The 57,671-nt window shown below is 70.9% G+C and carries 43 protein-coding genes and 3 pseudogenes (1 of these 46 running past the window's edge); 30 read left to right on the forward strand and 16 right to left on the reverse strand.

Annotation, left to right across the window (positions count from 1 at the left end):
• Positions 1-83: 83 nt before the first annotated feature.
• Positions 84-1,172: a redox-regulated ATPase YchF gene (gene ychF, locus AB0472_RS11145; protein ID WP_366355401.1), complete on the forward strand. Its 1,089-nt coding sequence runs from the start codon at positions 84-86 to the stop codon at positions 1,170-1,172.
• Between the two features lie 111 nt (positions 1,173-1,283).
• Here ychF and AB0472_RS11150 read toward each other — a convergent pair.
• From AB0472_RS11150 to AB0472_RS11165, 4 genes and pseudogenes are all read right to left on the reverse strand, one after another.
• A pseudogene (locus AB0472_RS11150) lies at positions 1,284-1,460 on the reverse strand (site-specific integrase); the annotation flags it as partial.
• A 9-nt stretch (positions 1,461-1,469) separates the two neighbouring features.
• Positions 1,470-1,763 carry a hypothetical protein gene (locus AB0472_RS11155; protein WP_366355403.1) on the reverse strand — a complete coding sequence of 98 codons (294 nt, stop codon included), beginning with the start codon at positions 1,761-1,763 and terminating at the stop codon, positions 1,470-1,472.
• Complete coding sequence (locus tag AB0472_RS11160; RefSeq protein ID WP_366355404.1) at positions 1,712-2,083, reverse strand: DUF6000 family protein; 372 nt, start codon at positions 2,081-2,083, stop codon at positions 1,712-1,714. The genes AB0472_RS11155 and AB0472_RS11160 overlap by 52 nt, the downstream gene beginning before the upstream one ends.
• 96 nt (positions 2,084-2,179) lie before the next feature.
• On the reverse strand, positions 2,180-5,830 hold the full coding sequence (locus AB0472_RS11165; RefSeq protein ID WP_366355406.1) for a LamG-like jellyroll fold domain-containing protein: 3,651 nt from the start codon (positions 5,828-5,830) through the stop codon (positions 2,180-2,182).
• 445 nt (positions 5,831-6,275) lie between these two features.
• On the opposite strand from AB0472_RS11165, the gene AB0472_RS11170 reads away from it, so the two are divergent.
• The 6 genes and pseudogenes from AB0472_RS11170 to AB0472_RS11195 all read left to right on the forward strand — a co-directional run.
• A complete protein-coding gene (locus AB0472_RS11170) occupies positions 6,276-7,292 on the forward strand; it encodes a LacI family DNA-binding transcriptional regulator (protein ID WP_366355408.1) in 1,017 nt (338 codons plus the stop codon).
• Positions 7,293-7,487: 195 nt separating this feature from the next.
• Positions 7,488-8,735, forward strand: a complete 1,248-nt coding sequence (locus AB0472_RS11175; RefSeq protein ID WP_366355410.1) for an extracellular solute-binding protein — start codon at positions 7,488-7,490, stop codon at positions 8,733-8,735.
• Between the two features lie 21 nt (positions 8,736-8,756).
• Positions 8,757-9,737, forward strand: coding sequence for a sugar ABC transporter permease (locus AB0472_RS11180; RefSeq protein ID WP_366355412.1), 981 nt, complete (start codon positions 8,757-8,759; stop codon positions 9,735-9,737).
• Between the two features lie 32 nt (positions 9,738-9,769).
• Positions 9,770-10,597 carry a carbohydrate ABC transporter permease gene (locus AB0472_RS11185; protein WP_366355414.1) on the forward strand — a complete coding sequence of 276 codons (828 nt, stop codon included), beginning with the start codon at positions 9,770-9,772 and terminating at the stop codon, positions 10,595-10,597.
• Between the two features lie 77 nt (positions 10,598-10,674).
• On the forward strand, positions 10,675-12,435 hold the full coding sequence (locus AB0472_RS11190; protein ID WP_366355416.1) for a glycogen debranching protein: 1,761 nt from the start codon (positions 10,675-10,677) through the stop codon (positions 12,433-12,435).
• A gap of 29 nt (positions 12,436-12,464) precedes the next feature.
• Positions 12,465-12,703, forward strand: a pseudogene (locus AB0472_RS11195) (glycosyltransferase family 2 protein); the annotation flags it as partial.
• 286 nt (positions 12,704-12,989) lie between these two features.
• Here the strand turns inward: AB0472_RS11195 and AB0472_RS11200 are convergent.
• On the reverse strand, positions 12,990-14,309 hold the full coding sequence (locus AB0472_RS11200) for a M14 family zinc carboxypeptidase (RefSeq protein WP_366355707.1): 1,320 nt from the start codon (positions 14,307-14,309) through the stop codon (positions 12,990-12,992).
• A gap of 219 nt (positions 14,310-14,528) precedes the next feature.
• On the opposite strand from AB0472_RS11200, the gene AB0472_RS11205 reads away from it, so the two are divergent.
• Positions 14,529-15,881: a ThiF family adenylyltransferase gene (locus tag AB0472_RS11205; RefSeq protein WP_366355418.1), complete on the forward strand. Its 1,353-nt coding sequence runs from the start codon at positions 14,529-14,531 to the stop codon at positions 15,879-15,881.
• Positions 15,878-17,119 carry a hypothetical protein gene (locus AB0472_RS11210; RefSeq protein WP_366355419.1) on the forward strand — a complete coding sequence of 414 codons (1,242 nt, stop codon included), beginning with the start codon at positions 15,878-15,880 and terminating at the stop codon, positions 17,117-17,119. Before AB0472_RS11205 ends, AB0472_RS11210 begins: the two co-directional genes overlap by 4 nt.
• A 132-nt stretch (positions 17,120-17,251) precedes the next feature.
• Here the strand turns inward: AB0472_RS11210 and AB0472_RS11215 are convergent, their stop codons facing one another.
• Positions 17,252-18,253, reverse strand: coding sequence for a LacI family DNA-binding transcriptional regulator (locus AB0472_RS11215; RefSeq protein ID WP_366355421.1), 1,002 nt, complete (start codon positions 18,251-18,253; stop codon positions 17,252-17,254).
• 243 nt (positions 18,254-18,496) lie between these two features.
• On the opposite strand from AB0472_RS11215, the gene AB0472_RS11220 reads away from it, so the two are divergent.
• The 5 genes from AB0472_RS11220 (at position 18,497) to AB0472_RS11240 (ending at position 27,523) form a co-directional block, all read left to right on the forward strand.
• A complete protein-coding gene (locus AB0472_RS11220) occupies positions 18,497-19,831 on the forward strand; it encodes an ABC transporter substrate-binding protein (protein ID WP_366355423.1) in 1,335 nt (444 codons plus the stop codon).
• 7 nt (positions 19,832-19,838) lie between these two features.
• Positions 19,839-20,786 carry a sugar ABC transporter permease gene (locus AB0472_RS11225; RefSeq protein WP_366355424.1) on the forward strand — a complete coding sequence of 316 codons (948 nt, stop codon included), beginning with the start codon at positions 19,839-19,841 and terminating at the stop codon, positions 20,784-20,786.
• A 47-nt stretch (positions 20,787-20,833) separates the two neighbouring features.
• Positions 20,834-21,640, forward strand: coding sequence for a carbohydrate ABC transporter permease (locus tag AB0472_RS11230; RefSeq protein ID WP_366355709.1), 807 nt, complete (start codon positions 20,834-20,836; stop codon positions 21,638-21,640).
• A 41-nt stretch (positions 21,641-21,681) separates the two neighbouring features.
• On the forward strand, positions 21,682-24,408 hold the full coding sequence (locus AB0472_RS11235) for an alpha-mannosidase (RefSeq protein WP_366355426.1): 2,727 nt from the start codon (positions 21,682-21,684) through the stop codon (positions 24,406-24,408).
• 136 nt (positions 24,409-24,544) lie between these two features.
• Positions 24,545-27,523, forward strand: a complete 2,979-nt coding sequence (locus tag AB0472_RS11240; RefSeq protein WP_366355428.1) for a glycoside hydrolase family 2 TIM barrel-domain containing protein — start codon at positions 24,545-24,547, stop codon at positions 27,521-27,523.
• Positions 27,524-27,800: 277 nt separating this feature from the next.
• Here the strand turns inward: AB0472_RS11240 and AB0472_RS11245 are convergent, their stop codons facing one another.
• Positions 27,801-28,973 carry a serpin family protein gene (locus tag AB0472_RS11245; protein WP_366355429.1) on the reverse strand — a complete coding sequence of 391 codons (1,173 nt, stop codon included), beginning with the start codon at positions 28,971-28,973 and terminating at the stop codon, positions 27,801-27,803.
• Positions 28,970-29,263, reverse strand: a complete 294-nt coding sequence (locus tag AB0472_RS11250) for a hypothetical protein (protein WP_366355431.1) — start codon at positions 29,261-29,263, stop codon at positions 28,970-28,972. The genes AB0472_RS11245 and AB0472_RS11250 overlap by 4 nt, the downstream gene beginning before the upstream one ends.
• 100 nt (positions 29,264-29,363) lie before the next feature.
• On the opposite strand from AB0472_RS11250, the gene AB0472_RS11255 reads away from it, so the two are divergent.
• From AB0472_RS11255 to AB0472_RS11280, 6 genes are all read left to right on the forward strand, one after another.
• Entirely contained in the window at positions 29,364-30,569 is a 1,206-nt protein-coding gene (locus AB0472_RS11255; protein WP_366355433.1) for a DUF4190 domain-containing protein, read from the forward strand.
• A 147-nt stretch (positions 30,570-30,716) separates the two neighbouring features.
• Entirely contained in the window at positions 30,717-31,469 is a 753-nt protein-coding gene (locus AB0472_RS11260) for a GntR family transcriptional regulator (RefSeq protein WP_366355435.1), read from the forward strand.
• Between the two features lie 327 nt (positions 31,470-31,796).
• Complete coding sequence (locus AB0472_RS11265) at positions 31,797-31,994, forward strand: SPOR domain-containing protein (RefSeq protein ID WP_366355436.1); 198 nt, start codon at positions 31,797-31,799, stop codon at positions 31,992-31,994.
• A 21-nt stretch (positions 31,995-32,015) separates the two neighbouring features.
• Complete coding sequence (locus tag AB0472_RS11270) at positions 32,016-32,423, forward strand: (deoxy)nucleoside triphosphate pyrophosphohydrolase (RefSeq protein ID WP_366355438.1); 408 nt, start codon at positions 32,016-32,018, stop codon at positions 32,421-32,423.
• 250 nt (positions 32,424-32,673) lie between these two features.
• Positions 32,674-33,144, forward strand: coding sequence for an ATP-binding protein (locus AB0472_RS11275; protein WP_366355439.1), 471 nt, complete (start codon positions 32,674-32,676; stop codon positions 33,142-33,144).
• 250 nt (positions 33,145-33,394) lie between these two features.
• Positions 33,395-35,983 carry a SpoIIE family protein phosphatase gene (locus tag AB0472_RS11280; RefSeq protein WP_366355441.1) on the forward strand — a complete coding sequence of 863 codons (2,589 nt, stop codon included), beginning with the start codon at positions 33,395-33,397 and terminating at the stop codon, positions 35,981-35,983.
• Between the two features lie 167 nt (positions 35,984-36,150).
• Here AB0472_RS11280 and AB0472_RS11285 read toward each other — a convergent pair whose 3' ends face one another.
• Positions 36,151-37,572, reverse strand: coding sequence for a hypothetical protein (locus AB0472_RS11285; RefSeq protein WP_366355443.1), 1,422 nt, complete (start codon positions 37,570-37,572; stop codon positions 36,151-36,153).
• 142 nt (positions 37,573-37,714) lie between these two features.
• Here AB0472_RS11285 and AB0472_RS11290 point away from each other — a divergent pair, with 142 nt between their 5' ends.
• Both AB0472_RS11290 and AB0472_RS11295 read left to right on the forward strand, forming a co-directional pair.
• Positions 37,715-38,914, forward strand: coding sequence for a glycosyl hydrolase family 18 protein (locus tag AB0472_RS11290; RefSeq protein WP_366355444.1), 1,200 nt, complete (start codon positions 37,715-37,717; stop codon positions 38,912-38,914).
• Complete coding sequence (locus AB0472_RS11295; RefSeq protein ID WP_366355445.1) at positions 38,911-39,900, forward strand: aminoglycoside phosphotransferase family protein; 990 nt, start codon at positions 38,911-38,913, stop codon at positions 39,898-39,900. The genes AB0472_RS11290 and AB0472_RS11295 overlap by 4 nt, the downstream gene beginning before the upstream one ends.
• Here the strand turns inward: AB0472_RS11295 and AB0472_RS11300 are convergent.
• Genes AB0472_RS11300 through AB0472_RS11315 form a run of 4 tightly spaced genes read right to left on the reverse strand, consistent with a single transcriptional unit; the run spans position 39,875 to position 43,759 of the window.
• Entirely contained in the window at positions 39,875-40,651 is a 777-nt protein-coding gene (locus AB0472_RS11300; RefSeq protein ID WP_366355447.1) for a succinate dehydrogenase/fumarate reductase iron-sulfur subunit, read from the reverse strand. The two genes, AB0472_RS11295 and AB0472_RS11300, sit on opposite strands and share 26 nt — an antisense overlap.
• Complete coding sequence (locus AB0472_RS11305) at positions 40,648-42,579, reverse strand: fumarate reductase/succinate dehydrogenase flavoprotein subunit (RefSeq protein ID WP_366355449.1); 1,932 nt, start codon at positions 42,577-42,579, stop codon at positions 40,648-40,650. Before AB0472_RS11305 ends, AB0472_RS11300 begins: the two co-directional genes overlap by 4 nt.
• A 14-nt stretch (positions 42,580-42,593) precedes the next feature.
• Positions 42,594-43,421 (reverse strand): hypothetical protein, encoded by an 828-nt coding sequence (locus AB0472_RS11310; protein ID WP_366355450.1) that lies wholly within the window; start codon positions 43,419-43,421, stop codon positions 42,594-42,596.
• Positions 43,422-43,468: 47 nt separating this feature from the next.
• Positions 43,469-43,759, reverse strand: coding sequence for a hypothetical protein (locus tag AB0472_RS11315; RefSeq protein WP_366355452.1), 291 nt, complete (start codon positions 43,757-43,759; stop codon positions 43,469-43,471).
• A gap of 331 nt (positions 43,760-44,090) precedes the next feature.
• Between AB0472_RS11315 and AB0472_RS11320 the strand changes: the two genes are divergently transcribed.
• From AB0472_RS11320 to AB0472_RS11350, 7 genes are all read left to right on the forward strand, one after another.
• On the forward strand, positions 44,091-46,352 hold the full coding sequence (locus AB0472_RS11320; RefSeq protein WP_366355454.1) for an ABC transporter family substrate-binding protein: 2,262 nt from the start codon (positions 44,091-44,093) through the stop codon (positions 46,350-46,352).
• Between the two features lie 178 nt (positions 46,353-46,530).
• Positions 46,531-48,438 carry a translational GTPase TypA gene (gene typA, locus AB0472_RS11325; RefSeq protein WP_366355455.1) on the forward strand — a complete coding sequence of 636 codons (1,908 nt, stop codon included), beginning with the start codon at positions 46,531-46,533 and terminating at the stop codon, positions 48,436-48,438.
• 680 nt (positions 48,439-49,118) lie between these two features.
• Complete coding sequence (locus AB0472_RS11330; protein ID WP_366355456.1) at positions 49,119-50,153, forward strand: ABC transporter permease; 1,035 nt, start codon at positions 49,119-49,121, stop codon at positions 50,151-50,153.
• Between the two features lie 87 nt (positions 50,154-50,240).
• A complete protein-coding gene (locus AB0472_RS11335) occupies positions 50,241-52,052 on the forward strand; it encodes an ABC transporter substrate-binding protein (RefSeq protein ID WP_366355458.1) in 1,812 nt (603 codons plus the stop codon).
• 95 nt (positions 52,053-52,147) lie between these two features.
• A complete protein-coding gene (locus AB0472_RS11340) occupies positions 52,148-53,128 on the forward strand; it encodes an ABC transporter permease (protein WP_366355459.1) in 981 nt (326 codons plus the stop codon).
• Positions 53,129-53,150: 22 nt separating this feature from the next.
• Positions 53,151-54,212, forward strand: a complete 1,062-nt coding sequence (locus tag AB0472_RS11345) for an ABC transporter ATP-binding protein (protein ID WP_366355461.1) — start codon at positions 53,151-53,153, stop codon at positions 54,210-54,212.
• Between the two features lie 13 nt (positions 54,213-54,225).
• A complete protein-coding gene (locus AB0472_RS11350; protein ID WP_366355463.1) occupies positions 54,226-55,332 on the forward strand; it encodes an oligopeptide/dipeptide ABC transporter ATP-binding protein in 1,107 nt (368 codons plus the stop codon).
• 177 nt (positions 55,333-55,509) lie between these two features.
• On the opposite strand, the gene AB0472_RS11355 is transcribed toward AB0472_RS11350, so the two are convergent.
• The gene (locus AB0472_RS11355; RefSeq protein WP_366355465.1) at positions 55,510-56,250 is read right to left on the reverse strand and encodes a methyltransferase domain-containing protein; all 741 of its coding nucleotides are present in this window, start codon (positions 56,248-56,250) and stop codon (positions 55,510-55,512) included.
• An 84-nt stretch (positions 56,251-56,334) separates the two neighbouring features.
• Here AB0472_RS11355 and AB0472_RS11360 point away from each other — a divergent pair.
• Positions 56,335-56,665: pseudogene (locus AB0472_RS11360) on the forward strand (glyoxalase).
• On the opposite strand, the gene AB0472_RS11365 reads toward AB0472_RS11360, so the two are convergent.
• Together AB0472_RS11365 and AB0472_RS11370 are read right to left on the reverse strand one after the other, a co-directional pair.
• A complete protein-coding gene (locus AB0472_RS11365; RefSeq protein WP_366355467.1) occupies positions 56,656-56,847 on the reverse strand; it encodes a DUF397 domain-containing protein in 192 nt (63 codons plus the stop codon). The pseudogene AB0472_RS11360 and the gene AB0472_RS11365 overlap by 10 nt on opposite strands.
• Positions 56,848-56,855: 8 nt before the next feature.
• Positions 56,856-57,671, reverse strand: the 3' portion of a protein-coding gene (locus AB0472_RS11370; RefSeq protein WP_366355469.1) for a helix-turn-helix transcriptional regulator. Its footprint extends 36 nt past the window's final position; only the last 816 of its 852 coding nucleotides appear in the window; its start codon lies beyond the right edge, outside the window; it ends in the stop codon at positions 56,856-56,858.

A 57,671-nucleotide genomic window follows, 5' to 3' on the forward strand; every position in this document is an offset into this window, starting at 1 on the left:
CCCCGTAAACTGGTGGATCGGCCGGCCCGCCGGCACTGGCAGCCCCCCGGCTCACTCACCCACTCACTACGGGAAGTCGCAACGTGTCGCTCACGATCGGAATCGTCGGCCTGCCGAATGTCGGCAAGTCGACCCTGTTCAACGCCCTGACCAAGAACGACGTGCTCGCGGCCAACTACCCGTTCGCCACGATCGAGCCCAACGTGGGTGTCGTCGGCGTCCCCGACGCCCGTCTGGCCAAGCTGGCGTCGATCTTCAAGTCGGAGCGCATCCTCCCGGCCACGGTCGACTTCGTAGACATCGCGGGCATCGTGCGCGGCGCCTCCGAGGGCGAGGGCCTGGGCAACAAGTTCCTCGCGAACATCCGTGAGTCCGACGCGATCTGCCAGGTCATCCGCGCCTTCAAGGACGAGAACGTCGTGCACGTCGACGGCAAGGTCTCGCCGAAGGACGACATCGAGACGATCAACACCGAGCTGATCCTCGCCGACCTCCAGACCATCGAGAAGGTCCTGCCGCGTCTCCAGAAGGAGTCGCGCATCAAGAAGGACGTGGCCCCCAAGGTCAAGGCGGTCGAGGAGGCCAAGGAGATCCTGGAGAAGGGCGACACGCTCTTCGCCCACGGCATCCTCCAGGGCTCGGAGCGCGCCGAGCTCCTGCACGACCTGCACCTGCTCACCACCAAGCCGTTCCTCTACGTCTTCAACGTCGACGAGGACGAACTGGTCGACGAGGACTTCAAGACCGAGCAGCGCGCCCTGGTCGCCCCCGCCGAGGCGATCTTCCTCAACGCCAAGCTGGAGCAGGACCTCGCCGAACTCGACGAGGAGGACGCCCTGGAGCTGCTGGAGTCGGTGGGCGCCGAGGAGCCCGGCCTCGCCACCCTCGCCCGCGTCGGCTTCGACACCCTCGGCCTCCAGACCTACCTCACGGCCGGCCCCAAGGAATCCCGCGCCTGGACCATCAAGAAGGGCGCCACGGCCCCCGAGGCGGCCGGCGTGATCCACACCGACTTCCAGAAGGGCTTCATCAAGGCCGAGGTCATCTCCTACACCGACCTCGTCGAAACCGGCTCGGTGGCCGAGGCCCGCGCCAAGGGCAAGGCCCGCATGGAGGGCAAGGACTACGTGATGCAGGACGGGGACGTGGTGGAGTTCCGCTTCAACGTCTAATACGTTCGGCGAAGGGCCGTCTGACCTGCGGCGGAACGGGTTGGGCGGCCTTTGCGGTCCGCACATGGTCCACAGCGCGCTGGATGAGTCCGGCACGCGGGGGAGCGGATACGCCGCTTTGTCGACCGCCGTCTCGCCGTCCGCAGGGCGGTTCGCGTACGTCTTGGCCACGGTGGTCCGGGTCCGCTCCTCGGAGTCGGGCCGCAGGTGGGTGTACATGTTCAGCGTCATGGCCGCGTCGGGGTGGCCGAGGCGCTCGGAGACGGTCTTCACGGACTCGCCGTGCTGGGGAGGCGCTCAGTCCAGAGCAGCGGTCACAGCCTCGGACACTGCCGGCCCCGCCTCCTGGACCCGCTGACGCATGTCTCCTTCGTACAGCCAGGCGCAAGCCTCGATCGCTGGGTGGATCTCAGCCAGGATCAACGCCGCGCGCTTCGGCACGTGAGTTTCTTCCCTCCAAGCCGTTCCACAGCGATCGATCTCCTCCAGCAGCCGAAGGAACGCCTGCTCGTCGACCCCCCCGTTCATGCGCAGGGGGATCACAAAACGATCCGCCGCCTCTTCCAGACGACTGACCAGGGCTGTCTCCATGTGTGCCTCCGTCTTGGGCCGTTCGCAGCGCAGTCGGACGATCTCAGGTCCGTGCGGGGGAAGTAGTGGTCGAGGCGGGCGGTGAGGATCTCGGCGTCGGCGTGGGTGCCGAGGCGGGCCAGGGCGAAACAGAAGGCGCTGCCGGACTGGCAGACCTCGCCGGCGAGGAGGAAGTCGCCGAGGCGTTCGCGGAAGCTCGCGCGCCGGTCGACACCGATCAGCCAGGCGGCGGTGAGGCGCGAGCGCCATTCGTAGGGGCTTCGAACAGCGAAGCGCCCGGGTCCGTCGGCCTGACGGACCCTGGCGCCTGCCCGCGGCACCAGTGGCGGGGCGGGCGCGCCCTGGCGGGCGGCGGGTGGCAGGCGGTGCCCCGCTACCCGGTCTTCGCGCGCGTCACCTCGCCACCGGTGCAGGCCTCATCGCACCCCCTCCGCGTACGGCGCCACCGCGATCCGGTCGATCAGCGGGGCGTAGCGCGAGCGGAGCAGTACGCCGGGGAAGGTGTCCGAGGCGTAGGTCGTGCCGTCGAAGTCCGGCAGTTCCTCGGAGCGGAAGGCGAGCGTGTTCTGTCCCTTCTTGAGCTGGACGGGGACGGTCAGTTCCCAGAAGTCGTTCTGGTGGAAGGTGTGCGGGAAGGTGACCCGCTGGATCGCGCCGCCGTTGACGGAGATGTCGGCGTGGCGGGCGAGCGGGTCCGGGTTGTAGTGGGTGGCCTCGGACTGCTCGGGGTTGGAGTAGCGGACGCGCAGCGCGTACAGGCCGGCCTTGTCCGCGGCGACGGTGAACGTGGCGGTGTTGTCGTTGCCCGGGTCGCCGCCGATCCCGGTGATCGCCGTGCCGTCGGTGGCGAGTGACAGCGGGGTCAGGGTGGCCGAGCCGGTGAGCTTGGCGTCCTGTGCCTCGTACGTCCGTGTCCTGAGGGCGCCCTCGGTCGGGGTGACCGTCAGGCGGTCGACGATGGTGGCGCCGGAACCGCCGGTCACCGTGACCTTGTTGAGGCCGCCCGAAAGGGAGACCGCCACCGCGCGCCTGTCCTTGGACAGCCGCAGCACGTCATGTCCGTTGACGAGGACCCGGGCGTCCGAGCCGCCGAGGGTGTCGACGCGGAGGGTGGCCTCGCGGTCGGCGGGGGAGTAGACCCAGAAGGTCGCCGTCCCGTTCTTCGGGAGCCGGGCCGCGCCCGATCCGGTGGCCGCACGCTTGGGCAGGTCGTAGACGGGACGAGCCCCGCCGCTGAGCCAGGCCAGTTCACCCTCGTACACCTGAGTGCCGGCGGAGGCGTTCGGCAGGGACAGGGTGAGGCGGTCGACGATCGCGTCGCCCTTGGTGGCGCCCTTGCCGTCGAGGCTCTGCGCGGCGAGCGTCAGGGTGTGCTTGCCCTTGGTGAGACGGACCTTGGTGTCGGTGTGGTCCCACACCACCCACTTGTAGCCGAGCGGCAGATACAGCTCCTTTTCGCTGTCCGCCTGTCCGTCCACCCGCAGGAAGACGTTGGTGGGGCCTTGTTCCTTCACCTTGTCGTAGGTGTTGAGGGAGTTGGCGAAGACACTCAGGTCGTAGGTGCCGTCCTCGGGCACGTCCACGCTGAAGTCGAGCGTGACGTCCGAGCCGGTGCGCAGGCCGCCCACGTCGTAGCCGCCGGAGGTGTAGAACTTCGAGACGTCGCTCGTCGATCCCTCGGGGCCGTTCCTGGAGTAGCCGGACCCGGTGTGGGCCGCGTCCTCCGCCTCGTACGAACCCTGCCAGCGTACGGGCGATGACTGCGCGGCCTTCGCCTTCCCGGCCGGGCTGAGGACGATCTCGTACGCCGATGATTCCTTGAGCGCCGGCAGAGTGCCGTCGCCGAAGTCCACGACGACCGTGCCGTCGGCACCGACCTTGAGGTTCGTCTCCGTGACCAGTTTCGGGCCGGAGTTGTCGCCGACCTGCCCGCTCCAGTCGATCTCGCGCACCCAGGCGTGGACGGTCTTGCCGAAGACCTTCTTCGGGACGCCGGCGAAGGTGATGTGGCCCTTGCCGGTGGAGCCGCCGAAGAGCAGCCGCGTCTGCTTCTTCTTCTCGTCGAGCGTGGCCACTCCCTGCATGGTGTAGTTCTCACCCGGGAACGGCGGGGTCACCGCCACCGTGTGGCCGCTCATCGACGCGTACGAGTTGAGCAGCCACCACTGGCCGTTGCCGCGGTTGGACTGTACGGCGGAGTCGGAGAGGTTGCCGTCGATGTTCCAGTACGCGATGTCGGCGTCCACCTTGGAGTCCTCGATCGCGGAGACCCACTGGATCATCTGGCCGGGCACCGAGGTGTGGTAGTTGAAGGCGTACTCGTTGATGTTGATGGGGAGTTGGGTGCCCTCCCGGTCGGTGCCCTTGAACAGGTCCTTCTCCCACGCCCGGTACTTGGCGACGCTCTGGCGCACCGCCTCCGGATGGCTCAGCTCGTGCCAGGTGATGACGTCCGGGAGGGTGCCGGCGGCCAGGCTGTGCGCGAGGAAGCCCTTCACCTGGTCGAACAGGACACTGGTGTTGGGGCCGGCTATGCGGGCGTCGGGCATCTTGCCCTTGATGAGCTTGTAGGCGGAGTCCCAGGCGGCGAAGAAGTCCTTGGGGTCGTCGAGCCAGCTGACCTTGTCGTAGCTCCAGTCGCCGGTGCCGAACATGTTGCCCTCGGGCTCGTTGAACGGCACGAAGACGATGTTGTCCTGATACTGCTTCGGCAACTGGAGGACCTGGTCGACCTGCTTGGCGATCTTCCCCTCGTAGAGCTTGAGCTTCTCCGCGGGGGTGTCGCCCGGCCACTCGTACGGGAACCCGCGGTGGATGTCCGTCATGTAGATGTACACGTCACCGTTGGTGGAGTCGGCCAGCGGCTTCACCACATCCAGCGCGTCGGCACCCGGGTGCTGCGGGCCGTCCTGCGCCTTCGTGGAGACCGTGCGCAGGCCCATGCCCTCGATGAGGTTGTCGGTGGGGACGTCCGGTCCGTACACGCCGTAGAGGCTGCCGGAGGCGCCGCCGTGGAAGGAGCCGGTGTCCGAGCCGAGGCCGACGGTGAGCTGTCCCTCGTGGACCACGGTGACGGTCGCCTGCACCGTGCGTCCGGCCGCTGTGCCCGCCACCGTGAACGTGCCTGGCCGGGCGTACTTCTCGGCCGGTACGGCGTCCCAGACGATCGGCGTGTCACGGTCGTAGCCGTCCGAGTAGGAGGAGCGGACCGATGCGGGCAGGGAGGGGGCCGTCCCGGTGGTGGTGCGGCCCTCGAAGGACGTCTGTGACAGTGCCTGGAGCGTGGGAACGTCGCCGACCACACCCGCCACCTGCTCGGCGCTCAGCGCCGAGTGCCACACCGTGAAGTCGTCGATCGCGCCCTTGAGCAGCGGATCCGAGTAGAAGGACTTGCCGATGTAACCGGCGGCCGTGGCCGAACTGTCCAGCAGTTCGCTGGCCTTGACGCTCGTTGCGGCGGAGGACACCGCCACGCCGTCGAGGTAGGTCGTCAGGCGTCCGGCGGCGGTGTCCAGGGTGACGGTGACCGTCCGCCAGCCGTCGGCGGGCAGCGCCGCGTACCCGGAGACCTGTGCCTCCGCGCCCCCTCCGCCTGTGGTCACGGCGGTGCGCAGCACCCCGCCGTTGGAGGGGGTGGTGAAGAGGTACTTGTCGGTGTCGGTGCCCAGGTCGAAGATCCGCTGCCAGGCCGACTTGTCGTCGCTCCACTTCACGCGGGCCGAGACCGTCAGGTCGTTCGCGTCGCCGACCACGTCACGGGGCAGGCGGACGTACGAGCCGTCGGAGGTGGGCGAACCGCCGGGCAGGAACAGCGCCTTGCCGCCGCTCGCGCCCTCGACGGACTGCGCGTTGGAGGCGTTGACCAGGGTCGCCGTCAGGCCGTTGCCGGAGCTGTCGCTGATCTTCCCGGACGCGAGGTCGTCCTTGTCGAAGGTGTAGTGGGCCGTGGGCTGGGGCGTGTCGGCCGCGTGTGCGGGGACGGCCGGCGTGGCCAGCAGGCCCGCGCACAGGGCCAGCGCCGCGGCGGCCGGGGGCCGGCGCCGGGCTGATCTGTCAGCGGATGGCATGGGGTGTGTCCTCGATCCTCTGGGTGACGGGTCCCGGTCGGCCCGCCTCGGCCCCCGGCTGCTGGTCCGCATGCCGTTGTCGGTGAGGAGGATCCGAGGTGACGCGTTGTCGAATCGGTTCGATTGCATACGCCCCCGAGGTGAGGGCTTGGCCGGATGGCGGCGCCCCGCGTTCCAAAGGAGCGTGCGGGATGGGCTCCCGCCGCCGGAAGGATCACTTCATCGAACCGGTTCGCAGGAAGCTAGCACCGAGGAAATCTCGCAGCAATACCTCTGACACAAGCGAAGTCGGTGAAACTCATGTGGCGTTGGGGTTTTCGTGCTTTTACGGAAAGTGCCGCTCCGGGTATTGACAGCCGTCCGGCTTGTTCCTAACTTCACTTCACGCGAACCGGTTCGACGACCGGGCTGGTTCTCTCGAACCGGTTCGAAGAAGGAGTTCTCCGTGAACATCGGTGAGATCGCCCGGCGGGCCGGTGTCTCGCGGAGCACTGTGTCCTACGCGCTGAGCGGCAAGCGCCCGGTCTCGGACGACACCCGCCGGAAGATCCAGCAGGTCATCGACGATTTGGGCTACCGCCCGAACGCCAGTGCCCGCGCCCTGGCCAACGGCCGGACCAGCACGATCGGCCTGGTCTTCCCGCCGGCCGGCAACCACTACACCGGCATGCAGCTGGACTTCATCGGCAGCGTGGTCGAGGCCGCCGCGGCCTACGACTACGACGTGCTGCTGTCTCCCAGCGGCGTGGACAGCGACCGTTCATTCCAGCGGCTGCTGGGGGAACGGCGCGTCGACGGCGCGATCCTCATGGAGATCAGGCTCGCGGACGACCGGGTCGACCACCTGGCCGAGCTGGGCTTCCCCTCCGTCGCCATCGGCCGTACCGCCGACCCGGAGGGCGGCTGGTGGGTGGGCCTGGACCACACCGCGCTGGTGGAGGCGTGCGTCCACCACCTGGCGGACCTCGGCCACCGCAGGGTCGCCTTCGTCAACCGTCCCGAGCAACTGCTGCGGGCCGGCTACGAGTCCGCGCACCGTGGCCTGGACGGCTTCACCAAGGCCGCGGCCGAACGCGGGCTGACCGTGCGGACGTACAACTGCGGGGACGACGCCGCCTCGGGGCAAGCGTGCCTGGAACGGATCCTGCGGGACGACCCGGCCACCTCGGGGCTGGTCACGCTGAACGAGGCCGCGCTCGGCGGTCTCTACCGGGGGCTCGCCCAGGCGGGCCGCCATGTGCCGCGCGACTTCTCCGTCACCGGGGTCGTCGCCGGCCGGTGGGCGGAGACGGTGACACCGCAGCTCACCGCCGCCGACGTACCGGCGGAGGAGATGGGCCGTCTCGCCGTCGACCTCCTCGTCGAGCGGCTGGACGACCCCGGCGCTCCGGCCCGGAACCACCTGCTCGCACCGCCGATCTCCCTGCGGGCCAGCACCGGGCCGGTCTTCGGTACCCCCTGAGGCCGAAGGCCCGGGCCTCCCGACTCCACCACACTCCCGACCTCGACCCACGGGCGCACCGCCCACCACGACTCGCGGGCGTCTCCGTCCCAGCGCACCGAGCACCCGCATCCTTCACAGACGCCTTCGGCGTGCTCCGGCCCACCCCCGTCACCCTGTCACGGCACACCCGTGCCGAAAAGCGAAGGACCTGCCATGCACAGCACCTCCAGACAACGCCGTCTGACCGCCGTGGCCCTGACCACCCTGGCCGTGGCCGTCAGCGCCACCGCCTGCTCCTCCGGCTCTGGAAGCTCCGGATCGAAGGACGCGGCCGGCGGCACGTACACGGTCTGGGACCCGTACCCGCAGTTCGCCAAAGGCTCGGACTGGGCGAAGCTGCTGGACCAGTGCGGCACCAAGGCGGGCGTGAAGATCAAGCGGACGGCCTTCGACACCAGCGACCTGGCCAACAAGACCCTGCTGGCGGCCCAGCAGGGCAACTCCCCGGACGTCCTCATCGTCGACAACCCGGTGGTGTCGACCCTCGCCGAGGCGGGCGTGCTCACCACGACCGACGACAACAAGCTGGACACCTCCAAGACCGATGCCAACCTGCTCGCGGCCGGCCAGTCCGGCGGCAAGACCTACGGCACACCGATCGGCGCCAACACCCTGGCCCTCTACTACAACAAGGAGGTGCTGAAGAAGGCCGGCGTGGACATCTCCTCGGTCAAGGACTGGGAGTCGCTGACGGCGGCGCTGGCGAAGGTCAAGAAGGCGGGCAAGAAGGGCATCACCTTCTCGGCGATCGGTACCGAGGAGGGCAGCTTCCAGTTCCTGCCGTGGTTCTGGGGCTCGGACGCGAAGCTCACCGCACTCGACTCCGCGCAGGGCGTCACCGCGCTGTCCCTGTGGAAGGGCTGGCTCGACAAGGGCTACGCCCCGAACTCGGTGCTCAACAACACCCAGACCACCAGCTGGCAGGAGTTCGCCAGCGGTGACTACGCGTTCAGCGAGAACGGCACCTGGCAGCTCGCCAACGCCAAGAAGGCCGGCTTCGCCTACGGGGTGATTCCCGTCCCCGCCGCCGAGGGCGGCAACGCCGCGGCCCCCACCGGTGGCGAGTTCGTGACCGTCCCGGTCCAGAAGGACTCCGCCCGCTACGGCACGTCCCAGAAGCTGGTCACTTGCCTGACCAGCGGCGACGCCCTCTACAAAACCGACACCACGCTGTCCTACGTCGCCCCCACCAGCGAGGTCCAGGACAAGCAGGTGGCCGCGAACGCCGACCTGAAGCCGTGGGTCGAGGCCGTCCGGGCGGCCAAGGGCCGTACCAGCGACGACCTGGGCACCAAGTACCCGAAGATCTCCGAGCAGATGTGGAAGGCCGTCCAGGCCGCTCTCAGCGGCTCCAAGTCGCCCAAGGACGCGCTGTCCGAGGCGCAGTCGGCCGTCAAGTAACCAGGGATTCGCGGTCCGCAGATGAACGACACGAAACAGTTCCCGGACCGCCGGTCCGCGCTCGACCGGGTCGGGGCGGCCACCGCCCCCTCGACCCGGGCCGCGCGAGAACGGCGCCGTCCGGCCTCCCCGCAGTGGGCCGCCTGGGGCTTCCTCGCCCCGGTCACCCTCTACCTCGCCCTCTTCTACGCCTATCCGCTCTACCGCAACCTCGACCTGAGTCTGCGCGACTACACCGTCCGCTCCTTCGTCCAGGGCGACGCGCCGTTCACGGGCCTGGCGAACTACCGGAAGGTCTTCGACGACCCGGTCTTCGCGCCGGCCCTGCTGCACACCGCGGTCTTCACCGCCGCATGCCTGGTCTTCCAGTACGCAGTCGGGCTCGCCCTCGCGGTCTTCTTCAACCAGAACTTCCGGCTCTCGGCCACGCTCCGCGCCCTGTTCCTGGTCCCGTGGCTGCTGCCGCTGATCGTCTCCGCCTCCACCTGGTCGTGGATGCTCAACAGCGACTCGGGTGTGGTCAATGCCTTCCTGCACGCCGTCGGCATCGGGCCGGTGAACTGGCTGACCTCGCCGTCCTGGTCGCTCACCTCGGTGATCATCGCGAACATCTGGATCGGCGTCCCCTTCAACCTGGTCGTGCTCTACAGCGGTCTGCAGTCCATCCCCGGATCGCTGTACGAGGCCGCCGCCCTCGACGGCGCGAACGCCTGGCAGCGCTTCTGGCGCATCACCTTCCCGCTGCTGCGGCCGGTCTCCGCCATCACGCTGCTGCTGGGCCTCGTCTACACCCTCAAGGTCTTCGACATCATCTGGATCATGACCAAGGGCGGCCCGGCGGACTCGTCGACCACCTTCGCCACCTGGTCCTACCAGCTCGGCTTCGGCAATCTCCTGCCGGCCTTCGGCCCGGGTGCGGCCGTCGGCAACCTGCTCGTGGTCGCCGCTCTGGTGTTCGGCCTGATCTATGTCCGAGTCCAGCGAAAGCAGGCCCTGTCATGAAAGCAGGCGCTGTCATGAAAGCAGGCGCTGTCATGAAGACGGGCGCTGTCACGAAGACAGGCTGGAAGACGGCCGTCGGCCTGCTGTTGACCGGGGTCATGCTCTTCCCGGTCTACTGGATGATCAATGTGTCCCTCACCCGCGACCAGGACATGCGCAAGAGTCCGCCGGACCTGTTCCCGACCCACGGCACCCTGGCCGGCTACCGCTCCGTCCTCGACGAGCAGTTGCCCTACCTCGGCACCAGCCTCGTGGTCGCCCTCGGTACCGTCCTGCTGACCGTCGTCCTGGCCGCGCCCGCCGGTTACGCCCTGGCCAAGCTGCGCCCGCGCGGCGGCGGCGTGCTGAGCTTCGTCCTGCTGGCCGCGCAGATGATCCCCGGGATCATCATGGCGATGGGCTTCTACGCCGTCTACCTCCAGCTCGGCCTGCTCCAGTCCGTGCCCGGCCTGATCGTCGCCGACTCCACTCTGGCCGTCCCCTTCGCGGTGCTGATCTTCACCGCCTTCATGTCGGGCATTCCCGGCGAGCTGCTCCAGGCCGCGCAGATGGACGGAGCGAGGGCCCTGCGGACCTTCTGGTCGATCGTCCTGCCGATGAGCCGCAACGCCGTCGTCACGGTCTCGTTGTTCGCTTTCCTGTGGTCCTGGTCCGACTTCGTCTTCGCCAACACCCTGGTCAACGGCGGCGCCCAGGAGCCGATCACCCTCGGCATCTACCACTACATCGGCAACAACAACCAGCAGTGGAACGCCATCATGGCCACCGCCGTCGTGGCGTCACTGCCCGCCGCGGTCATTCTCGTCGTCGCCCAGCGCTATGTGGCGGCCGGTGTGACCACCGGCGCCGTCAAGGACTGAGTCCCCCGACCCGCCACGCCGGCCGCCCTCCCGCGCCGGCCGGCCGGAACCCCTGATCGAGAAACGAGTCACACCACATGACCGCCGCACTGTCCGGCCCGGCCTTCTCCGTCCACGACATCCCGTTCAGCGCGTACGGATCCTGGTTCGACATCTCGCCCGTGATCGCGGAGAAGACGTATGCGGAGGACCTCCACCTCGTCTCGCACCAGAACGGCATGCACGGTGTCCTGCGCCTGGTTCCCCTGGACCCGGTGGGAGGCGGGCGGGCCGAGACCCGCGTCGAGGCGACACCGGGCCTGCTCGGCTGGGCCGGCGAGAGCGGGCGCGTCGAGCTCGCCTACGAGGCCCCGGACACCGTACGCCTTCGGGGCAGCGGCCTGGACTTCGGCGTCTTCGCCGCCGTACGGACCCTCACCCCGTTCAGCGGAACGTACTTCTTCCACGACCCGGCCGCGAACGCGCACGTCTTCACCTCGTACGAGACCGGCCGCCGCTACCGGGTCACCGTGCTGTCCGGCACCCTCGCGCACACGCCCGGAGACCAGGCCCTGGGCAGCAGCGACCGCGGTGTCACCGTGACAGCGGAAGCGGACGGCGGCTGGGAGGTCGCGGTCGAGGAACTCGACACCGCTCGCCCGCCCTACGCATCCTCGGCGTCCTTCGACGACATCGCGTCGGCCGCGCGGGGAGCGTTCGCGGCTTTCGTGGACGCGGTGGCGCCCTGGCGTTCGGAAGCCACCCCCGCCGCGGAACTCGCTGCCTACGTCGTCTGGTCGGCGACCGTGGCGGCGAAGGGCCTGGTCACCCGGCCGGGCGTGCTGATGTCCAAGCACTGGATGGACAAGGTCTGGAGCTGGGACCACTGCTTCAACGCCCTCGCCCTGGCGTCGGGTGCGCCGGAGCTGGCCTGGGACCAGTTCCACCTGCCCTTCGACCACCAGGACGAGAGCGGCGCCCTGCCGGACTCGGTCACCCACTCGGAAGTCCTCTACAACTTCGTCAAGCCGCCCATCCACGGCTGGGCCTTCGGCCACCTGCGGCGCAGTCTGCCGACCCCCCTGGGCCGGGCCGAACTGACCGAGGTGTACGAGCGCCTGGAGCGCTGGACCGGCTTCTGGCTCACCGTGCGGCGCGCGCCCGGCGCCGAACTGCCCTACTACCAGCACGGCAACGACAGCGGGTGGGACAACGCCACCACCTTCGACCCCGGGCGGGTGGTCGTCACCGCGGACCTCACCGCCTTCCTCGTCCTCCAGCTCCGTGAACTCGTGACGTTGGCAGAAGAGTTGGACAGACCGGACGAGGTGAGCCGGTGGGCGGGGGTGGCCGAGGAGATCCAGGAGGCGCTGCTCGACCAGCTCTGGACCGGAGAGAGGTTCGTCGCGCGCTCGGCCGGTACCGGGGAGACCTGGAGCAGTGCCAGTCTCCTCGACCTGATGCCCATCGCGCTGGGCGAGCACCTGCCGGCCGAGGTCACCAGCGCGCTGGCCGACCACATCACGGCCCACCTGACCCCGTACGGCCTCGCCACCGAGCTGACCACCTCCCCGCACTACGTGGCCGACGGCTACTGGCGCGGCCCGATCTGGGCCCCCGCCACCGTCCTCGTCGAGGACGGCCTGCGCCGCGCCGGCCATCTCCGGCTGGCGGACGACATCAGCGCCCGCTTCCGCGCCCTGTGCGAGACCCATGGGTTCGCCGAGAACTTCGACGCCCTGACCGGCACCGGCCTGCGTGACCGCGCCTACACGTGGACCGCGAGCAGCTACCTCCTGCTCGCCCGTGACCATCACCTCCGCCTTGCGGGCACCGGGACCGACGACACCGTCGCCTGACCCGGGGGGAGAGCCCAGGAGCGGGTGGGCTCCCAGGACCGGCACTCGGCTCCTTCCTGGCTGCGGCGACGGTACTGCGCGCCGACGCCTTCAGGGCCGCGGGCGCCTCCACCCCCGACCGGTGCTCGGCGGCGAGGAGAAGCAGCTCGCCGCTGTCCCCGCCGCCGCCGGCTGGTGGCTGACCTACGCCGATCACTTGACGGCCCGTCATCAGCCGTCGGTCGTCAGGGACGCCACAACGCGCCGGGGCCACGGCATCCGCAACACGGGCAGCGCCGTCATGGCTCAACCGTGGCGACTCGGTGAGAAGCGGACCACGAGACGGTCAACGCGTGGCGGACTCGAACTGCCCTGTCCACCTGCTCACGGTTGACGCGATCGCCCCGCTCCGCGAGGGCCGGGCGGCCACCTGCCTCGTCCACCGTCCGGGCGGCCAACAGTTGCCGGGTGACGAGATGGCGGCTCGGGGGCGGAGGGAGGCGGCCCAGCCGCTGGAGGAAGGCGCTACGTTCATTCGGCCGCCGTATCGGTCGGCGGCAACGGGGCCCGGTCGGTCACCTGCTCTGAGCACCGCCTTCGACCGGCCCCGTCGCCAGTGCGGTTTCGGCGGCTGTCAGGGTTGTTCGGGTCTGGAGTGCCACCTGGTGGTGGACGGGTGTGCGGCGCAGCCGCAGGGAGTGCGCGAAGTCCGTGCACCAGGTGGTGAAGAGGTCGTCCAGGTCGCGGTGCAGGTCCGGGGCGGCGGGGTGGTCCGCCGCCCCGAGCAGGCGCAACAGGAGGCCCGCGGCGCGGAGCGGCTGGCGCCGGGCCACGACGTCCAGGGCGCAGACCTGGGCCGTCGTCACCCCCCGTGGGTCGTCGGCGGCCTGGCGGGCGAGGGGCTCCCAGGAGTCGGCGACCAGGTCGTAGAGGCCGTCGGCCATCCACTCCAGGACCCGGCGGGGCGGGCTGACCCGGGGCGGCGGCAGGAAGCCGCGGGCCTTGTCGAGTACGGCGGTCACCTGACGTCCGCCGTGCCGTACCAGGGCAGCCAGGTCGCGCAGCGCGCCGGCGGCATCCGGGTGCGGGGACGGGTCGGCGGCCAGGTCGCTCGCCCACATGGGCACTTCGACGATCGCGGTGACGCCGCCGTACCGCTGCGGGGCGCACCAGGTGGACAGGCCGATGTTCTCGGAACCCGCCGCCAGCCGCGCCGTGCTCTGTGGCGGTGGCAGGACGTAGATCCCGGGGCCGGGGTTCTCCCAGTACAGGGCGTCGAACGTGCCGCGCTGGACCGGGATGCCGAGCTCCGCCGCGGAGGTCCGGAAGGGGGCGGCGAGTCCCGGCAGGGCGCCGGTCAGCTGGACCCAGCCGCCGCCCGCCTCGACGCCGTGCAGGGAGCACTGGAGGAACGGCCGTAGCTCGTCGATCACGTCGAACAGCGCCTGGCTCTCGGGGAGTTGCCGCGACTCGATCGGCGCCCACTCCGGCTGCTCCGCCCCGACCGGGCGGTAGGCGGTGCGGTAGTAGTCGTACACGGAGGGTGCGGGCCCTGCCGTGGCCTCCTCGAGCCCCTGGCTCAGGGCGGCGCCGTCCGGGTCGAGGCACAGGACGATGTCCCAGGTGACGAGGTCGGGATCGGTCGCCGGGGACGCCTGGTCGCCGCGTGCCACCTGCTCCGCCAGGGCGAGTGCGGTCGTACCGCCGACCGGCTCGTCGGGGTGCGGGCGGGCCACCACCAGGGCGTGCCGCGGTCCGTGTCCCACGGACAGCATCTCGATCGGGCGGCCCGCGCGGGACGTCCCGATCCGGCGCAGCCGGACGGCTCCCGGGTGTCGGGACACCAGCCGCCGCGCCGAGTCGGTGACTTCCGCGACCGTGAGGTACCGGTCCATCATCCGCGTCTGATCACGACCCGCCGTTGCCACCGCTGTCGCTGGTGGTCTCCTTCTTGTCGAGCGGCCGTATCTCGATCTTGTTGGCCATGCCTTTCCTCCTGTCACCGGCTGTGTCTGCCGTGGTCGAGGTGCTCTTGTCAGAGTTGGCTCGTCCGACAACTCTTGTCAACGTCCGTTTTTGTGCGGGTGGTTGGGACTGACGAGATTGGCGCGAAGATGACGGTGCGCACCATGCGGCGGCCCCGGATCAAGCCGGAACACCGGGCCTACCGGACCGTCGACGGCCACGTCCGGATCGGGAGCGTCGTGCACGGCATCGGCGCCGAGGTCCGCGACCCCGACGGCTGGGTGTGGACGCTGGTCGAGGCCATGGACGGGACGCGGGACACCGCGGACATCGTCGCCGAGGTGTCCCGCCGCCACCCTGAACTGCGGCTGCCGGCACCGGACATCGTCCAGGCGATGACGGACCTGGCCACGGCCGGATACGTGGAGGACCACGGCGCCGCACCGCCCGCGGAGCTGTCCGCGCGGGAACGCGAACGCTACGGCAGGGGCATGGCCCTGCTGCGCTGGATGGACCTGCGGCCCAGGGAGAGTGCCTGGGAGCCGCAGCTCCGGCTGCGCCGGGCCCGGGTGCTGCTGGTCGGCGTCGGCGGCACCGGCGGCGCCGCCGCCCGGGACCTGGTGGCCTCCGGGGTGGGACGGCTGCACTGCGTGGAACCGGACGTCGTCGAACTGTCCAACCTCAACCGGCAGACCCTCTTCCGCGAGCGCGACCTCGGTACGCCCAAGATCGACGCGGCCCTGGCGGCGCTGCGCGCCCTGAACTCGGACACGACGGTCACCGGCGAGCGCCGCGAGGTGTGCGGCCCGGCGGACCTCGAAGACCTGCTCGCCGGTGCCGCGGACGACTCGGGCGGCGACTCCGCCGACGGGGCTGCAGGCGGTCCGGTGCGCGGATCGGTCGGCGGCTCGGTGGGCGGATCGGTCGGCGGTCCGGTGGGCGGTCCGGTCGGCGGCTCGGTCGGCGGCTCGGGGTACGACGTGCTCCTCCTGGCCGCCGACCGGCCCCCGGTGATCCGCAGATGGGCCAACCAGGTCTGCCTGGCCACCGGCACGCCGTGGGCCGAAGCCGGTTACCGCGGCCCGCTGGTGAGCGTCGGGGTCTTCACGCCCGGCCGGGGCGCGTGCTGGGAGTGCCTGCGCAGCGCCGAGATCGAGCGGCGCGATCTGCGGCTGGCGCCCGGCCAGGACGAGGAGGTCGCCTCGCCCCGCATGCCGTGGAACCCGGTCAACGCCGTGACCGCGGGCCTGTCCGGCAGCCTGCTGGCCCATGCCGCGCTCATGCTGCTGTGCGGGATCCCGCCGATCGAACCCGGATACCGGTCCGGCCTGAACCTCATGATGCCCGGCGACCCGCTCATGCAGCGCTCGGAGCGCCGCCCCGACTGCCCCGCCTGCGGTACGGCAGGGACGGCAGGGACGCCCCGGGTGGCAGGCACGGCAGGGCCGCCCGGGACGGCCGAGTCGGCAGGGGAGTCCGAGTCGGCCGGGGACCTCCCGTGACGGACAGCGCGGCGCGGGACCCGGCGCCGATCGAGCCGTCGGCCCGTGTCCTGCTGCACGACCTCGGGATGCGGCAGGACCGGGACGAGTGGATCGTCGGCCGCATGGCCACCCGGACCTTCGTCGCCCTGCCGGCGGTCGGCGCACGCGCGGTGGCACTGCTGGGCGAGGGGCTGAGCATGGCCCGCACCGCGGAGGTCCTGCGGGCCGAGACCGGTGAGGAACTCGACATACCGGACTTCGTCCGAGACCTGGCGGCCCTGGGGTTCGTGGCGCGGATCGGGGACCACCCGGTCCCGGACACCGACCCGCCGCGGGCGTCCTTGCCGTGGCTGCGTCCCCACCACGTCCGGTACGCCCTGCACCCGGCGCTGCCCGTGCTCGTCGGAGCACTGCTGCTGGCGGCCGGCGTCGTCCTCGCCCGCCGCCCCGATCTGCTCCCCGGCTACCGCGACCTGTTGTGGAGCCCGCACGGCAGCCTGGTCCTGCTCACCGGGGCGGCCGCGGGCTGGACGCTGGTGCTGGCCCACGAGCTGGCGCACCTGGTCACCGCCCGCGCGGCGGGGGTGCCGGGACGGATACGGCTGGGCACCCGGCTCCAGTTCCTCGTCATGCAGACCGACGTCAGCGGCATCGAGCTGGCACCCCGCCGGCACCGGCTGACGGCCTACCTGGCCGGCATCGCCCTCAACCTCTCCGTCGCGTCGGCCGTGCTCCTGGTCCTCGCCCGCACGGACCCCGCGACGACGGCCCACCGGCTGCTGGCCGCGGCCCTGCTGCTGGCGCTGCTGCCGCTGCCCTTCCAGTTCATGGTGTTCACCCGGACCGACCTGTACTTCGTCCTCCAGGACCTCACCGGCTGCCGGGACCTGTACGGCGACGGGCTCGCCTACGTCCGGTACGTGTTCCGGCGGACAAGGCGGGGGCCGGGCGGCGGTGCCGCCGGTGACCCGAGCGTCCGGCTGCCCGCGCACGAGCGCCGGGCAGTCCGCCTCTACAGCGTCGTCCTCGTGGCCGGGACGGCGGCCTGCCTGGCCTTCATGGCGGCCGTCACCCTGCCCGCCGACGTCACCCTGCTGGTCCGTGCGGCCCGCGGACTGGGTCCCGGCCACGGCCTTGCGGCCAACGCCGACTCCGCGGCGGTGCTGGTCACCCTCGGCGGCGTCAACGTCCTGTGGCTGGTCACCCGGTGGCGCAACCGCCGCTCGCGCGGACCCGGCCGGAACCGCCCGGACTGACGGCGGAGGCCGACCGTCCCCAGGGGCTTCCCGGCCGGTGATCACGACGGCGCCGTCGAGGCCGGCGCAACCAGCCGGACGTGCTGAGGAGCTGCCCGGTCTCCAGCACACCGGCGAGCGCGGCAGCGCCCGCTACCCCGACTCCCGCACCCGCAGCTCCGCCCCCACCACCAGCTGGTCGACAGGGAGCGGCTCGCTGCCGGTGAGCAGGCGGGCCGCCTGTTCGACGGTGAGCGCCCCGAGGCGGCGGGTGTCCAGGGCCACCGTGGTCAGCGGGGGGTCGACCAGGGTGCCCAGCTGCAGACCGTCGAAGCCGATCACGGCGAGGTCCCGGGGGACCTGCCTGCCGAGCTTGCGTGCGGCGCGCAGCGCCCCTATGGCGATGATGTCGTTGAAGGTGAAGACGGCCGTCAGGTCCGGGTGCCCGGCGAGGAGTTCCTGAAGGGCGCTCTCCCCGCCCTCGACGCTCTGGTCGGCGCGGGCCACGGAGTCCGAGTCCAGTCCGCACGCGGACATCGCGGCGTCGAACCATCGATGCCGGATGCTCGGTTCGGACCGTTCGGCGTGTTCGAGCATGCCGATGTGCCGGTGCCCCGCGGCGGTCAGGTGCCTGATCGCCGCGTGCACGCCGCTCTCGCCGTCGATGCGGATCGAGCTGAACCGCTGGGTGCGGTGCTCGCGGTCGATCAGCACCACGGGAAGGCCCCGGGTCAGCTTGTCGATCTCGTCCTCGGGCAGGCTGAGGTAGCCCACGACGGCGTCGACCTGGGCGGCGATCACCTCCAGCGTGCCCCGCTCCTCCTCGGCCCGGTCGCCGGTGTCGTACACGACGACGTGCCAGCCGCGGTCCCGGGCCGCCTCCAGCGCGGCCGCGGCGACCTCGGTGAAGAACGGGTTGAGCAGGTCGGGGATCACGAGGCCGACGCTTATGGTGTCCTGCCGGACGAGCCCCCGGGCGAACCGGCTCGGCCGGTAGCCGAGTGCCTGGGCGGTGTCGAGCACACGCTGTTTGGTGGAGGCGCCGATCTCACCCTTGTCGTTCAGCGCCCGTGACACGGTCTGCCGGGACACGCCCGCGGCCTCGGCCACATCGTCGATCGTGACCCTGCGGGGTCCGGTCCCCGACGACGCCATCACTCACCTCCGCGTAATTGCCGACGCGCCAGCGTCGCAGGGACACCGAGTATGCCCCGGTGCGTTGAAACCTTGACACTCCGGCGTTCGGAAGCCCACACTCCCAATCGCTCCCGTTACCGCTCCCGTGAGCGCTCACGTTACCGCTCACGGAACCTGATTCCAACCAGAAGGCATCCGCCTCCAGGTGTCAACGTCGACCCCGCCTGGGCCCGTAACCAGGCGTTCTCTGGAACGGAAGATATGAGAAGCACAACCACGCGCACCCGCCTCGTCGCAGCAGCGGCGACCGCAGGCATCGTCGTACTCGCCGGGTGTTCCTCGTCCGGTTCGTCGGACAAGGCGTCCGCCTCCTCCTGCGAGCCCGCGAAGGGCAAGGTCACCCTCCAGTACTGGAACACCGTTCCGGGCATGGACAAGGTCGTCGACCTGTGGAACAAGAAGCACCCGGACATCCAGGTCCAGACGAAGAACATCTCCAACGACCAGTACGGCACCCTCGGCAACGCCCTCAAGGCGGACAAGGCCCCGGACCTCGCCCAGGTCGGCTACGACGAACTGCCCGACCTGCGCACCCAGAGCGCCTTCGTGGACGCCTCCGCCTGCAAGGCCGCCACCGCGGCCAAGTCGAAGTTCGTCCCGTGGACCTGGTCGCAGACCAGCTTCGGCGGCACCGGCGTGTTCGCGATCCCGCAGGACACCGGCCCGATGGCGCTGTACGTCCGCAGCGACCTCTTCAAGAAGTACGGCGTCGCCGTCCCCACGACCTGGGACGAGTACGCGGCGGCCGCCGAGAAGCTGCACAAGGCGGACCCGAGCCTCGACATCACGTTCTTCGACCCGAACAACGCCGAGTGGTTCAACGGGCTCCTCTGGCAGAACGACGCCAGGATGTACGGCTACTCCGGCGACAAGTGGCAGGTCAGCGTCGACTCGGCGCAGAGCAAGCAGGTCGCGGACTACTGGCAGAAGCTGATCTCCGAGAAGGTCGTGCGCACCGACCTCGCGCACGGTTCGACGCAGATGTACGCGGCATACCAGAAGGACCAGCTCGCCACCTACGTCGGCGCCGGCTGGGGCTACAGCATGTTCCGCGACAACCTGCCCAAGCAGGCCGGGAAGTGGTCGATCGTCCCGATGCCGACGTGGGGCGCGAACGGCGCCTCCGGTGACTGGGGCGGCTCCACCGTCGCGTTCATGAAGGGCGGCAAGCACCTCTACGAGTCCGTCGAGTTCAACACCTGGCTGAACACCGACCCGGACGCCCTGGCGCTGGAGAACAAGCTGGGCGGGCTCTACCCGGCGGCCACCGCCGGCCTCGACCTGCCCGCGCTGCAGCAGGGAGTGCCGTACTACAACAACGAGAAGATCTTCGACGTCTTCGCCGACGCCTCCAAGAAGATCGACACCAGTTTCGCCTGGGGCCCCACGCAGAAGACCGTGAACCTGGCCCTCCAGGACGCGATGGCCAAGGCCGCGGCAGGCAGCGGCACCCTCAGCGACGCGCTCGCGACCGCGCAGGCGGCCGCGCTGAAGTCGATGAAGGACCAGGCGATCCCGGCGACGGCGGGCAAGTGACCGCGGTATGACCGACTTCGCAACCCGCTCGGCCGGCGTGCGAACCACGCCCTGGGGCCGCCGTCGCCCGAACGGCGGCGGCCCCAGGGCGGCCACCGTCGCCGCCTTCGTGACCCCGTTCTTCCTGCCCTTCCTGCTGTTCTACCTGGTGCCGGTCGGCTACGCCCTCTGGCAGAGCTTCCGCGTCGTGCGCCGCTCCGGCGGCCAGTACGGCACGTCGTACACGACCTTCGGCGGCTTCGAGCAGTACGGGCAGGTACTCCAGAACACCGAGTTCTGGTCCAGCATCGGCCGCATCGGACTGTTCGGCATCGTGCAGGTGCCGGTCATGCTCTTCGTGGCCCTGATCATCGCGCTGCTCCTCGACACGCCCCTGCTGCGGGCCAAGGGGCTCTTCCGCATCGTCGCGTTCATGCCGTACGCGGTACCCGGCGTGATCGCCGCGATCATGTGGTCGTACCTCTACTCGCCCCAGCTCAGCCCGGTCGTCGACCTGCTGAACGGCATCGGGCTGCACCCCGACTTCCTCGGCCCCGGCGCCGTGCTCTGGTCGGCGGCGAACGTCTCCACCTGGCTGTGGACCGGCTACAACATGCTGATCATGTTCTCGGCGCTGCAGTCGATCCCGCAGGAGCTCTACGAGGCCGCCAAGCTCGACGGCGCCTCCAACTGGACGATCGCGTGGCGGATCAAGGTGCCCATCATCGCGCCGTCGATCGTGCTGACCACCGTCTTCTCGATCATCGGCACGCTCCAGCTGTACGCCGAGCCGGCCGTGCTGCGGCAGATCTCCTCGAACATCTCCAGCACGTTCACGCCGAACATGCTCGCCTACACGGTGGCCTCGGGGAACAACTACCAGCAGGCCGCGGCCATCTCGGTGGTCATCGCCGTCATCACCTTCGTCTTGAGCTTCGGGTTCATGCGACTGACCTCGAAGAAGGCCGGACTGTGAGCACACCGACCGTCAACCGCGAGAGCCGGGTCAGCCGTACCGCCGCCATGGGGCTGATGCTGCTCCTGGCCGTCTACTTCCTGCTGCCGGTGTACTTCCTGGTCGTCGCCGCGACCAAGCCCCAGGGCGACCTCGCCGCCACCAACGGCCTGGCGTTCTCGCACTTCAACCTGTTCGGCAACCTGCACACCCTGTTCACCCGCAACGACGGCATCTTCGGCCGCTGGGCCCTCAACACCGTCCTGTACGCGGTGCTGGGCGCGGCCGTGGGCACCCTGATCTCCGCGCTGTGCGGCTACGCCCTCGCCAAGTTCCGGTTCCGCGGCCGGGAGTTCCTGTTCTCCGTCATCCTCGGCGGCGTCCTGGTGCCCACCACCGCGCTCGCCCTGCCGCTGTTCCTGCTGTTCTCGGCGACCGGGCTCGTCAACACCTATCTCGCGGTGTTCCTGCCCAGCATCGTCAGCCCGTTCGGCGTCTACCTCGCGCGGATCTTCGCCAACGCCTCGGTGCCGCAGGAGCTGATCGAGTCGGCGCGGCTGGACGGTGCCGGCGAGTTCAGGATCTTCTTCTCGGTGGGCTTCCGGCTGATGACACCGGCCCTGGTGACCATCTTCCTGTTCCAGTTCGTGGCCATCTGGAACAACTTCTTCCTGCCGATGGTCATGCTGCAGAAGGAGTCGCTCTTCCCGATCACGCTCGGCCTGTACGAGTGGAACGGCCAGACCGCCCGCTCCCCGCTGCTCCAGGAGTCCATCATCACCGGCTCGCTGGTGTCGATCCTGCCGGTGATCGTCGTGTTCATCCTCCTCCAGCGGTTCTGGCGCACCGGCCTGGCCGCCGGTTCCCTCAAGTGACCCCCCACGCACAGCCCCTCGCACAGAAGGTGTTCCCCACCATGCCCAACCCGGCTGTCTTCGTGCCCCACTTCCACTGGGACCGGGAGTGGTACGAGCCGTTCCAGGTGTTCCGGCACCGCCTCGTCACCGCCCTCGACACCGTGCTGGAGACGGCCGAGGCCGACCCGGACTTCCGGTTCACCGTCGACGGCCAGATGGCCGCCGTCGAGGACTACCTGGAGATGCGGCCCGAGAACCGCGACCGGGTCGCCGCCCTGGTCCGCGAGGGCCGGCTGGCCGTCGGGCCCTGGCTGATCCTGCTCGACGAATTCCTCTGCTCCGGCGAGACCATCGTCCGCAACCTCCGGATGGGATGGGCGGCCGCCGAACGGCTCGGCGGGGCCATGCCGATCGGCTACCTCCCGGACATGTTCGGCCACGTCGCGCAGATGCCGCAGATCCTGGCCCGGGCCGGCATCGAGCACGCGGCGCTGTGGCGCGGGGTGCCCGGCACGGTCGACGGACACGCCTTCCGCTGGCGCGCCCCCGACGGCTCCGAGGTACGCACCGAGTTCCTCTTCGACGGGTACGACAACGGCCTCGACGTCCTGCTGGTGCCGGACCGGATCCGCAGCGCGCTGGCCGAGTACGCCGAGATGACGGCGCAGCGCTGGGGCGGCGACCCGGTGCTCGCCATGGCCGGCACCGACCACAACGCGCCCGACCCGCGGCTCGCGGACTGGCTGCGCAGGGCCTCCGACGAGGAGCGGCCGATCACCGTCGCCACCCTCGACGAGTACGTCCGCAAGCACGTACGGGACGACGTCACGGCCGTCGTCACCGGTGAGCTGCGCAGCCACGTACGGGGCAACATCCTCCCCGGCGTGCTCTCCGTGCGGCTCGGGCTCAAGCAGCGGATGGCCGCCGCCGAGCGGACCGTCGACCACGCCGAGCGGATGAACGCCCTGTGGTCCGGCCGCGACGACGCCACCTTCCTCGACCTCGCCTGGCACAAGATCATCGAGTCCACCGCGCACGACTCGGTGGTCGGCTCCGGCACCGACGAGACCTGCGACCAGGTCGCCGCCCGCCTGGCCGAGGCCGCGCAGGCCGCCCGCGCCGTCCGCGACGCGGCCCTCGCCGAGCCTGCCGCCGGGGTGCCCAGCGACGCCTACCTGGTCGCCAACCCGCTGCCGTCGCCCCGTACCGCACTGGTCGAGGTCGACGTGGTGGCCGCTCCGGAGGGCGGCACGCTGGTCGCGACCACCGCCGACGGCGCGGCGCACCCGGTGCAGCTGGTCTCCCAGGCCCCGACCGTCCTCAGCGACGAGCGGCTGGACGCCTCCGAGCTGGAGCGCGTGCTGCGCCGTATCCACCGCCGCGAGCTGTTCGGCCTGCTGATCAACGGTTACGAACTCACCCCGAACTCCCTGGTCTTCCACCTCGCCGAGGTCCCGGAAGGCTCCTTCGACCTGATGACCCTGCGCGGCGAGGTCGCCGCCGCGGCCGTCGCGCACCCGGGGGAGTGGCGGGTACGAACCCTGGCCCAGGCCCGGGCCACCGCGCTGGTGGCCGTCCCCGTCCCCGCCGCCGGGCTGGCCGCCTTCCGGGTCGGCACCGGCGACCTGCCCGCGGCCCCCGCGCAGCGGGGCGCGACGGCGACGGCGGACAGCCTCTCCAACGGCCTGGTCGAGGTCGCCGTCGCCGCGGACGGCACCCTGGACGTGACCGGCGCCGACGGCACCGTCCTGTCGGGCGTCGGCCGCCTGGTGGACGGCGGCGACCGCGGCGACAGCTACAACTACGCCCCGCCCGCCCACGACGTACTCGTCCACGAGCCGGCCCGGGTCGCGGTCGAACTCCTCGAGACCGGCCCGCTGCGGGCCCGGTTGCGCGTCACCCGCGTCTACGAGTGGCCGGAGGCGCTCGCCGACGGCGACCGGGACCGGCGCGGCGGCCGTACCGTCCCGACCCCCGTGGACATGCTGGTGGAGGTCCGCGCGGGCGAGCCCTTCGTCCGGGTCTGCACGTCGTTCCTGAACCGGTCCGCCGACCACCGGCTGCGCCTGCACGTGCCGCTGCCGCTGCCCGTCACCACGTCCGCGTCGGCCGGGCAGTTCGCGGTCACCGAGCGCGGCCTGACCGCCGAGGGCGGCTGGGGCGAGTACCCCCTGCCGACCTTCCCGGCGAGCACCTTCGTGACGGCGGGCCCGGCCACCGTCCTGCTCGACCACTCCGCCGAGTACGAACTCGTCGACGGCGGCTCCGCCCTCGCCGTCACCCTGCTGCGTGCCATCGGCTCCATCAGCGTCAACATCCACCCCCTGCGCGACGAACCCGCCGCGAGCGAGATCCCGGCACCCGGCGCCCAGGACCTGGGCATGCGCATCGAGAACCGGTTCGCCGTGCTGCCCTGGGCAGCCGGCCGGCCGGGCGCCGACGCGGTCGCCCGCGCCGAGGAGTTCCGCAGCGACGCCCTCGTCACCCGCGGCACCGCGCCCGCGGGCGCCCCGTTGCCCCCGGACGCGGCAGGCCTGCACGTCGAGGGCCGGGACGTGCACGTGTCGAGCATCCGCCGGATCACCGACGCCGAGCACGGGCCCGGCACCGAACTCCGGCTGGTGGCGATGCGGGACACCGCGACGAGCGTGCGCGTGACCGGGGCGTTCACGGAGGCCACCACGGTCGATCTGCTCGGCCGGCCGCTCGCCCCCGAACCGGTCCGCAACGGGCTCGAACTCGACCTCGGCCCCTGGGAGATCCGCACGGTGGTGCTCCGCGGGTAGGCCGCGATCTGCTGTCTGCTGTCTGCGGCGCAGTCGTGGCTGGTCGCGCAGTTCCTACCCCCAGCCTTCGGCCGGGGGTACCCCCGGCGCCCCTGAGGGGGCGCTGTCGCCCCTCGTCTCAAGAAAGTTGTGCGTCTTGTCCTCCGAGCTCACCGCGTACGTATCGGACCCCGCCCCCTGGCACGGTGCCCTGCGCCCGGCCCGGTCCTGGCTGCACTCCGACGCCCCCGCCCTCTCGCTGAACGGCCCCTGGCGCTTCCGGCTGTCGCCCACGGCGGCCGTGGCCGCGGAGTTCGGCGCCGAGGACTTCGACGACCGGGGCTGGGACAGCATCCCGGTGCCCGCGCACTGGGTGCTGGAGGGCGACGGCGCCCACGGCCGGCCGGCGTACACGAACATCCAGTTCCCGTTCCCGATCGACCCGCCGCACGTCCCGGACGAGAACCCCACCGGCGACTACCGCCGCCACTTCGACCTCCCCGCCGGCTGGCCGGACGCCGAGCGCGTCCTGCTCCGGTTCGACGGCGTGGAGTCGCTGTTCAAGGTGTGGGTCAACGGCGTCGAGATCGGCAGCGCGAGCGGCAGCCGGCTGGCCCACGAGTTCGACGTGACCTCCGCCGTGCGCCCCGGCGACAACGTCGTCGCCGTCCGCGTCCACCAGTGGTCGGCCGCCAGCTACCTGGAGGACCAGGACCAGTGGTGGCTGCCGGGCATCTTCCGGGACGTCACCCTGCTCGCCCGCCCGGCCGGAGGCATCGAGGACGTCTGGCTGCGCACCGGGTACGACAACGGGCGCGGCCGCGTCGAGGCGGAGGTCACCGCCGGTCCGGCCGCGTTCCCGGTCACCCTGCGCATCCCCGAACTGGGCGTGGAGCAGGTCTGGGAGACGGCGGCCGACGTGGCGCCCGTCGACGTCCCGGAGGTGCAGCCCTGGTCGGCCGAGGTGCCCCGGCTGTACGACGTGACCGTGTCCTCGGCCACCGAGAGCATCGCCCTGCGGGCCGGTTTCCGCACGGTGGAGATCCGCGGCGACCAGTTCCTGGTCAACGGCCGCAAGGTCGTCTTCCACGGCATGAACCGGCACGAGGCCCACCCCGTGCGCGGCCGGGTCTTCGACGAGGCGCACGCGCGCGCCGACCTGGCCCGGATGAAGCGGTTCAACGTGAACGCCATCCGCACCAGCCACTACCCGCCGCACCCCCGGCTGCTCGACCTCGCCGACGAACTCGGCTTCTGGGTCGTCCTCGAGTGCGACCTGGAGACCCACGGCTTCGAGAAGACCGGCTGGACCGGCAACCCCACCGACGACCCGGCCTGGCGCGCGGCCTGCCTGGACCGCATCGAGCGCACCGTCGAACGGGACAAGAACCACCCCGGCGTCGTCATGTGGTCGCTGGGCAACGAGGCCGGCACCGGAGCCAACCTCGCCGCCATGGCGGCCTGGGTGCACGCCCGCGACCCCGAGCGCCCCGTCCACTACGAGGGCGACTACACGGGCGAGTACACCGACGTCTACTCCCGGATGTACGCGACCGTGCCGGAGACCGAGCAGATCGGCACCGACGGCTCCACCGCCCCGCTGCTCGGCTGCACCCCGGCCCAGGGCGCCCGGCAGCGCACCAGGCCGTTCCTGCTCTGCGAGTACGCGCACGCGATGGGCAACGGGCCGGGCGCCCTCGACCAGTACGAGGAACTGGTCCACCGCCACCCGCGGCTGCACGGCGGCTTCGTCTGGGAGTGGCGCGACCACGGCATCCTGGCCAGCGCCCCCGACGGGAGGCCGTACTACGCCTACGGCGGCGACTTCGGGGAGGTCGTGCACGACGGCAACTTCGTGATGGACGGGATGGTGCTCAGCGACGACGTGCCGACGCCCGGCCTCCACGAGTTCAAGGCGGTGGTGCAGCCGATCCGGTTCGCCTTCGACGGCGACAAGCTCGACATCACCAACCTGCGGCACTCGGCCGACACCTCCGACCTGCGGTTCCGCTGGCGCGTCGAGTTCGACGGCAGCCCCGTCGAGACGGGGGAGCTGGACACCCCGCTGCTCGCGGCGGGTGAGTCCGGACGGGTGCCGCTGCCCGCGGTCGCGGTGGCCGCGGACGCCGAGACCTGGCTGACCGTCGAGGCGGTGCTGGCGACGGACACCGCCTGGGCCCCCGCCGGGCACCAGGTCGCCACCGCCCAGCTGGACTGCTCGGTACGGCGACCGGTGCCCGCCGTCCGGCCCCGCACCGGCTGGCGTCCCGGCGAGGGCACCCGCACCCTCGGCATCGCCGGGTTCACCGGCGGCTCCCTCACCCGGCTCGCCGGACGCCCCGTCACCGGACCGCGGCTGGAACTGTTCCGGGCCCCGACCGACAACGACGAGGGCACCGCCGACCGGCTGGAGGGCAGCGACGCCAGCGCGGTCGGGGTGTCCAGCGCCGACCTGTGGCGCCGCGACGGCCTCGACCGCCTCACCACCCGCCGGATCGGCGTGGAACACACCACGGACGCCCTGCGCACCGTCGACCGGGTCTCCGCCGCGGACTCTGCGCTCTCGGTGACGGTCGAATCGGTCTGGTCGGTCGAGGACGGCGAACTGGAACTGCGCGTCGAGATCGAGCCCTCGCGCGGCTGGGCGACGGTGTGGCCGCGGATCGGGATCCGCTTCGAGCTGCCCGACGGTACGGCCCCCGTGGACGGCGCCGAGTGGTTCGGCCTCGGCCCGCTGGAGTCCTACCCCGACAGCCTCCGCGCGGCCCGCACCGGCCGGTTCTCGGCCACCGTCCGCGACCTCTCGGTGGACTACGCGCGCCCCCAGGAGACCGGCCACCGCTCCCGGCTGCGCCGGCTCACGCTGACCAGCGGCGACACCGAGGTCCTCCACATCGACGCCCTCCCCGACACCCGCGGGCGGCGCCCCGGCTTCACCCTCGCCCGCCACACCCCGCAGCAGCTCGACCGGGCCGCCCACCCCTACGAACTCCCGGAGTCCGCCACCAGCCACCTCATCATCGACGCCGCCCAGCACGGCCTCGGCTCCCGCGCCTGCGGACCGGACGTGTGGCCGGAGTTCGCCCTGCGCCCCGAGGCCCGCACTCTCAGGCTCCGCTTCACGGCAGGCGCCTGAGTCGCGACCGGACCGGCCTGGAGGGCCTGGAGGTGCTGCGGCGCCTCCGGGCGTGGCGGCCGGACCTCCCCCCGAGGCGTCCCGCTGGATGCACCGTCGGTCGGCTGCGGCACTGTCGTGGCCGGTCGCGCGGTTCCCCGTGCTCCCAAGAGCAGGCGCGCTGCACGAGGCCCCTTCAGGGGCGCTGGGGGTACCCCCGGCCGAAGGCCGGGGGAGGAACCGCGCGACCAGCCCCCACGCACCCGCAGCCGAACGACGGCGTATCGCGGCCCCCCGGCTAGCCGGCCTCGGCCGGCTCCGTCACCCACCCCGCCGCCAGCACCAGCCGGCTCTCCCGGTGCACGGCGAGGAAGCCGAACGGGCGGTCCACGGTGACCCGGACCACCGTCGACTCGTACGGGTACCGCGGTGGGCCGCCGCCCGGCGCCGCCACCACGGCGGTGACCGCGGCGGCCCGGAAGCCCAGCGGCCCGAACTCCGCGACCGCGGACTGCCCGGCCGCCCCGAGGGCCAGCGGCGCGGCACTGATCCCGGGGAAGTGCCCCCCGCGGGCGTCCGCGGCCGTGGAGAGCCCGAACAGCCCGTGCAGCTGCAGCAGGTCGTGGTCGGCGCGGACCGTGAAGGCCGGGGTGGTCACGTCGAGCCGGATCGGGTCCGGGGCGGCGGACGGCTGCCGCTCCACGACCACACCCGGTCCCGCGGGCCCGTAGGGGAGCTGTCCGCCGGTCGTCACCGGCAGCGCCCGCTCCAGGACGCCGATGCCCGTGTGCAGCACCTGCCCCGGCGCCATGCCCTCCGGGCCCAGCAGAAGGTGCACGTCGAGACCGTTGTCGCCGAGGACCTTCAGCGTGGTGACGTGGCCGTCCGGGCCGGCGGTCACCCCGATCCGGTCGGGCCGGACGCTGCTGCGGTGCAGACCGGCCAGGTCGTGGCCCTGCCAGGGCCCGGAGCCGGGCCGCAGCACCGTCTCCCGGAACGGGTGCTGCCAGTCCGTGCGCAGCGCCAGCGCGGTCGCCAGCACCATCCGGGCGCCCTCGGCGAGCCGCACCGGCAGCCGCTCCACCAGCCCCTCGGTGCGCTTCGCCGCCCACGCGTCCAGTGCCTCCCGGGAGGCCGCGGGATCGGCGCCGAGCACCCCGTGCGCGTCCGCGGGCAGCCCCGCCGCCCACGGCTCGCGCAGCTCCAGCGCCCGGTCGGTCCACAGCCCGAGCGCGGGCCCGACGCCCGGCGCCGCATCCAGCCACGCGAGTAACTCCCGCGCCCCCGCCGCGGCCTGATCGGCCTGTCTGCCCACGGCCCGGGTCAGTTCGTCGCGCGCCGGGCCGGCCGCGCCGTCGGCGAGGAAGGCCAGCAGCGGCCAGACACCGGCGGCCGAGAAGACCGTGCCCTGTCTGGTCTGCCGAGCCCAGCGTGCGGTGAGCGCGTTGACGGCGCCGACGGTCTCGTTCATTCGTCGTCCTCCCAGGGGTACTCGGGGAAGGGCAGGGGATCCGTGACCCGGCCCGCCGCGAGGACGAGCCGGGAGTGCCGGTGCAGGGCGAGGAAGCCGAAGGGGCGGTCGAAGGCGGCGCCGATCCGGGTGGTGACGTGACGCCGCTCGGGCGGGGGACCCGCCGCCGACAACCCGAACGCCGTGACCGCCACACCCCGGCCGCCGGGAACACCGTGCCGCCCTGCGCCGTGGCCGCCCAGCGCGCGGTCAGCCCGTTCACCGCGCGCGGCCGGCGTCCCCACCCTCATTCCGCCCCCGTTCACGGCGCGCTTACGATGCGCGCAGTCGTACGTCAGTTCAGCCGTCCGTTTCCGCGCGGCCCGACGCCCCCTCAGGAGCACGGTACCGGTGTCCATACCTCCGCCCCCCGGCCCCCACCAGCCACAAGGGCCCTCTCAACCGCCCCAGTCGGGCCTGCCGCAGTACCCGCAGTACCCGCAGGCGCCGTACGGGCAGCAGCCGCCGTACCAGCCGTGGGGGCAGGGGTACGGCCCCTACGCCCCGCAGCCGCCCGTCAACGGGCTCGCCATCGCCTCTCTGGTGCTCGGGCTGCTGTGCTGTCTGCCGGGGGTGGGGCTGGTGCTGGGGCTGGCCGGGCTGGGGCAGATCCGCAGGCGGGGGGAGCGGGGCCGGGCGATGGCGGTCACCGGGTCGGTGTTCTCCGTCCTCGGGCTGGCCGCGTGGGTGCTGGTGCTGTCCACCGGCGGGGCGGCGGAGTTCTGGCAGGGCGTCAAGGAGGGCGCGAACGACAGCTCCAGCCTCTCCCTGTCCACCGGCGACTGCTTCGACACCCCCGACGGCACGCTCACCGGCGACCTGGTCTCCGACGTCACCGTGGTGGACTGCGAGAAGGCGCACGACGGCGAGGTCTTCGCCACCTACCGGCTCAAGGGTTCGGACTACCCGGGCGACGACAGCGTCGGCGACTCCGCCGACCGGCGCTGCTACGCGCTGGAGGACGGCTACGCGATGGACGGCTGGGCGGTCCCCGGCGACGTCGACGTGTACTACTTCACGCCCAGCGAGGACAGTTGGGACTACGGCGACCGGGAGGTCGCCTGCGTCTTCGGCAACACCACCGAGGGCCGCACCCTGTCCGGCTCGCTGCGCAACGACGAGAGCGTGCTCGACGCCGACCAGGTCGCCTACCTCGACGCAGCGCACGTCCTCAACACCGCCCTCGCCGACGTTCCGGAAGCCGAGTACGTCGAGGACGACCTGCCCGGCTACCGGCAGTGGGCGCAGCAGGTGACCACGGCCCTCGGCAGGCAGACCGCGATGCTGCGCGCGCACGGCTGGGGTCCGGACGCCGAGAAGCCGGTGGACGACCTGGTCGCGGACCTCGACCGGGCGAAGGCGGAGTGGGCGAAGGCGGCGAAGGCCACGGACGCGGACACCTACTACACCCGTTACGACAAGGGTTCGGCGCTCCTCGACCCGAAGCGGACCGTCACCGCCCGCAAGGCTCTGGGCCTCGCCACGACCCCGCCTTCCGACGACGACCGGGGCGGCGGCGCCGGCAGTGGAGGAAGTGGCTCCGGCATGGAGGTGTGATCGCGGCCATAACGGGGAGAAAGTGCCTGCGTAATGCATCCCCGGGCCGCATGTCATCACATCGAGTGATTCTCTGGCCTTTGCTTGCACCGCTCAACCCACGGTTGCCACGCTGTTGCTGTCTGTACAACCTGATGGGAGCGGCCAGTGACTTTCGGTGAGCAGCCGGCGTATCTGCGTGTCGCGGGTGATCTCCGCAAGAAGATCGTCGACGGTTCGCTGCCGCCTCACACCCGGCTGCCCTCGCAGGCCCGCATCCGCGAGGAGTACGGCGTCTCGGACACGGTAGCCCTGGAGGCCCGCAAGGTGCTGATGGCCGAGGGGCTGGTCGAGGGCCGGTCCGGCTCCGGGACCTACGTGCGCGAGCGGCCCGTGCCCCGGCGGGTGGCGCGCTCCGGGTACCGTCCGGCCGGCGGCGCCACCCCGTTCCGGCAGGAGCAGTCCGACGCGACGGCGCGCGGCACCTGGGAGTCCAGCAGCGAGCAGACCGGGGCGGGCGCCGCGGTCGCCGACCGGCTCGGCATCCACGTCGGCGACCGCGTGATGTGCACCCGGTACCTGTTCCGGGACGCGGGCGATCCGATGATGCTCTCCACCTCCTGGGAGCCCCTCGCGGTCACCGGCCGCACCCCCGTGATGCTGCCCGAGGAGGGCCCGCTCGGCGGGATGGGCGTGGTCGAGCGGATGCGCGCCATCGACGTCGTCGTGGACAACGTCACCGAGGAGGTCGGTGCCCGCCCCGGCCTGGCCGAGGAACTGCTCACCCTGGGCGGGGTCCCCGGCCATGTCGTCCTGGTGATCCAGCGGACGTACTACGCCTCCGGCCGCCCGGTGGAGACCGCGGACGTCGTCATCCCCGCCGACCGCTACCGGGCCTCCTACCATCTGCCGGTGCGGTAGCGGTCGTACCACCTGTTCGTGAAGTAGCGCACACCCTGGCGATGGTTGACGCCTCCACGACCGGGGTCCGGACCAGTGGCCGCCGCTGGGATCCGGCCGTTCTCGCAGGTGGCCCGGCTGTCCTCGGCATGCCCGCGACCCGTTGTGCGGGGCTCGCGCACGGCGCATTCGTCGTCGTGCGCCCCCACCGTTCTGGCTGGTTGCGTACCTCTTTGTGAAAAGGCGTATTCGCTGCGTAAAGGTTAGGCGTACGCTCGGGCATATGCGGAGTGCGGTTTCCTTAGCGGGGCGGGGATGGACGGGAGCCGGGAGATGCGGAGGGGCGCGATGACGGAAGGCACGGTCTCTCTCCCCTGGCTCGTCATACGGCAGGACGACAACGGCAATCGCTACCGCGTCGGCCGGTACGCGACCCGCGCCGAGGCGCAGAAGATCGCCGACAGTCTCGACGACCGCGGACACAGGCAGCTCTACTGGGTCGAGCGCATCGGCCACAGCAACGGGGACGGGGCGACCAGGAACTGACCCTCCCGTAGGCTCCGGCCCATGAGCGAACGGATCGTCGTGGTCGGAGCGGCCCTGCTCGACACCGGCCGCCTCCTCGCGGCCCGCCGCAGCGCACCCCCCGAGCTGGCCGGCCGCTGGGAGCTGCCCGGCGGCAAGGTCGAGCCCGGCGAGACCCCCGAGCACGCCCTGGTCCGCGAACTGCACGAGGAACTCGGCGTCGAGGCGGAGACGCTGACGCGCGTGCCGGGGGAGTGGCCGCTGCGCTCCCCGTACGTCCTCCAGGTGTGGACCGCCCGGCTCCGCCCCGGCTCCCCGCAGCCCAAGCCCCTCCAGGACCACGACGAACTGCGCTGGCTCACCACGGCCGAGATCTGGGACGTCAACTGGCTGGACCAGGACGTCCCGGCGGTACGCGAGATCGCCGCGACGGTGGAACACGGCGCGTAGTCCCGGTTTCCGCCAGGGATGGCCGGCTGTACTGGATTGTGCGGCGCCGCCGCGGGCGCGACGGGCCGATCGAGTCCGGGGCGCAGCCCCGACGAAAGGGGCGCGGGGAACTGCGCGACCAGCCACCGCGCGCCCGCGGTCGCCCGAAAGTCGCACGCCCCGAGCCCCCGGGCGCACGGTTCTTCCGGCGAGAGCCGCCCACGCCACAGTGCGCCCTCTCGTGCGGTACTGCCCCCACACAATCGGGTATGTGCCCATTAACCCCACGAAACCGGACAGTGCCGGGCTCGCAGCCGGGGGAAGCGACTGGGAAGTGATCGGTGTGATCGACACCGAAGGTGACACCGTCGAGTGGACCTTTCCCGCGGAACCGGGCGCCGTGCGCACCGCCCGGACCGCGGTCCGAGACAAACTACGCGGCTGGGGCCTGGACGGCCTCGCCGATCTCGCCGCCCTGCTGGTCAGCGAGTTGGTCACCAACTCGCTGCGGCACGCCACCGGCCCCATCGGCGTCCGCCTCGTCCGCCCCCCGGAGCTCGGCGACACCCTGCGCGTCGAGGTCTCCGACCCGCTCCCGGACCCGCCCCGCGAGCGCGCCGCGGGCCCCGATGACGAGAGTGGCCGCGGCCTCCAGCTGGTCGCGGGCTCCTCCCGCAGCTGGGGTACCCGCCCGGGGGGCAGGGGCAAGACGGTCTGGTTCGAGCTGGCCGTACCGGGGTGAACGGGGTGTACACGCAGTGCTACCGCGTCCACCCGCGGGAGTGGCTGATCAACGTGTGCCGGACTACGTGATTCGACGGCGTGTTCCCTGGTTAGAAGACTGGAAGTGTTGTCACGGTCCGGTCCGGAAATCGTCGGGACCGTGCTGTGATCGTGAACACCGTGTCAGGCGGCGCCGTAGTGCTGGATACTGCGGGCAGCCGCACCCGGTGACCGGTGCCGGACGCGGTGAGCTGGAGGGGACGGTTCGCGTGAGCGAGATACCAGCTAAGGCCACGGAGTCCGAGGACCCGTCGGACGGCGCGAGGGCGGGGACCGCGGAGACAGCCGCGGCCCCTGGCGACGCCATGTGGCAGAGCAGTCCGCCCGGCTCGATCTACGACTACATCAAGGTTGCCTCGTTCTCCATCGGCGCCGGCGGCCTGGTCGACCAGTGGAGCAGGCGTGCCGAGCAGATCTTCGGCATCCCCGCCGAGCGTGCCGTCGGCATGGATCCCATCGAGGCGTTCGTCGACCCGGATCTGCGCGAACACGGCCAGCGGAAGATGGCCGAGATCCTGGACGGCCGGGAGTGGACCGGCGTCGTCCCGTTCCGGATGCCCGACAGGGCGGGCGGCGAGCGCGGCGAGGAGGGCATCGCCGAGGTCTACGTCATGCCCACCCGCACCGCCGAGGGTGAGAACGCGGCCGTGTGCATCGTCGTCGACGTCCGCACCCTGCGCAGCATCGAGACCGACCTCGCGGCCTCGCAGTCGATATTCGGTCAATCTCCGTTCGGCTTCCTGCTGATCGACACCGACCTCAGGATCCGCCGGGCCAACGTACGGTTCTCCTCCATCTTCGGCGGCACCCCCGACGACCACCGCGGCAAGGGCGTCCACGACTACCTCCCGCGCTCCGAGGCCGAGCGGGTCGCGGCCACCCTGCGCCGGGTCCTGGAGACCGGCAACTCCATCACCGACATGCACGTCACGGGCTTCGTCCCGGGCTCCGAGGAGCGCCGGCACTGGTCCATCAACCTCTACCGGGTGCACAGCGGCACCGGCCGCCCCATCGGCATCGCCTGGCTCGGCCTCGACATCACCGCCCGCCGCGCCGCCGCCCGCGAGGCCGCCGCCGCCCGGCGCAACCTCGCCCTCCTCAACGAGGCCGGCGCCCGCATCGGCAACTCCCTCGACCTGGAGACCACCGCCCGCGAACTCCTGGACGTGGTCGTCCCCGGCTTCTGCGACCTGGCCACCGTCGACCTCTACCAGGGCCTGCTGGCCGGCGACGAGGCCCCGCCCGGACTCGCCGACGGCAGCGCCGAACTGCGCCGGGTCGCCTTCGCCAGCGCGGTATCGGACGCCCCCTTCGTGGGCGGCGGCGTCCCGGTCGCCGTCGGCGCGGTCCACCACTACCCCTTCAACTCCCCGTGCGCGGACGCCCTGCGCACGGCCCGCCCGCAGCACGTGCCGGCCGCGGAGGGCGGCCTCGTCCAGTCCACGCTGGCCGTGCCCATGGTCGCCCACGACACGGTCGTCGGCCTCGCCCAGTTCGCCCGCACCAAGGGCAGCGAGCCGTTCGGCGACCGCGACCGGGAACTCGCCGTGGAGCTGGCCGCCCGCGCCGCCGTCTGCATCGACAACGCCCGCCTCTACCGGCGCGAGCACGAACGCGCGTTGATACTGCAACGCTCCCTGCTTCCGCCCGGCGACCCCGAGGCCTCGGGCCTGGACATCGCCTGCCGTTACCTGCCCGGCAACGCGGCCACCGAGGTCGGCGGCGACTGGTTCGACGTCATAGAACTGCCCGGTCACCGCACGGCGCTGGTGGTGGGGGACGTGATGGGCCGGGGGCTGCGCGCGGCGGTCGCGATGGGTGAACTCCGCACCGCGGTCCGCACGCTGGCCCTGCTCGACCTGGAACCGGCCGAGGTCCTCTCGGCGCTGGACGAGATCGCCCGCGGTCTCGGCACCCCCGGCGGGGTCCAGCAGGCCACCCGCACGGCCCGCCAGCCCCGCGACGCCGACCTCTCCGAGGTCTACCTCGCCACGTGTGTGTACGCCGTCTACGACTCCGTCACCAGGCGCTGCACGTTCGCCAACGCCGGCCACCTGCCGCCCGTCCTGGTGGAACCGGGCGAGGCCGCCCTGATGCTCGACGTGCCGCCCGGCATGCCGCTCGGCGTCGGCGGCGAGCCCTTCGAGGAGGTCGAGGTCGAACTCCCCGAGGGCGCGTTGCTGGCGCTGTACACCGACGGCCTGGTCGAGTCCCGCGACCACCCCCTCGACGAGGGCCTCCAGGCGTTCGTCGGGGCCCTCACGGACCCCGCCCAGCCCCTGGAGGACGTCTGCGACCACGTCCTCAGCACCCTCGACACGCACCACGGCGAGGACGACATCGCGTTGCTGATGGCACGTGTACAGGGACTGCCGGCCGACTCCGTCGGCGACTGGACGCTGCCGCGCGAGCCCCGCAGCGTGGGCCGCGCCCGCGAGTTTGCGCGCGGCCGGCTCCTCACCTGGGACCTGGAGCCGCTGGTCGACACCACGGAACTCCTGGTCAGCGAACTCGTCACCAACGCGCTGCGGTACGGAGAGGGTGAGATAAGGCTCCGCCTCCTCCTCGACCGGACCCTGGTCTGCGAGGTCTGGGACTCCGGCCTGGTCCAGCCGAGGCGCCGCCGGGCGCGGGACACCGACGAGGGCGGGCGCGGACTGCAACTGGTCGGCCTGCTCAGCGCGGCGTGGGGCTCACGCCGGACGCCGCGCGGGAAGACGGTGTGGTTCGAACTCCCGCTCCCGGACGGCGAGACGGGCCTGACGGACCCCGCGGAGGCGCTGCTCAGCCTGTTCTGAGGAGCCGTGGTCATGACGCGCCGCCGCGGGGGCTGATCGCGCAGTTCCCCGCACCCCCTAAAAGCATGGAGTTGCATGAGCGCCCCTTTGGGGGCGCGGGGAACTGCGCGACAAGCCCCCACGGCGCCGCAGCCGCCCGACGGCCGGTCGCGGCACCCCGGTGGGCGTCACCCCAACCGTCCCCTGCTCTCCGGCCCCCCGAAGGCCGCCACCGGCCCCCCGTCCCCCTCCTCACCCAGCAGCACACCCCCGAGCACCACCCCCGCCACCCCACTCCCGTGCGCGCTCTCCCCGGCGAACGGGTTCCCGTGCGCCCGCACATCCCGCTCCGCCAGCTCCCGCGCCCGCCGCGCCAGCCTGTCGGCGTCCGCGGGCGCAGCCCGCCCCGCAGCGGCCAGCAGCGCCCGCGCCTCCGCCCCCACCGCCGCCCGATGCGTCGCCACGAAGTCGTCCGCCGCCCCCAGCGCACTGCGCGCCACCAGCTCCGCCCCCGCCGCGATCACCCCGGACCGCCCGCCCCCCGTCCCCTCCACCGCCCGCACGACCCGGCGCAGGGCGTCCACCGGGTCGTAGGGCCCGCCGGTCAGCTCGCCCCGCACGCCGGCCAGCACGGCGTCCGCATGGGCCGTCCGCGGCGGTGACGCCGTGCCCCGCAGCCCCGCCAGCTCCGCCTCGGCGCCCGTGAGGGCGGCCGGCACCAGCGCCGCCGCCGTCCGCAGCTCCTCCGCCAGCCGCTCCACCCCGCCCAGCAGCAGCCCGGCCTGCACCACGGCCCCCTCGGCGGCCCGCACGTCCCGCCGGCACCCGTCGGCGTCGCCCGAATCGGCCGCCTGGCGAGCCTGGTTGAGCCGCGAGGTCGCGAACACCAGCCGGTCCTTGGCCTGTTCGACGTAACCGACGACGGGGGCGACCGCGGCGGCGCCGTACCGCGCGCCCGCCCCGGCCAGCGCCGCCGCCACCCCGCCGGTCCGCACCGCCAGCCGCCGGAACCGCCCCTCGGCCGTGGCCAGCGCGTCCCCCGCGTCCCACTCGGCATCGAACCCCGCGGCCTCCGCGTCCAGTTGCCGCCCCGCCTCCGCGCACCGCCCGACCACGCCCACCAGTGCCTGGCGCCGACCCGCGTCGTCCCCCGGCACCCCCTCCCCGTACCGCCGCCATATCGCGAACGCGGCCGTCAGCTCGGTTTCGGCCGCCCGCAGGGCCCGTACCGCGGCCGTGGCCCCTTCGACGTAGCCGAGTGCCTCGCGGCTGGTGCGGACGCAGTCGTCGGCGATGACCAGGGAGGCCCTGGCCTGCCGCTCGGCATCGGCGGGCGCCGGCTTCGGCGGGGCGGGGGAGAGCACCCCCGGCGTGGTGCGTGAGCGGGCCCGCCGTATCCGGCGCAGGTAGCCGTAGCCGCCCAGCGCGCCGGCCGCCGCCACGGCGACGAGCGGCATGACGTAATCGGTCCCGGACGCCCCGTCCGCCGCCCGGGCCGCGGAAGCCGTCACGCCGCCCGTCACGGGAACCGGATCTTGAGTGGCGTTCGTCATCACCGGCAACACCAGCCAGACCACCCCGGCCACCCCGCCCAGCATCGCATGCCCCACCCGCACGGCTATGTGCCCCGTGGCATGCCTCGGCCGACCCCGGATCAAGGATGACGTCACATTTCGGAGCGTATGGGCGCCGGGTCGGCTCCGCGACCGGGGCGGAGACAGCCGGGGGACGACGAGAAAAGGCGGACAGAACATGGAACGGAGCCCGAACCAGGAGCAGAACCCCGAACCCGCCCACACCGACGCCCCGGCCCCCGCGCCGCCACCTCCCGCGCCCGTACCCGCACCCACCGGCGTGCCCGACCCCTCCCAGGGGTCACCCGCACCCACCGGCGTGCCCGACCCCTCCCAGGGGCCGCCCGCACCCGACGACGAGGGCCGCACGCGCCGGGCGGGTGGGAGAAGGAAGGCCGTCAGACGGACGCTCGGCGTCCTCGCCCTCCTGGTGCTCCCCCTCCTCATCGCCGAGACCGCCCTCCGCATCAACTACGCCGGCGACCCGAAGGCCGGTACCTACAGCCGGAACCGGGACGCCCTCTGGCTCGGGCACGCGTGGGTCGACGGTCGTAGGACCGACGCCGACGTCACCGCCCTCGCCGCCCGGCTCGCGGACACCGGCATTCGCGACCTCTACGTCCATGCCGGACCACTGGAACACAACGGCACGCTGCCCACATCGGCCTGTCCCAAGGCCCGTTGGCTGATAACGGCCGTGCATCGAAAAATGCCCGGCGTGCGGGTACAGGCCTGGCTCGGGGACGAGCTCGCCCCCGAGAAGCCGGACGCCATGCACCTCGAGAGGAAGGCGACACGGGACGCCGTCGTCGCGTCGGCCCGGCAGGTGGTCCGGGCCGGGTTCGACGGGGTCCACTTCGACCTGGAGCCCGTGCACTCCGGCGACCGGAACTACCTCGCCCTCCTCGACGCCCTGCGCCCCGTCACCCCGCTGCTCTCCGTCGCCGCACACCAGATCGATCCGTTGCCGGCGTTTCACTCCTTCTGGGGTACCGTCACCGGTCATCCGAAATGGTGGGCACAGGAATATTTCGGACAGGTCGCCCGTCGGGTGGACCAGATAGCGGTGATGTCGTACGACACCATGCAGCCGCTGCAGAGCCTGTACGGCGGCTATGTCGCGCAGCAGACCAGCCTCGCGCTGGAGGTCACACCGGCGGACACCGACCTGCTCATGGGGCTGCCCTTCTACCACGAGAACCGGGTCGGTCACTGGGCGTACGCGGAGACCGTGCCGGCGGCCGTGCGCGGGGTTCGGCTGGGACTGTCACGGACGGACCCGGATCGCGCTACCTTCGGCGTCGCCCTGTACGTCGACTTCGCCGCCACCGAGGATGACTGGACCTCCTATCGGAAGGACTGGGTCCGTACGCCATGACAACCGCTCGTACCCACCTCACCCGTGACGACCTCGCGTCGCTGTCCCGCGAGGCCCTCGGCCGTGCCCCCGCAGCCGCCACCCGGCTGCGCGGAGGGAGCAAGAAAGGCGTCTACCGGCTTGCCCTCGACAACGGCCGGAGCGCGATCGCGTACGTCTGGTCCCCGGAGGAGGATTACTGGGGTCCCGCCGACGCCGACATCCGCGACCCCCTCGCGCACGCCTCCGGACTCGGCCTCTTCCTGTCCGCCCACGACCTGCTGACCGAACTCGGCGTGCGCACCCCGCGGCTGCTGTTCGCCGACGAGGACGCCCGGCACCTGGGCGCGTTCGCCGCCGTCGTCGAGGACGTCCGGGGCGGCAGCCTGGAGATGCTGCTGCGCAGCGACCCGGGCGCCGCACGGGTGCCGCTGGCCCGGCTGGCGGGGACGCTCGGCGTGCTCCGCGCGCACGTCTCCGCCGGGTACGGGAAGGCCGCCCTGGTGGCGGAGGACGGCAAGCCGCTCGGCAGCTCCTGCGAACAGGTCGTCGCGGACCGCGCGATGCGCGACATCGCGGAGGTCGCCGAGCGGGATCCCCGGGTGCGCGAGGCGCGGCAGGCGCTGACCGAACGGGTGAAGGAGCTCTACGACGCGGTCGGACCGCGCGACCACGCCTCCCTCGTGCACGGCGAACTCGGCCCGGACCACGTCCTGGTGACCGAGGAGGGTGATCCCGCGCTCATCGACGTCGAAGGCCTGATGTACTTCGACGCCGAATGGGAGCACGTCTTCCTCCAGCACCGCTTCGGGCCCGCCTACGACGTGCTGCGCACCGCCGACCTCGACGAGGACCGCATGGCGCTGTACCGGCTCGCGATGCACCTCGACCTGGCCGCCGGGCCGCTCCGGCTGCTGGACGGCGACTTCCCGGAGCGCGAACCGATGCGGGAGATCGCCGAGTCCAACCTGCGGCAGGCGCTCAGCCTCCTGCCGGGCGCCTCCTGATCTTCGAGCCGAGCCAGACGAGGGGGTCGTACTTGCGGTCGACCGCCCGCTCCTTCAGGGGGATCAGGGCGTTGTCGGTGATGTGGATGCCCTCCGGGCACACCTCCGTGCAGCACTTGGTGATGTTGCAGTAGCCGAGGCCGTGTTCGTCCTGGGCCGTGCGCTTGCGGTCCAGGCCGGAGGCCTCCGCGGCGTCCAGCGGGTGCATGTCCAGTTCGGCGACGCGCATGAGGAAACGCGGGCCGGCGAAGGCCGTCTTGTTCTCCTCGTGGTCGCGCACGACGTGGCAGGTGTCCTGGCACAGGAAGCACTCGATGCACTTGCGGAACTCCTGCGAGCGGTCCACGTCCTCCTGGTACATCCGGTACTCGCCGGGGCCGACCCCGGCGGGCGGCACGAAGGCCGGGACCTCCCTGGCCTTCTGGTAGTTGAAGCCGACGTCGGTGACCAGGTCGCGGATGACCGGGAACGCGCGGAGCGGGGTGACCGTGATGGTCTCGTCCGGCTCGAAGACGGACATCCGGGTCATGCACATCAGGCGCGGACGGCCGTTGATCTCCGCCGAGCACGAACCGCACTTGCCCGCCTTGCAGTTCCATCGGACGGCCAGGTCGGCGGCCTGGGTGGCCTGGATGCGGTGGATGATGTCGAGCACCACCTCGCCGTCGTTCACCTCGACCTTGAAGTCCTCCAGGCCGCCGCCCTCGACGTCGCCCCGCCACACCCGGAAGTGGGCCGTGTAGCCGCTCATTCGTACAGCTCCTCTTCGGCGAGGTACTTGACCAGCTCCTCCTTCTCGAAGAGGGCGAGCAGGTCGGCTCGGATGGGGTCGGTGGTCTCGCGGGTGAGGTCGATCTGGCCGCGCTCCGGGTCGGTGGCCGCGAGCCCGCCGGTGGGGTCGGCCAGCCGGCACAGCAGGTTGACCGGGCGCCACCGGCGGTCCATCACCGGATGGTCCTCGCGGGTGTGCCCGCCGCGCGACTCGGTGCGCTCGAGCGCCGCCCGGGCCACGCACTCGCTGACCAGCAGCATGTTCCTGAGGTCCAGGGCGAGGTGCCAGCCGGGGTTGAACTGCCGGTGCCCCTCCACCCCGGCCCGGCGCGCCCGCACGCGCAGCTCGGCGAGCTTCTCCAGGGCCTGCTCCATCTCACCCTCCCGGCGGATGATGCCGACCAGGTCGTTCATGGACTGCTGGAGCGCCTGGTGGAGGGTGTACGGGTTCTCCGGCGGGCCGGAGTCCGGTTCCTCGCCCTCGGCGGAGAACGGCCGCAGCGCCTCGGCCGCCGCCGCGTCGATCTGCTCGTCGTCCACCGCCGGCCGCTCGGCGAGGTCCGCCGCGTGGTCGGCCGCGTGCCAGCCCGCCCGGCGCCCGAACACCAGCAGGTCGGAGAGCGAGTTGCCGCCGAGCCGGTTGGAGCCGTGCATGCCGCCGGCCACCTCACCGGCCGCGAACAGCCCCGGCACCCCGCGGGCGGCGGCGGTGTCGGAGTCCACCGCGACCCCGCCCATCACGTAGTGGCAGGTCGGCCCGACCTCCATCGCCTCCGCGGTGATGTCGACGTCCGCCAGCTCCTTGAACTGGTGGTACATGGACGGCAGCCGGCGCCGGATCACCTCGGCCGGCATCCGCGTCGACACGTCCAGGAAGACCCCGCCGTGCGGGGAGCCGCGGCCCGCCTTCACCTCGGAGTTGATCGCGCGGGCCACCTCGTCGCGGGGGAGCAGCTCCGGGGGACGCCGGTTGTGGTCCGGGTCCTCGTACCACCGGTCGCCCTCCTCCTCCGACTCGGCGTACTTCTCCTTGAAGACGTCCGGGACGTAGTCGAACATGAACCGCTTGCCCTCGGAGTTGCGCAGCACCCCGCCGTCGCCGCGCACCGACTCGGTGACCAGGATGCCCTTCACCGACGGCGGCCAGACCATGCCGGTCGGATGGAACTGCACGAACTCCATGTTGAGCAGCGGCGCCCCGGCCAGCAGGGCGAGCGCGTGCCCGTCGCCCGTGTACTCCCACGAGTTCGAGGTCACCTTGAAGGACTTGCCGATGCCCCCGGTCGCGACGACCACGGACGGCGCTTCGAGGACGAAGAAACGCCCGGTCTCCCGCTCGTACGCGAAGACCCCGGAGACCCGTGTGCCGTCCTTCAGGATCCGGGTGACCGTGCACTCCTGGAAGACCTTGAGCCGGGACTCGTAGTCGCCGGTCTCCTTCCTGTCCTCCTGCTGGAGCGAGACGATCTTCTGCTGCAGGGTCCGGATCAGTTCGAGGCCGGTGCGGTCGCCGACGTGCGCGAGGCGCGGGTACTCGTGGCCGCCGAAGTTGCGCTGGGAGATCCTCCCGTCCTTCGTGCGGTCGAAGAGGGCGCCCCAGGTCTCCAGCTCCCAGACCCGGTCCGGGGCCTCCTTGGCGTGCAGCTCGGCCATCCGCCACTGGTTCAGGAACTTGCCGCCGCGCAGGGTGTCGCGGAAGTGCACCTGCCAGTTGTCGTGCTCGTTGACGTTGGCCATGGCCGCCGCGATGCCGCCCTCGGCCATCACCGTGTGCGCCTTGCCGAACAGCGACTTGCAGATCACCGCCGTACGGGCGCCCCGCTCGCGCGCCTCGATCGCGGCGCGCAGTCCGGCCCCGCCGGCGCCGACGACCACGACGTCCCACTGCTGCCGCTCAACCGCTGACATCACAAGCCCCGTCCTCAAAAGAATCGCGGATCGTCGAAGACACCGGACGCGAGCAGATAGACGTAGAAGTCGGCGAGCGCCACGCTCACCAACGACGCCCAGGCGAGCAGCATGTGCCGGGCGTTGAGCCGGCCCACGAACTGCCATGCCTTGTAGCGCACGGGGTGTTTGGAGAAGTGCTTGAGCTTGCCGCCGACGATGTGCCGGCAGGAGTGGCAGGACAGCGTGTACGCCCAGATCAGCACGATGTTGACCAGGAAGACGAGGGTGCCGAGGCCCATGTGGCCCCAGTGCTCGTGGGTGTCCCGGAAGGAGAGCACCGTGTCGTAGGTCAGCACGCAGGCGACCAGCAGGGCGAAGTAGAAGAAGTACCGGTGGACGTTCTGCAGGATCAGCGGGAAACGGGTCTCGCCGGTGTACTTTGCGTGCGGCTCGGCCACCGCGCAGGCGGGCGGGGAGGCCCAGAAGCTGCGGTAGTACGCCTTGCGGTAGTAGTAGCAGGTCAGGCGGAAGCCCAGCGGGAAGATCAGGATGATGATCGCCGGGGAGATCGCCCACCAGCTGCCGAAGAGGTCGGCGTTCGGGCCGGACGGCATGGTCCTGCAGTTCTCCGCCAGACACGGCGAGTAGAACGGCGAGACGTACGGCGCCGAGTAGTAGTGCGCGTTCGAGAAGGCCCGCCAGGTCGAGTAGACGACGAACGCGAACAGACCGGCCGCGGTGACGGCGGGTGCCAGCCACCAGCGGTCGGTCCGCAGGTGCGGGGCGGAGATCGCGGCGCGCGTACGGGTGCGTACGCCGCCGCTGTTCTGATGTGGTTGTGGTTCCGTACCAGTGGCCAACGGATGACTCCGGTCGGGTCGGGGGCGGTGGCCTGCGGGCGGCGCTCCTAGGGGGCGTGCCGGTCGCGGGCGCCGAGACCCTCGTCGTCCGTGTCCGTCCACAGGTTGATGTCGTACGGATCGTCGGAGATGGTCACGAGCTCGGGGCGTTTGCCCGGGACGGCGGTGTTGGCCGCCTCCCGCAGCAGTGCCACGCTCTCGCGCAGGTGATCGGCGTCGGAACGGACGCGGCGCATCTCCAGGCCGCCGCTGCCGAGCTGCTGCTCCAGGCGGCCGACGGACCGGTTCAGGTCCTCTAGGCAGCGCTGGACTGACGTCAGGTCGTCGTGCACGGACATGACGTGACCTCACTTCCGCGGACTTCGGTGTCCAAAGCGGCAACGTTCATGCGCCTGCGAGTGTTGCGCGTCACACCTGCCGATGTGAAGCCATGTGCAGCGATTGGCGGATTGCGCGCCTCCGTCGCACGCCCGCACGCGCTCTGTGTGCGCCGGGATTGCGCCGCACGGGTGGGGTTTGACGGCCCCCGCCGCCGTGTCGTCCCCGGCCGACGGACCCCATCCATTTCAGTGGGGTCCGTACTTCTGAGTACATGTGATCAACTCCAAAATACCCCCAAATGTGAACAAACCGCACCCGTGTTCACGGGGCCTCCGGAGGTAAGCAGAGATGTCTCACCACGGCGTCGGCCACAGCGCCCCTTCAGGGGCGCGGGGCGTCGGCGAATTTGCGGCTACCGCCGGGCGGGCGCGACCAGCCACGACGGCGCGGCAGTCGAACGAATGCGGCACCTCCCGGCGCGACCGGCAAAACCTCGCCCGTGCCGTCGGCTTCCTGGCCGCAGGCGTGCTGGCCGTCCCCCTCCTCGCCGGCTGCGGCTCCGACGACGAGGGCAGCAAGCCGCTCGCCGGACAGGACATCGTGCCGGTCGCCAGGGACGCGGTCGCCGAGGGCGGCACCCTGAAGATGGCCGTGGACGCCGTACCGGAGACCCTCAACACCTTCCAGGCCGACGCCGACGCGGGCACCACCCGGGTCGCCCAGGCCGTCCTGCCGTCGATGTTCACCATCGACGCCACCGGGAAGCCGGTCCGCAACCCGGACTACCTGGAGTCCGCCAAGGTCATCGAGACCGAGCCCCGCCAGGTCGTCCTCTACCGGCTCAACCAGCAGGCCGTCTGGAGCGACGGCCGGGAGATCGGCGCCGCCGACTTCGCCGCCCAGTGGCGCGCCCTGTCCGGCAAGGACTCCGCCTACTGGACCGCCCGCAACGCCGGCTACGACCGCATCGCCCAGATCGAGCGCGGCGCCAACGACCTGGAGGTCCGGGTCACCTTCGACCGGCCGTACGCCGACTGGAGGTCGCTCTTCTCGCCGCTGTACCCGAAGGACGTCATGGGCACCCCGGACGCCTTCAACGACGGCGCCCGCCGCAAGCTCACCGTCACCGCGGGCCCCTTCCGGGTCGACAAGGTCGACACCGCCAAGAAGGACGTGATCCTCACCCGCAACCCGCGCTGGTGGGGACGCCCGGCCAAGCTCGACGAGATCGACCTGCACGCCGTGGACCGCGCGAAGCGGGCCGCCGCGCTCGCCGACGGCACCGTGGACGTCGCCGACGTCGACGCCGCCGACGCCGACCGGATCACCGTCGCCGGCCGCGAGAAGGGCACCGGCCTGCCGCTGCAGGGCGCCGGGAAGACCTCGGCCAAGAAGCTGCGGTCCTGGGCGCTGACCCTCGGCATGGACGAGGAGAAGCTGCCGAAGGGGCCGAAGAAGCTCCGCCGGAGCATCGCGAAGTGGCTGGAGCAGCAGCACGAGCTGCGCGACTTCGGCGTCCGCAAGTCGCTGGAGCCCGCCTACACCCAGCTCGCCCTCAACGGCTCCGAGGGCCCGCTCGCCGACGAGCGGGTGCGCCGGGCCGTCGCCCGCGCCCTGGACCGCAAGGCGCTCGCCAAGCTGGTCCTCACCCCGCTGGGGCTGCCCGCGGTGCCGGTCGGCAGCCACGTCGCCCTGTCCGGGCAGGCCGCCTACACCGACGGCAGCGGGGCCATCGGCGGCCTCGACACCCACGAGGCGCAGGCCCTGCTCGCCGACGCTGGCTGGGTGGCCGGCGGGCCGGTCAAGGCCGGCGGCAAGGCGGCCGGCGCGGAGGACGGGGAGAAGGCCGACAAGAAGAAGGACGACAGCGAGCAGGGCGACGAGTCGGACGGCGGGCACGACGGGCAGTACATCGTCGGCGAGGACGACAAGGCCTCCGACATGGACACCCGCGACCACCAGAAGGACCACGCGCACGGGGCGCCCGGTGCCTACGCGCCGAAGGGCACGGCGGCACCCAGGGGCGCGGGGGCGCCGGCCGGGCCGCTGGCAAAGGACGGGAAGGCGCTCTCGCTGCGGTTCGTGCTGCCGTCGGGGCCGGGCTCGGAGACCCTCCAGGCGGTCGCCGGCCAGATCTCGCAGATGCTCGACCGGGTGGGTATCGCCACCGAGATCCACAAGGTCTCCGACGACAGCTACTTCAAGGACCACATCGCGGCCGGGCAGTACGACCTCGCGCTGTACTCGTGGCCGTCCTCCGCGTTCCCGGCGACGGACGCGCGGCCGATCTACGCGAAGCCGGTGGTCGCGGCCGACGGCTCGCTGAACGTCGAGCAGAACTACACGCGGGTCGGCACCGACCAGGTGGACCAGCTGTTCGACCAGGCGCTGGGCACGCTGGACGAGGGCGAGGCGGACGGCCTGCTGCGCAAGGCCGACTCCAGGATCTGGGCGTCGGCCGGGTCACTCCCGCTGTACCAGCGGCCACAGCTCGTGGGCGCCCGCAAGGACCTGGTGAACGTGGGCGCCTTCGGCTTCCAGACGCCGGTCTACCAGGACATGGGCTTCCTGAAGAAGGGGGCGAAGGTCTCGCCGAGCCCCAGCCGGTGAAAACCGCGCGCCGGGTGCACAGAAGCCCAGCCGAAGTGCACTGACGTATCCCGGCGCGCCCTAGTGGCAGCGGCCCCGTACCATGGGGTGAGGCCGTGGCGTGTTCAGCCCGGCAGGGTCCGCGTAACACCGACGTACGCGCAGGCCCCTTCCTCACACTCCGGGAGTACGCCGCACTATGGCCACGCGCCACGACATCCGCAACGTCGCCATCGTCGCCCACGTCGACCACGGCAAGACGACCCTCGTCGACGCCATGCTGAAGCAGGCCGGTGCCTTCGCCGCGCACGCCGCCGAGTCGCTCGACGACCGAATGATGGACTCGAACGATCTGGAACGTGAGAAGGGCATCACGATCCTGGCCAAGAACACGGCCGTGAAGTACCACCCCAAGGATGGCGGCGACGTCATCACCATCAACATCATCGACACCCCGGGCCACGCCGACTTCGGCGGCGAGGTCGAGCGCGGTCTGTCGATGGTGGACGCGGTGGTCCTGCTGGTGGACGCCTCCGAGGGCCCGCTGCCGCAGACCCGCTTCGTGCTGCGCAAGGCCCTCCAGCAGCGCCTGCCCGTCATCCTGTGCATCAACAAGACGGACCGCCCGGACTCCAGGATCGACGAGGTCGTCAACGAGACCTACGACCTCTTCCTCGACCTGGACGCCGACGAGGACCAGATCGAGTTCCCGATCGTCTACGCGTGCGCGCGTGACGGCGTGGCCTCGCTGACCAAGCCGGAGGACGGCACGGTCCCGGCCGACAGCGACAGCCTGGAGCCGTTCTTCTCCACGATCCTCTCCCACGTCCCGGCTCCGGAGTACGACGCGGAGGCCCCGCTCCAGGCGCACGTCACCAACCTGGACGCGGACAACTTCCTCGGCCGTATCGCGCTGCTCCGCGTCGAGCAGGGCGAGCTGCGCAAGGGCCAGACCGTCACCTGGATCAAGCGCGACGGCACGATGTCCAACGTGCGCATCACCGAGCTCCTGATGACCGAGGCGCTCACCCGCAAGCCCGCCGAGATGGCCGGCCCCGGCGACATCTGCGCCGTCGCCGGTATCGCGGACATCATGATCGGCGAGACCCTCGCCGACACCGAGAACCCGATCCCGCTGCCGCTGATCACGGTCGACGAGCCGGCGATCTCGATGACCATCGGCACGAACACCTCGCCGCTGGTCGGCCGCGGCGGTACCGGCAAGGGTGCCGACAACAAGGCCGCGGTCAAGGACCGCAAGGTCACCGCCCGCCAGGTCAAGGACCGCCTGGACCGCGAGCTGATCGGTAACGTCTCCCTCCGGGTGCTCGACACCGAGCGTCCGGACGCCTGGGAGGTCCAGGGCCGTGGTGAGCTGGCGCTCGCCATCCTGGTCGAGCAGATGCGCCGCGAGGGCTTCGAGCTGACCATCGGCAAGCCGCAGGTCGTCACCAAGCAGGTCGACGGCAAGACGTACGAGCCGGTCGAGCGTATGACGATCGACGTGCCCGAGGAGCACATGGGCGCGGTCACGCAGCTCATGGGCGTTCGCAAGGGCCGGATGGACAACATGTCCAACCACGGCTCGGGCTGGGTCCGCATGGAGTTCGTGGTCCCGTCCCGCGGCCTCATCGGCTTCCGGACCGAGTTCCTCACGCAGACGCGCGGCACGGGTATCGGGCACTCCATCCACGAGGGCCACGAGCCCTGGTTCGGCCCGCTGCAGACCCGTAACAACGGTTCGCTGGTCGCCGACCGCGCCGGTGCCGTCACCGCGTTCGCGATGACGAACCTCCAGGAGCGCGGTGTGCTCTTCACCGACCCCGGCACCGAGGTGTACGAGGGCATGATCGTCGGCGAGAACTCCCGCTCCGACGACATGGACGTGAACATCACCAAGGAGAAGAAGCTCACGAACATGCGGTCGTCGTCGGCCGACTCGTTCGAGGCGATCGTGCCGCCGCGCAAGCTCTCCCTGGAGCAGTCCCTGGAGTTCTGCCGTGACGACGAGTGCGTCGAGGTGACCCCGGAGGCCGTTCGCATCCGCAAGGTGAACCTGGACGCCCGCGAGCGGGCCCGCGCCGCCAGCCGCGCCAAGCACGGCTGATCGCAGGACACCTGAACCCGGGTGCCCCCATGGTGGGGGTACCCGGGTTTTTTGCAACCCATTTTCGGGTGGGCGGGACTCGGCCAATTCCGGACTGGTGTCCGAAATGCGGAGATCCTCGCCCGATAGCCATGTAACAAGTCCGTTTCGCGCCCTTCTCCCCTCGAACGCTTTGTCCATTTTTCGGAAGAACTACGCGCCAGCTGTGACTGAATTGAGATTTAAAGACAGTGGTCGGCACCTGACTCATGGCAGATAGTTAGCCGCGTAGCGCTCGGGTCAATGGGTCTCGCGCTGTGGGGACAGCGCCCGACTCACGAGCATCAGGGGGTGTCTGACCCTCCGTCAGGGGTGTCGGAGGGTATGGACGGAAACCTCCTGTTGGTGAACACGTGAAGTCATGAGGAGAAGTCCCATGTGCAGTGTCACAGGCACCAGGTGGGTTCCGTCGCCGACGACGGCCGTTCGGTTCGCTCGGCCCGACTGCCCTTGTTCGTCCGGCAGTTGGTCCTGAAACAAGGGCCGGCCGGGTAGCGCGGTCGCTCGCCTACGCGCGTCCGGCTGCGGCATTCCCGTTCACCGCGGGGACGCCCCGACGCCTCATCGGATCATGCCACCGCGGTCGCGCCCTCGCGCCGGCCGCCGGTTCGGCACACCCATACCTGTGAATTGGACGAACTGTGACCAGTCCTACGGACATTGAGGGCGGCGGAAGGTCGGTCGTCGTGGACGGCGGACCGGAGCCGGACGCGAAGACCGCACCGGTGACGGTCGAAGGCCGGTCGCCGGGCCAGTTGATGTGGATACGCTTCAAGCGCGACCGCACCGGCGTCATCTCGGCGTTCGTCGTGGCCTTCTTCTTCCTCGTCGCGGCGGCGGCCCCGCTGATCTCGAAGCTGTACGGCAAGAACCCGTACACCATCTACGCCGACGAACGCCCGGAACTCTTCGACAGCGCCGGCGTGCCGGTGCAGCCCAACGGCGGCATCAGCAGCGAGTTCTGGTTCGGTCTCGAACCGGGCAACGGCTACGACGTGTTCACCAAGCTGATCTACGGCATCCGGACGTCGCTGCTGATCTCCCTGGCGGTCACCGTCGCGGTCGTCGTCACCGGAATCCTCCTCGGTGTCAGCGCGGGCTACCTCGGCGGCAAGACCGACTTCTTCATCGGCCGTGTCATCGACTTCCTGCTCGCCTTCCCCTCGCAGCTGTTCTTCATCGCCAGCATGCCGGTCGTGGTCTCGCTGTTCGTGAGCCCGCGCGACGAGACCCCGACCTACGTGCGCGTGGTCGCGCTGATCGTCGTCCAGTGGGTGCTCGGCTGGATGAGCCTGGCCCGCATCCTGCGCGGCACCACACTCGCCCTACGGGAACGGGAGTTCATCGAAGCGGCCAAGGTGAGCGGCGCCTCGCCCTGGCGGATCATCCGCAGGGAGATCCTGCCGAACGTGGTGACACCACTGCTGGTGCAGGCCACGTACATCCTTCCCAGTTTCGTGACGATCGAGGCCGGTCTCTCGTTCCTCGGCGTCGGCATCGTCGAGCCCACCCCCGACTGGGGCCAGATGTTCTCCAAGGCCTCGACCGAGCTCGTCCTGCAGAACGACATCACGTACATGTTCTTCCCCGGCGTCTCGATGGTCGTCTTCGTCGTCGCCTTCAACCTGCTCGGGGACTCGGTCCGGGACGCCTTCGATCCCAAGACGGCTCGCTGACCGAGAGCTTGTGGGCGTCCTCGCCCGGATACCGCACGGCCATTTCCTTCGCACCGGCGTACACACAGATGGGTGGAGACTTCAGTGATGAGTAGGGGCGGACGCCACACATATGCTGCTTTGTCCATATTTGCGGCCGGGGCACTCGTGCTCAGCGGCTGCAGCAAGGGCGGCAGCAGCGCCGGCGACAACGAGAAGAAGGACCAGCAGAACGCCAAGCGGCAGCAGGCCTCGATCAAGTTCGGCGGCGCGGCGGACTCGACAGGGCCCGCGGCCGCCGTGCCGGGCGCGAAGACCGGCGGCACCCTGGAAGTGCTGCAGCGCGACTCGTACGCGCACCTCGACCCGGCGCAGATCTACGTCTCCGACGAGGGCTCCCTTGCCACGCTGATCCACAGAGGCCTCACCGGCTACAAGGCGACCGGCAACGACGGCAGCAAGCACGAGGTCGTCGGCGACCTGGCCACCGACTCCGGTACCACCACGGACGGCGGCAAGACCTGGAAGTACACCCTCAAGGACGGCATCAAGTTCTCGGACGGGACGCCGATCACGTCCGCGGACTTCCGCCAGACCTTCGAGCGGCTCTTCGCGTCCTTCATCAACCAGGGCCCCACCTACCTCCAGCAGTGGATGGCCGACACCAACGGCGCCGACTACCGCAAACTGCTCCCGGACGGCCCCTACAAGGGCAAGCACCTGCCGGACAGCGTCCTGGAGACCCCGGACAGCAAGACCGTCATCTTCCACTTCAAGACCCCGCACCCGGACCTGCCGTACGCCCTCGCCATGGCGGGCTACGCCGTCGTCTCCAAGAAGGGCGACACGAAGGAGAAGTACGACAAGGCCCCGGTGACGAGCGGCCCGTACAAGATCCAGTCGTTCAAGTCCGGCAAGTCGATGGTGCTGGTCAAGAACACCGACTGGGACCCGAAGACGGACCCGATCCGCAACCAGTACGTGGACCAGATGGACTTCACGTTCAACGTCCAGTACGAGGACTCCACGAAGGCGCTGCTCGCGAACAGCGGCGCCGACCAGACCGGCGTCAGCTTCAACAACTCGGTGGACGCGGGCAACATCTCCCAGGTCCTCGGCGGCGACGCGGCCGTCAAGGCCCGCACGGTCGCCGGCTACCAGCCCTACGTCGGCCAGGTCAACATCAACCAGTCGCACAAGGCGCTGCAGGACAAGACGGTCCGCGAGGCCATCGCCTACGCCCTGCCGATCACCCCGATGATCCGCGCCTTCGGCGGCAGTTCCGCCGCGGAGGTCGCCGGCGGCTTCATCAGCCCGACCGTCAGCGGCTACGACGCGTCCTTCGACCCGTGGGGCAAGAAGAAGAACCCGGGTGGTGACGCGGCCAAGGCCAAGGCGCTGCTGAAGAAGGCCGGCAAGGTCGGCATGAAGCTGACCTACGGCTACATCAACACCCCCGAGGGCCAGCAGTACTCCGCCGCCATCGCCGCCGCGCTGGACAAGGCCGGCTTCAACGTCCAGCGCCAGGACATCCCGGCCGAGACCTTCTACGACCAGATCGGCAAGGTCGACAACAACTACGACATCTACCACTCCGCCTGGGGTGCCGACTGGCCGTCCGCCTCGACCGTGATCCCGCCGCTGTTCGACGGCCGCGCGATCGCCGACGGCTCGCCGAACTACTCGCACATCAACGACTCCAAGGTGAACGCCGACATCGACGCGGCGAACCAGATCACCGACCCGGTCAAGTCGGCGGCCGCGTGGGAGAAGATCGACCAGTACCTGGCCAAGGACGTCATCAACGCCGTCCCGACCATCTACTACAAGCAGGTCCAGATCGCCGGTTCCAAGGTCGGCGGCCTCGTCTACGACGACGTGATCGGCGGCATCGACCCGCGTCGCCTCTACATCAAGTAACCCCACCCGCCCGACCGGTACCCGGTGCGTGCGCCCCTCGGGTCGACACCGCACCGGGTACCGCCCGGCCCGCCGACGTCAGAAAGCCCCCTCGCATGCTGCGCTTCCTCGTCCGCCGGATCCTCGGTGCCGTCGTCATCCTCTTCTTGTTGAGCATCGTGACGTTCTTGCTGTTCTTCGGGATGCCGCGCGACCCGGCGCTGCTGATGTGCGGCAAGACGTGCAATCCGACGAGTCTCGCCAACATCCATCATGTGCTCGGCCTCGACAAGTCGATCCCCGAGCAGTACTGGATCTTCCTGCACAACCTGATCCTGGGCAGCGACAAGTTCGCCCAGGGCCCCTGCCCCGCCCCCTGCTTCGGGTACTCGTACCACACCAACGACCCGGTCTGGTCGACCATGATGGACCGGCTGCCCACCACCATCTCGCTCACCCTGGGTGCCGCCGTGGTCTTCCTGATCGTGGGTCTGGGCACCGGGATGCTCGCCGCCTGGCGGCGCGGCACCCTGCTCGACAAGACGGTCACCGCCGGCTCCATGGTGCTCAGTTCGATGCAGATCTACTTCCTGGGCCCGCTGGCGCTCGCCGTACTGGTCTACCAGTCCCACATCTTCGACAAGCCGGGCTACCACAACTTCACCGGGGACCCGATCACCTGGTTCACCGGACTGATCATCCCCTGGGTGGTGCTGTCCACGATCTTCGCCTCGCAGTACACCCGTATGGCGCGCTCGTCGATGATCGAGCAGCTCCAGGAGGAACACGTCCGCACCGCCCGCGCCAAGGGCATGTCCCGCAGATACGTCTTCTTCCGCTACGCCTGGCGGGGCTCGCTCATCCCGATCGTCACCATCTTCGGCATCGACCTCGGCTCGCTGCTCGGCGGTGCCATCATCACGGAGTACACCTTCGGACTGCCCGGTCTCGGGCGACTCGCGGTGGAATCCGTGCAGTTCAGCGACCTGCCGCTGCTGCTGGGCGTCATGCTGTTCTCCGCCTCCATGATCCTGCTCTTCAACATCATCGTCGACGCGGCCTACGCGTTCATCGACCCGCGCGTCCGGCTGTCCTAGGCCGGGCAGGAGGAGAACTGCCGTGACCACTCTGACCAAGGACGCCGGTACCCCCGCGCCGGCCGACTCGGGTGCCTTCCTCTCGGTGCGGGACCTGCACGTCAGCTTCAAGACCGAGGACGGCGTGGTGCGGGCCGTGGACGGGCTGTCGTTCGACGTGGAGCGAGGCAGGACGCTCGGGATCGTCGGCGAGTCGGGGTCCGGGAAGTCGGTCACCAACCTGACCATCCTCGGCCTGCACAACCCCCAGTTCACCACCGTCGAGGGCGAGATCCTCCTGGACGGCCAGGAGTTGATCACCGCCCGCGAGTCCGAGCTGGAGAAGGTGCGCGGCAACAAGGCCGCGATGATCTTCCAGGACCCGCTCACCGCGCTGTCCCCCTACTACACGGTCGGCCGGCAGATCGCCGAGCCGTTCATGAAGCACCGGGGCGCCTCCAAGCGGGCGGCCTGGGACCGGGCGGTCGAGATGCTCGCCAAGGTCGGCATCCCCAACCCGAAGGAGCGGGCGAAGGACTACCCGCACCAGTTCTCCGGCGGCATGCGCCAGCGCGCGATGATCGCCATGGCCCTGGTCTGCGACCCCGACCTGCTCATCGCCGACGAGCCGACCACCGCCCTGGACGTGACCGTGCAGGCGCAGATCCTGGACCTGCTCAAGGACCTGCAGCAGGAGTTCGGATCGGGCATCATCTTCATCACCCACGACCTGGGGGTGATCGCCGACATGGCCGACGACATCATGGTGATGTACGCGGGCAGCGCGGTGGAGCGCGGCACCACGGACGAGGTCCTGCGCGCCCCCCAGCACCCCTACACCTGGGGCCTGCTGAACTCGATGCCGCGCCTCGACTCCGACCTGGGCACGCCGCTGCACCCGATCCCCGGTACCCCGCCCTCCCTGCTGACCCCGCCCTCCGGCTGCCGCTTCCACCCCCGGTGCACCTTCCAGGACCGGGTCGGCGGTACCCGCTGTGCCACCGAACGCCCCCTGCTGGCTCCCGACCGCGCCTCGGCCTGCCACCTCACGGCCGACCAGAAACGCACCATCTTCCTCGAAGAGATCAAGCCCCGGCTGGGCTAGGAGACGACACCTCATGACCCAGGACATGGTCCTTCCCGCCCCGCGCGAGGCAACCGCCGGCGAACCGCTGCTGGAGGTCTCCGGTCTGACCAAGTACTTCCCGGTCAAGGGCGGCTTCCCGATCCGGCGCACGGTCGGGCACGTCCAGGCCGTGGACGGCATCGACCTGACCGTACACGTGGGGGAGAGTTTCGGCCTGGTCGGCGAGTCCGGCTGCGGTAAGTCCACGACGGGCCGCCTGATCACCCGCCTGCTGGAACCGACGGACGGCACGATCAACTACCGCGGCCAGGAGATCGGCCACGCCTCACGCAGGCAGCTGGCGCCGATCCGCTCCGAGATCCAGATGATCTTCCAGGACCCGTACTCGTCGCTGAACCCCCGCCAGACCGTCGGCAAGATCGTCTCAGGCCCGATGGAGATCAACAACATCAACCCGGCCGGCGGCCGCGAGAAGCGGGTCCGCGAGCTGCTGGAGATCGTCGGCCTGAACCCGGAGCACTTCAACCGCTTCCCGCACGAGTTCTCCGGCGGCCAGCGCCAGCGCATCGGGGTGGCCCGCGCCCTGGCCCTGGAGCCGAAGCTCATCGTCGCCGACGAGCCGGTCTCCGCCCTGGACGTCTCCATCCAGGCCCAGGTCGTCAACCTCCTGCAGCAGGTCCAGCAGGAGCTGGGCATCGCGTTCCTGTTCATCGCCCACGACCTGGCGATCGTGCGGCACTTCTCGCAGCGGGTCGCGGTCATGTACCTCGGCAAGATCATCGAGGTCGGCGACCGGGAGGCGATCTACAGCCGCCCCCGCCACCCCTACACCCACGCCCTGCTGTCCGCCGTCCCCGAGGTCAGCCTCACCGACGACGGCGAGTCGGCGGGCCGCGAACGCATCCGCCTCGCCGGCGACGTCCCGTCCCCGATCTCCCCGCCCTCCGGCTGCCGCTTCCGCACCCGCTGCTGGAAGGCCCAGGACAAGTGCGCGACGGAGGAGCCCCCGCTGGTCCGGATCTCCGGCAACCACGAGGGCCACCTCACCGCCTGCCACTTCCCGGAGGACCCGACGACCGAGGCCCGGGACGAGGACATCGTGCTGGACCCGGCGCTGGCGGCGCTGGAGGAGGACTAGCCCCCCACAGCGGGACCACACCGTGGCAGCCCACGGCCGCCACGGTGCGGTCCTCGCCCCGGCGGCCAGTGCGGACGGCGTGCGCCGCGGCCTCGACGGGTCCGTGGCCTACGGGGCCGCTCCCGCGGGCCGCCTCCGGGACAGCGGGCGGGGAACGCACCACGGCCGCCGTCGTGCTCAGCGCGGGCCTGCGACGGTGATGATCTCGGGGCTGTCGGAGGTGACCGGCCCGCGGGTCCAGTCCCCGTACTGGTCGACGACCTCCAGGCCGGCCTCGGCCAGGAAGCCGGACAGGGCGTCGAGGCCGAGAAATCGCAGGGTCGAACGGCACACCTGAGGCTGCGTCCAGGCCTCGCCCTCGTACGTCTCCGTGAAGGTCACCCGGTCTCCCGCCGGTGGCCCGTCGACCTCGTGCCAGACCCGGACCTGACGTCCGTCCCCGTCGGCGAGCCGGCGTACCCGGTCCGGCGTCCAGGACTCCCAGGCGCGGGCGGTCGGGTTGCGGGTCTCGAAGACGAACCGGCCGGTCGGGCCGAGGGCGGTGCGTACGGCGGCCAGCGTGGCGCGCACCTCCTCGTCGCCGAGCAGTTCCTGGAAGGCGTGACCGGTCATCACGGCGAGATCGAAGCCGTGGCCGTCCCACCGGCGGGTACGCAGATCGCCGAGCACCCACTCGACCGCGGGTTCGGCCCGGCGTGCCTGCACGAGCATCGCCGCGGCCGGTTCGAGCCCCATCAGCCGCCCGCCGTGCCCGGCGGCCCGCGCCCCGCGCAGCAACCGCCCGGTCCCGCAGCCGACATCGAGCACCGACCCGGCGGACATCACCAGGTCCAGGTAGAAGTCGTCACCCGGCCCCCACGGGTTGAGGCTGTCGTAGAGCGCGGCGAGCGAGAGGTCCGCGTACGAATGATCGACCACCGCGGCAGTGTGCCACATGATGTTGAACGCAGGGTCAGGAACGACCGTCTTCTTGAACTTCTATCAACTTCCACTGGACTGCGGGTGCTTGGTCACATAGAGCTGTGGGTACCGGACCTGGACCGGGCGACGGAGTCCTGGGGCTGGCTGCTGGGGGAGACGTACGTGGTGGTCGGGCGATCACCGGCGATGCGGGGTGGTGGCGCGGGCATGACCGGATGCGGCCGGGCCGAACCACCTGGTGTTCCGCACAGCGGACCGGACGACGGTCGACGCGCTGACGGAAGCGGCTCCGGCGCACGGGTGGACGTTGCTGTTCCCGGACCGCCACCCGTTCGCGGGCGGCCCGGATCACTACGTGGCGTACCTGGAGAACGAGGCCGGCTTCGAGGTGGAGCTGGTGGCTCAGGAATGAGCGGCTTGCAGTGCGCTGACGAAGGCGGCGAAGGAGCCGGGGCGGAAGGTGAGGGTGGCTCTGGCGGGGGCTTTGGAGTCGCGGACGGATATGTGGGTCCTCCGATGGGCGACTTCGACGCAGTCGTTTCCCTCGCCTCCGCCGGAGAATGACGACTTCTTCCACGCGGTGGGGGTGATCATGCCGATCCTCACAGCTCCTTGGCCAACTGATGGATGAGTTCGCGTGATTGCCGCGGGGGCAGGGCCTGTTCCGTCACCCTACGGAAAAGCTTTCGAAAGTGCTCCAACTGGGCCTGGGAGTCCACGAACGCCGTTCCGTGCGGGGCGTCACGCACGACGGTGTCGAGATGGGGGACCGCTCCTCCCAGGTGCACCATGCTGCTGCCGGCGCCGGCGAAGTCGTCGAGAGCGAACGGGACGACCCGAACGATCACATGGTCGGCCTCGGACATGTCCAGGATGCGCGTCAATTGGGTCCTGAAGGCGTCGCGTCCGGCCACCTTGAGGCGTAGGGCCGCTTCGTGGATCACGACTTCGTACGGCGTGGGGTCGGGGCCGGTGATGACGACCCTGCGCTTCATCCGGTGCTCCACTCGTAGGTCCACCTCGGTGGCCGGGAACTCCGGGTTCATGAAGGCGAAGAGCGCTCTGGCGTAGGCCTCCGTCTGGAACAGGCCCGGCACATGGATGACCGCCACGTCGTGGCGGAACCTGGCGTGGTGGTCCAACTCGGCGAGGTCCTGGTAAGCGGCAGGGAGAACGCCCCTGTACTCCTCCCACCAGCCTCGCGTCCGGTCGGTCGCCATGGCCGCCAAGGCGTCGACCAACCCCTCATCCGGGCAAGTGTAGGTGGCCGCCAGCCGACGAACCCGCTGTTCACTCACTCCGGCGATCCCGGATTCCATCTGACTCATCTGGACCGAGTTCACCCCTAGTAGGCCTGCGGCCTCGGTCGCCTTGAGTCCGGCGGCTTCGCGCAGCCTTCGGAGTTCGGTCCCCAGGCG

The organism is Streptomyces sp. NPDC086777 (assembly GCF_040702065.1).
GTDB lineage: Bacteria > Actinomycetota > Actinomycetes > Streptomycetales > Streptomycetaceae > Streptomyces.

Coding starts and splice junctions, on each gene's coding strand:
- AB0472_RS11155 (WP_366355403.1), bottom strand. CDS start 1,763: ATGGAGACAGCCCTGGTCAGTCGTCTGGAAGAGGCGGCGGATCGTTTT.
- AB0472_RS11165 (WP_366355406.1), bottom strand. CDS start 5,830: ATGCCATCCGCTGACAGATCAGCCCGGCGCCGGCCCCCGGCCGCCGCG.
- AB0472_RS11175 (WP_366355410.1), top strand. CDS start 7,488: ATGCACAGCACCTCCAGACAACGCCGTCTGACCGCCGTGGCCCTGACC.
- AB0472_RS11180 (WP_366355412.1), top strand. CDS start 8,757: ATGAACGACACGAAACAGTTCCCGGACCGCCGGTCCGCGCTCGACCGG.
- AB0472_RS11185 (WP_366355414.1), top strand. CDS start 9,770: ATGAAGACGGGCGCTGTCACGAAGACAGGCTGGAAGACGGCCGTCGGC.
- AB0472_RS11190 (WP_366355416.1), top strand. CDS start 10,675: ATGACCGCCGCACTGTCCGGCCCGGCCTTCTCCGTCCACGACATCCCG.
- AB0472_RS11200 (WP_366355707.1), bottom strand. CDS start 14,309: ATGGACCGGTACCTCACGGTCGCGGAAGTCACCGACTCGGCGCGGCGG.
- AB0472_RS11205 (WP_366355418.1), top strand. CDS start 14,529: ATGACGGTGCGCACCATGCGGCGGCCCCGGATCAAGCCGGAACACCGG.
- AB0472_RS11215 (WP_366355421.1), bottom strand. CDS start 18,253: ATGGCGTCGTCGGGGACCGGACCCCGCAGGGTCACGATCGACGATGTG.
- AB0472_RS11220 (WP_366355423.1), top strand. CDS start 18,497: ATGAGAAGCACAACCACGCGCACCCGCCTCGTCGCAGCAGCGGCGACC.
- AB0472_RS11225 (WP_366355424.1), top strand. CDS start 19,839: ATGACCGACTTCGCAACCCGCTCGGCCGGCGTGCGAACCACGCCCTGG.
- AB0472_RS11230 (WP_366355709.1), top strand. CDS start 20,834: ATGGGGCTGATGCTGCTCCTGGCCGTCTACTTCCTGCTGCCGGTGTAC.
- AB0472_RS11235 (WP_366355426.1), top strand. CDS start 21,682: ATGCCCAACCCGGCTGTCTTCGTGCCCCACTTCCACTGGGACCGGGAG.
- AB0472_RS11245 (WP_366355429.1), bottom strand. CDS start 28,973: ATGAACGAGACCGTCGGCGCCGTCAACGCGCTCACCGCACGCTGGGCT.
- AB0472_RS11250 (WP_366355431.1), bottom strand. CDS start 29,263: ATGAGGGTGGGGACGCCGGCCGCGCGCGGTGAACGGGCTGACCGCGCG.
- AB0472_RS11265 (WP_366355436.1), top strand. CDS start 31,797: ATGACGGAAGGCACGGTCTCTCTCCCCTGGCTCGTCATACGGCAGGAC.
- AB0472_RS11270 (WP_366355438.1), top strand. CDS start 32,016: ATGAGCGAACGGATCGTCGTGGTCGGAGCGGCCCTGCTCGACACCGGC.
- AB0472_RS11290 (WP_366355444.1), top strand. CDS start 37,715: ATGGAACGGAGCCCGAACCAGGAGCAGAACCCCGAACCCGCCCACACC.
- AB0472_RS11295 (WP_366355445.1), top strand. CDS start 38,911: ATGACAACCGCTCGTACCCACCTCACCCGTGACGACCTCGCGTCGCTG.
- AB0472_RS11300 (WP_366355447.1), bottom strand. CDS start 40,651: ATGAGCGGCTACACGGCCCACTTCCGGGTGTGGCGGGGCGACGTCGAG.
- AB0472_RS11305 (WP_366355449.1), bottom strand. CDS start 42,579: ATGTCAGCGGTTGAGCGGCAGCAGTGGGACGTCGTGGTCGTCGGCGCC.
- AB0472_RS11315 (WP_366355452.1), bottom strand. CDS start 43,759: ATGTCCGTGCACGACGACCTGACGTCAGTCCAGCGCTGCCTAGAGGAC.
- AB0472_RS11320 (WP_366355454.1), top strand. CDS start 44,091: ATGTCTCACCACGGCGTCGGCCACAGCGCCCCTTCAGGGGCGCGGGGC.
- typA (WP_366355455.1), top strand. CDS start 46,531: ATGGCCACGCGCCACGACATCCGCAACGTCGCCATCGTCGCCCACGTC.
- AB0472_RS11335 (WP_366355458.1), top strand. CDS start 50,241: ATGAGTAGGGGCGGACGCCACACATATGCTGCTTTGTCCATATTTGCG.
- AB0472_RS11340 (WP_366355459.1), top strand. CDS start 52,148: ATGCTGCGCTTCCTCGTCCGCCGGATCCTCGGTGCCGTCGTCATCCTC.
- AB0472_RS11350 (WP_366355463.1), top strand. CDS start 54,226: ATGACCCAGGACATGGTCCTTCCCGCCCCGCGCGAGGCAACCGCCGGC.
- AB0472_RS11365 (WP_366355467.1), bottom strand. CDS start 56,847: ATGATCACCCCCACCGCGTGGAAGAAGTCGTCATTCTCCGGCGGAGGC.